At 54.9% G+C, this 54005-nt stretch carries 70 protein-coding genes and 2 pseudogenes; 23 read left to right on the top strand and 49 right to left on the bottom strand.

Annotation, left to right across the window (positions count from 1 at the left end):
* Positions 1-120: 120 nt before the first annotated feature.
* Complete coding sequence (locus tag FJD34_RS25400) at positions 121-510, bottom strand: hypothetical protein (protein WP_050593372.1); 390 nt, start codon at positions 508-510, stop codon at positions 121-123.
* Positions 507-1022: a hypothetical protein gene (locus FJD34_RS25395; RefSeq protein WP_090290971.1), complete on the bottom strand. Its 516-nt coding sequence runs from the start codon at positions 1020-1022 to the stop codon at positions 507-509. The genes FJD34_RS25400 and FJD34_RS25395 overlap by 4 nt, the downstream gene beginning before the upstream one ends.
* A gap of 583 nt (positions 1023-1605) precedes the next feature.
* Between FJD34_RS25395 and FJD34_RS25390 the strand changes: the two genes are divergently transcribed.
* The 3 genes from FJD34_RS25390 to FJD34_RS28575 all read left to right on the top strand — a co-directional run bounded on the left by FJD34_RS25390 (position 1606) and on the right by FJD34_RS28575 (position 3704).
* On the top strand, positions 1606-2085 hold the full coding sequence (locus tag FJD34_RS25390) for a hypothetical protein (RefSeq protein ID WP_032860840.1): 480 nt from the start codon (positions 1606-1608) through the stop codon (positions 2083-2085).
* Positions 2086-2097: 12 nt separating this feature from the next.
* Positions 2098-2340: a hypothetical protein gene (locus tag FJD34_RS25385; RefSeq protein WP_032860842.1), complete on the top strand. Its 243-nt coding sequence runs from the start codon at positions 2098-2100 to the stop codon at positions 2338-2340.
* Positions 2341-2600: 260 nt separating this feature from the next.
* Positions 2601-3704: a fimbrial protein gene (locus FJD34_RS28575; protein WP_233447346.1), complete on the top strand. Its 1104-nt coding sequence runs from the start codon at positions 2601-2603 to the stop codon at positions 3702-3704.
* Between the two features lie 198 nt (positions 3705-3902).
* Here FJD34_RS28575 and FJD34_RS25375 read toward each other — a convergent pair.
* Positions 3903-4025, bottom strand: a pseudogene (locus FJD34_RS25375) (IS5/IS1182 family transposase); the annotation flags it as partial.
* Positions 4026-4090: 65 nt separating this feature from the next.
* Positions 4091-4480, bottom strand: a complete 390-nt coding sequence (locus FJD34_RS25370; protein ID WP_141562839.1) for a hypothetical protein — start codon at positions 4478-4480, stop codon at positions 4091-4093.
* A 297-nt stretch (positions 4481-4777) separates the two neighbouring features.
* On the opposite strand from FJD34_RS25370, the gene FJD34_RS25365 reads away from it, so the two are divergent.
* Together FJD34_RS25365 and FJD34_RS25360 are read left to right on the top strand one after the other, a co-directional pair.
* Positions 4778-5341, top strand: a complete 564-nt coding sequence (locus FJD34_RS25365; RefSeq protein WP_090290968.1) for a hypothetical protein — start codon at positions 4778-4780, stop codon at positions 5339-5341.
* Between the two features lie 24 nt (positions 5342-5365).
* Positions 5366-5743 carry a hypothetical protein gene (locus FJD34_RS25360; RefSeq protein ID WP_090290967.1) on the top strand — a complete coding sequence of 126 codons (378 nt, stop codon included), beginning with the start codon at positions 5366-5368 and terminating at the stop codon, positions 5741-5743.
* Between the two features lie 434 nt (positions 5744-6177).
* Here the strand turns inward: FJD34_RS25360 and FJD34_RS25350 are convergent, their stop codons facing one another.
* From FJD34_RS25350 to FJD34_RS25320, 7 genes are all read right to left on the bottom strand, one after another.
* A complete protein-coding gene (locus FJD34_RS25350) occupies positions 6178-6387 on the bottom strand; it encodes a hypothetical protein (RefSeq protein WP_146552280.1) in 210 nt (69 codons plus the stop codon).
* Between the two features lie 162 nt (positions 6388-6549).
* The gene (locus FJD34_RS25345) at positions 6550-7596 is read right to left on the bottom strand and encodes a ComEC/Rec2 family competence protein (RefSeq protein WP_090290966.1); all 1047 of its coding nucleotides are present in this window, start codon (positions 7594-7596) and stop codon (positions 6550-6552) included.
* Positions 7583-9409, bottom strand: a complete 1827-nt coding sequence (locus tag FJD34_RS25340) for a hypothetical protein (RefSeq protein ID WP_090290965.1) — start codon at positions 9407-9409, stop codon at positions 7583-7585. Before FJD34_RS25340 ends, FJD34_RS25345 begins: the two co-directional genes overlap by 14 nt.
* 861 nt (positions 9410-10270) lie before the next feature.
* Entirely contained in the window at positions 10271-10933 is a 663-nt protein-coding gene (locus FJD34_RS25335; RefSeq protein WP_090290964.1) for a DCL family protein, read from the bottom strand.
* Between the two features lie 323 nt (positions 10934-11256).
* Positions 11257-11460 carry a hypothetical protein gene (locus FJD34_RS25330; RefSeq protein ID WP_090290963.1) on the bottom strand — a complete coding sequence of 68 codons (204 nt, stop codon included), beginning with the start codon at positions 11458-11460 and terminating at the stop codon, positions 11257-11259.
* Positions 11461-11475: 15 nt separating this feature from the next.
* Positions 11476-12300 (bottom strand): HNH endonuclease, encoded by an 825-nt coding sequence (locus FJD34_RS25325; protein WP_223232755.1) that lies wholly within the window; start codon positions 12298-12300, stop codon positions 11476-11478.
* Positions 12293-12682 carry a (deoxy)nucleoside triphosphate pyrophosphohydrolase gene (locus tag FJD34_RS25320; protein WP_090290962.1) on the bottom strand — a complete coding sequence of 130 codons (390 nt, stop codon included), beginning with the start codon at positions 12680-12682 and terminating at the stop codon, positions 12293-12295. Before FJD34_RS25320 ends, FJD34_RS25325 begins: the two co-directional genes overlap by 8 nt.
* A 199-nt stretch (positions 12683-12881) precedes the next feature.
* Between FJD34_RS25320 and FJD34_RS25315 the strand changes: the two genes are divergently transcribed.
* A complete protein-coding gene (locus tag FJD34_RS25315) occupies positions 12882-13091 on the top strand; it encodes a hypothetical protein (protein WP_090290961.1) in 210 nt (69 codons plus the stop codon).
* Between the two features lie 29 nt (positions 13092-13120).
* On the opposite strand, the gene FJD34_RS25310 is transcribed toward FJD34_RS25315, so the two are convergent.
* The 28 genes from FJD34_RS25310 to FJD34_RS28570 form a co-directional block, all read right to left on the bottom strand.
* Complete coding sequence (locus FJD34_RS25310; protein WP_197677882.1) at positions 13121-14146, bottom strand: HNH endonuclease; 1026 nt, start codon at positions 14144-14146, stop codon at positions 13121-13123.
* Positions 14146-14517, bottom strand: a complete 372-nt coding sequence (locus FJD34_RS25305; protein WP_090290960.1) for a nucleotide pyrophosphohydrolase — start codon at positions 14515-14517, stop codon at positions 14146-14148. Before FJD34_RS25305 ends, FJD34_RS25310 begins: the two co-directional genes overlap by 1 nt.
* A 105-nt stretch (positions 14518-14622) precedes the next feature.
* A complete protein-coding gene (locus tag FJD34_RS25300; protein WP_090290959.1) occupies positions 14623-16647 on the bottom strand; it encodes a hypothetical protein in 2025 nt (674 codons plus the stop codon).
* On the bottom strand, positions 16647-18230 hold the full coding sequence (locus FJD34_RS25295; protein WP_090290958.1) for a hypothetical protein: 1584 nt from the start codon (positions 18228-18230) through the stop codon (positions 16647-16649). The genes FJD34_RS25300 and FJD34_RS25295 overlap by 1 nt, the downstream gene beginning before the upstream one ends.
* 65 nt (positions 18231-18295) lie before the next feature.
* Positions 18296-18544 carry a hypothetical protein gene (locus tag FJD34_RS25290; protein WP_090290957.1) on the bottom strand — a complete coding sequence of 83 codons (249 nt, stop codon included), beginning with the start codon at positions 18542-18544 and terminating at the stop codon, positions 18296-18298.
* Between the two features lie 3 nt (positions 18545-18547).
* The gene (locus FJD34_RS25285; RefSeq protein ID WP_090290956.1) at positions 18548-18964 is read right to left on the bottom strand and encodes a hypothetical protein; all 417 of its coding nucleotides are present in this window, start codon (positions 18962-18964) and stop codon (positions 18548-18550) included.
* On the bottom strand, positions 18965-19663 hold the full coding sequence (locus FJD34_RS25280; RefSeq protein ID WP_090290955.1) for a hypothetical protein: 699 nt from the start codon (positions 19661-19663) through the stop codon (positions 18965-18967). It abuts the gene before it with no gap.
* On the bottom strand, positions 19660-20199 hold the full coding sequence (locus FJD34_RS25275; RefSeq protein WP_090290954.1) for a hypothetical protein: 540 nt from the start codon (positions 20197-20199) through the stop codon (positions 19660-19662). Before FJD34_RS25275 ends, FJD34_RS25280 begins: the two co-directional genes overlap by 4 nt.
* Before the next feature lie 27 nt (positions 20200-20226).
* Complete coding sequence (locus FJD34_RS25270) at positions 20227-21822, bottom strand: hypothetical protein (RefSeq protein ID WP_090290953.1); 1596 nt, start codon at positions 21820-21822, stop codon at positions 20227-20229.
* Positions 21819-22193 carry a hypothetical protein gene (locus tag FJD34_RS25265; protein ID WP_090290952.1) on the bottom strand — a complete coding sequence of 125 codons (375 nt, stop codon included), beginning with the start codon at positions 22191-22193 and terminating at the stop codon, positions 21819-21821. Before FJD34_RS25265 ends, FJD34_RS25270 begins: the two co-directional genes overlap by 4 nt.
* On the bottom strand, positions 22190-22564 hold the full coding sequence (locus FJD34_RS25260) for a hypothetical protein (protein ID WP_090290951.1): 375 nt from the start codon (positions 22562-22564) through the stop codon (positions 22190-22192). The genes FJD34_RS25265 and FJD34_RS25260 overlap by 4 nt, the downstream gene beginning before the upstream one ends.
* Positions 22561-24615 (bottom strand): phage tail tip fiber protein, encoded by a 2055-nt coding sequence (locus tag FJD34_RS25255; RefSeq protein WP_090290950.1) that lies wholly within the window; start codon positions 24613-24615, stop codon positions 22561-22563. Before FJD34_RS25255 ends, FJD34_RS25260 begins: the two co-directional genes overlap by 4 nt.
* Positions 24615-26231: a hypothetical protein gene (locus FJD34_RS25250; RefSeq protein ID WP_170233116.1), complete on the bottom strand. Its 1617-nt coding sequence runs from the start codon at positions 26229-26231 to the stop codon at positions 24615-24617. The genes FJD34_RS25255 and FJD34_RS25250 overlap by 1 nt, the downstream gene beginning before the upstream one ends.
* Positions 26228-26773, bottom strand: coding sequence for a hypothetical protein (locus FJD34_RS25245; protein WP_090290949.1), 546 nt, complete (start codon positions 26771-26773; stop codon positions 26228-26230). The genes FJD34_RS25250 and FJD34_RS25245 overlap by 4 nt, the downstream gene beginning before the upstream one ends.
* On the bottom strand, positions 26770-27462 hold the full coding sequence (locus tag FJD34_RS25240) for a phage adaptor protein (protein WP_090290948.1): 693 nt from the start codon (positions 27460-27462) through the stop codon (positions 26770-26772). Before FJD34_RS25240 ends, FJD34_RS25245 begins: the two co-directional genes overlap by 4 nt.
* 3 nt (positions 27463-27465) lie before the next feature.
* Entirely contained in the window at positions 27466-28059 is a 594-nt protein-coding gene (locus FJD34_RS25235) for a hypothetical protein (RefSeq protein ID WP_090290947.1), read from the bottom strand.
* Positions 28060-28119: 60 nt separating this feature from the next.
* Positions 28120-29058, bottom strand: coding sequence for a phage major capsid protein (locus FJD34_RS25230; RefSeq protein WP_090290946.1), 939 nt, complete (start codon positions 29056-29058; stop codon positions 28120-28122).
* Between the two features lie 47 nt (positions 29059-29105).
* Positions 29106-30053: a hypothetical protein gene (locus FJD34_RS25225; protein WP_090290945.1), complete on the bottom strand. Its 948-nt coding sequence runs from the start codon at positions 30051-30053 to the stop codon at positions 29106-29108.
* Between the two features lie 192 nt (positions 30054-30245).
* Entirely contained in the window at positions 30246-32546 is a 2301-nt protein-coding gene (locus FJD34_RS25220; RefSeq protein ID WP_170233114.1) for a portal protein, read from the bottom strand.
* Positions 32539-32892 carry a hypothetical protein gene (locus FJD34_RS25215; RefSeq protein ID WP_090290944.1) on the bottom strand — a complete coding sequence of 118 codons (354 nt, stop codon included), beginning with the start codon at positions 32890-32892 and terminating at the stop codon, positions 32539-32541. Before FJD34_RS25215 ends, FJD34_RS25220 begins: the two co-directional genes overlap by 8 nt.
* Positions 32889-34571 carry a terminase gene (locus FJD34_RS25210; RefSeq protein WP_090290943.1) on the bottom strand — a complete coding sequence of 561 codons (1683 nt, stop codon included), beginning with the start codon at positions 34569-34571 and terminating at the stop codon, positions 32889-32891. The genes FJD34_RS25215 and FJD34_RS25210 overlap by 4 nt, the downstream gene beginning before the upstream one ends.
* Positions 34561-35124, bottom strand: coding sequence for a hypothetical protein (locus FJD34_RS25205; protein WP_090290942.1), 564 nt, complete (start codon positions 35122-35124; stop codon positions 34561-34563). The genes FJD34_RS25210 and FJD34_RS25205 overlap by 11 nt, the downstream gene beginning before the upstream one ends.
* A 44-nt stretch (positions 35125-35168) precedes the next feature.
* Positions 35169-35624 (bottom strand): lysis system i-spanin subunit Rz, encoded by a 456-nt coding sequence (locus FJD34_RS25200; RefSeq protein WP_090290941.1) that lies wholly within the window; start codon positions 35622-35624, stop codon positions 35169-35171.
* A complete protein-coding gene (locus FJD34_RS25195) occupies positions 35621-36139 on the bottom strand; it encodes a glycoside hydrolase family protein (RefSeq protein ID WP_090290940.1) in 519 nt (172 codons plus the stop codon). Before FJD34_RS25195 ends, FJD34_RS25200 begins: the two co-directional genes overlap by 4 nt.
* A complete protein-coding gene (locus FJD34_RS25190; protein WP_090290939.1) occupies positions 36136-36420 on the bottom strand; it encodes a phage holin family protein in 285 nt (94 codons plus the stop codon). Before FJD34_RS25190 ends, FJD34_RS25195 begins: the two co-directional genes overlap by 4 nt.
* Before the next feature lie 405 nt (positions 36421-36825).
* Positions 36826-37017, bottom strand: coding sequence for a hypothetical protein (locus FJD34_RS25185; protein WP_090290938.1), 192 nt, complete (start codon positions 37015-37017; stop codon positions 36826-36828).
* Between the two features lie 358 nt (positions 37018-37375).
* Positions 37376-37690 carry a hypothetical protein gene (locus FJD34_RS25180; RefSeq protein WP_090290937.1) on the bottom strand — a complete coding sequence of 105 codons (315 nt, stop codon included), beginning with the start codon at positions 37688-37690 and terminating at the stop codon, positions 37376-37378.
* Positions 37691-37940: 250 nt separating this feature from the next.
* Positions 37941-38051: a DUF4377 domain-containing protein gene (locus FJD34_RS28570; protein WP_229689215.1), complete on the bottom strand. Its 111-nt coding sequence runs from the start codon at positions 38049-38051 to the stop codon at positions 37941-37943.
* A gap of 421 nt (positions 38052-38472) precedes the next feature.
* Here FJD34_RS28570 and FJD34_RS25170 point away from each other — a divergent pair, with 421 nt between their 5' ends.
* Entirely contained in the window at positions 38473-39204 is a 732-nt protein-coding gene (locus FJD34_RS25170) for an abortive infection system antitoxin AbiGi family protein (protein ID WP_090290936.1), read from the top strand.
* Positions 39205-39538: 334 nt separating this feature from the next.
* On the top strand, positions 39539-40132 hold the full coding sequence (locus FJD34_RS25165) for a hypothetical protein (RefSeq protein WP_090290935.1): 594 nt from the start codon (positions 39539-39541) through the stop codon (positions 40130-40132).
* A gap of 163 nt (positions 40133-40295) precedes the next feature.
* Here FJD34_RS25165 and FJD34_RS25160 read toward each other — a convergent pair whose 3' ends face one another.
* The 8 genes from FJD34_RS25160 to FJD34_RS25125 all read right to left on the bottom strand — a co-directional run bounded on the left by FJD34_RS25160 (position 40296) and on the right by FJD34_RS25125 (position 44344).
* Complete coding sequence (locus tag FJD34_RS25160) at positions 40296-40685, bottom strand: antiterminator Q family protein (protein WP_090290934.1); 390 nt, start codon at positions 40683-40685, stop codon at positions 40296-40298.
* Positions 40682-41284 carry a recombination protein NinG gene (locus tag FJD34_RS25155; protein ID WP_090290933.1) on the bottom strand — a complete coding sequence of 201 codons (603 nt, stop codon included), beginning with the start codon at positions 41282-41284 and terminating at the stop codon, positions 40682-40684. Before FJD34_RS25155 ends, FJD34_RS25160 begins: the two co-directional genes overlap by 4 nt.
* Positions 41281-41868 carry a DUF1367 family protein gene (locus FJD34_RS25150; protein WP_090290932.1) on the bottom strand — a complete coding sequence of 196 codons (588 nt, stop codon included), beginning with the start codon at positions 41866-41868 and terminating at the stop codon, positions 41281-41283. Before FJD34_RS25150 ends, FJD34_RS25155 begins: the two co-directional genes overlap by 4 nt.
* 130 nt (positions 41869-41998) lie before the next feature.
* Entirely contained in the window at positions 41999-42793 is a 795-nt protein-coding gene (locus FJD34_RS25145) for a hypothetical protein (protein ID WP_090290931.1), read from the bottom strand.
* Entirely contained in the window at positions 42780-43694 is a 915-nt protein-coding gene (locus tag FJD34_RS25140) for a helix-turn-helix domain-containing protein (protein ID WP_090290930.1), read from the bottom strand. Before FJD34_RS25140 ends, FJD34_RS25145 begins: the two co-directional genes overlap by 14 nt.
* Positions 43691-43843, bottom strand: a complete 153-nt coding sequence (locus FJD34_RS25135; RefSeq protein WP_373290121.1) for a hypothetical protein — start codon at positions 43841-43843, stop codon at positions 43691-43693. Before FJD34_RS25135 ends, FJD34_RS25140 begins: the two co-directional genes overlap by 4 nt.
* Position 43844: 1 nt before the next feature.
* Positions 43845-44153 carry a CII family transcriptional regulator gene (locus FJD34_RS25130; RefSeq protein ID WP_090290929.1) on the bottom strand — a complete coding sequence of 103 codons (309 nt, stop codon included), beginning with the start codon at positions 44151-44153 and terminating at the stop codon, positions 43845-43847.
* Positions 44154-44155: 2 nt separating this feature from the next.
* Entirely contained in the window at positions 44156-44344 is a 189-nt protein-coding gene (locus tag FJD34_RS25125) for a hypothetical protein (protein ID WP_090290928.1), read from the bottom strand.
* Between the two features lie 101 nt (positions 44345-44445).
* Here FJD34_RS25125 and FJD34_RS25120 point away from each other — a divergent pair, with 101 nt between their 5' ends.
* The 9 genes from FJD34_RS25120 (at position 44446) to FJD34_RS25080 (ending at position 49031) form a co-directional block, all read left to right on the top strand.
* Positions 44446-45126 carry an XRE family transcriptional regulator gene (locus FJD34_RS25120; RefSeq protein ID WP_090290927.1) on the top strand — a complete coding sequence of 227 codons (681 nt, stop codon included), beginning with the start codon at positions 44446-44448 and terminating at the stop codon, positions 45124-45126.
* Between the two features lie 381 nt (positions 45127-45507).
* Entirely contained in the window at positions 45508-45747 is a 240-nt protein-coding gene (locus FJD34_RS25115) for a hypothetical protein (RefSeq protein ID WP_090290926.1), read from the top strand.
* Between the two features lie 139 nt (positions 45748-45886).
* Positions 45887-46309: a hypothetical protein gene (locus tag FJD34_RS25110; protein ID WP_090290925.1), complete on the top strand. Its 423-nt coding sequence runs from the start codon at positions 45887-45889 to the stop codon at positions 46307-46309.
* Entirely contained in the window at positions 46306-46497 is a 192-nt protein-coding gene (locus tag FJD34_RS25105; protein WP_090290924.1) for a hypothetical protein, read from the top strand. The genes FJD34_RS25110 and FJD34_RS25105 overlap by 4 nt, the downstream gene beginning before the upstream one ends.
* Complete coding sequence (locus FJD34_RS25100) at positions 46494-46685, top strand: hypothetical protein (RefSeq protein ID WP_090290923.1); 192 nt, start codon at positions 46494-46496, stop codon at positions 46683-46685. Before FJD34_RS25105 ends, FJD34_RS25100 begins: the two co-directional genes overlap by 4 nt.
* A gap of 129 nt (positions 46686-46814) precedes the next feature.
* On the top strand, positions 46815-47552 hold the full coding sequence (locus tag FJD34_RS25095) for a MerR family transcriptional regulator (RefSeq protein WP_090290922.1): 738 nt from the start codon (positions 46815-46817) through the stop codon (positions 47550-47552).
* The gene (locus FJD34_RS25090; RefSeq protein WP_090290921.1) at positions 47549-48112 is read left to right on the top strand and encodes a siphovirus Gp157 family protein; all 564 of its coding nucleotides are present in this window, start codon (positions 47549-47551) and stop codon (positions 48110-48112) included. The genes FJD34_RS25095 and FJD34_RS25090 overlap by 4 nt, the downstream gene beginning before the upstream one ends.
* A 7-nt stretch (positions 48113-48119) precedes the next feature.
* Positions 48120-48713 (top strand): hypothetical protein, encoded by a 594-nt coding sequence (locus FJD34_RS25085; RefSeq protein WP_090290920.1) that lies wholly within the window; start codon positions 48120-48122, stop codon positions 48711-48713.
* 69 nt (positions 48714-48782) lie between these two features.
* A complete protein-coding gene (locus FJD34_RS25080) occupies positions 48783-49031 on the top strand; it encodes a hypothetical protein (RefSeq protein WP_090290919.1) in 249 nt (82 codons plus the stop codon).
* A gap of 917 nt (positions 49032-49948) precedes the next feature.
* Here FJD34_RS25080 and FJD34_RS25075 read toward each other — a convergent pair.
* The gene (locus FJD34_RS25075; protein WP_090290917.1) at positions 49949-50269 is read right to left on the bottom strand and encodes a hypothetical protein; all 321 of its coding nucleotides are present in this window, start codon (positions 50267-50269) and stop codon (positions 49949-49951) included.
* A gap of 23 nt (positions 50270-50292) precedes the next feature.
* Between FJD34_RS25075 and FJD34_RS25070 the strand changes: the two genes are divergently transcribed.
* Together FJD34_RS25070 and FJD34_RS28565 are read left to right on the top strand one after the other, a co-directional pair.
* Complete coding sequence (locus FJD34_RS25070; protein WP_223232757.1) at positions 50293-50499, top strand: hypothetical protein; 207 nt, start codon at positions 50293-50295, stop codon at positions 50497-50499.
* Between the two features lie 502 nt (positions 50500-51001).
* Positions 51002-51397, top strand: a complete 396-nt coding sequence (locus FJD34_RS28565; protein WP_223232758.1) for a hypothetical protein — start codon at positions 51002-51004, stop codon at positions 51395-51397.
* A gap of 281 nt (positions 51398-51678) precedes the next feature.
* On the opposite strand, the gene FJD34_RS25060 is transcribed toward FJD34_RS28565, so the two are convergent.
* Complete coding sequence (locus FJD34_RS25060) at positions 51679-52281, bottom strand: MltR family transcriptional regulator (protein WP_090290914.1); 603 nt, start codon at positions 52279-52281, stop codon at positions 51679-51681.
* 445 nt (positions 52282-52726) lie between these two features.
* Between FJD34_RS25060 and FJD34_RS25055 the strand changes: the two genes are divergently transcribed.
* The 4 genes and pseudogenes from FJD34_RS25055 to FJD34_RS28560 all read left to right on the top strand — a co-directional run.
* Positions 52727-52996 (top strand): hypothetical protein, encoded by a 270-nt coding sequence (locus tag FJD34_RS25055; RefSeq protein WP_373290122.1) that lies wholly within the window; start codon positions 52727-52729, stop codon positions 52994-52996.
* On the top strand, positions 52993-53397 hold the full coding sequence (locus FJD34_RS25050) for a hypothetical protein (RefSeq protein WP_090290913.1): 405 nt from the start codon (positions 52993-52995) through the stop codon (positions 53395-53397). The genes FJD34_RS25055 and FJD34_RS25050 overlap by 4 nt, the downstream gene beginning before the upstream one ends.
* 73 nt (positions 53398-53470) lie before the next feature.
* Entirely contained in the window at positions 53471-53707 is a 237-nt protein-coding gene (locus FJD34_RS25045) for a DUF4224 domain-containing protein (RefSeq protein WP_090290912.1), read from the top strand.
* A 3-nt stretch (positions 53708-53710) separates the two neighbouring features.
* Positions 53711-53878: pseudogene (locus FJD34_RS28560) on the top strand (integrase); the annotation flags it as partial.
* Positions 53879-54005 lie beyond the last annotated feature (127 nt).

Raw genomic sequence — 54005 nt, 5'->3', positions numbered from 1 at the left:
CGGGGGCAAGGGGTGTACCAGCAAGTAAAGAAGGTTCGCGGTGGCTGACCAATGTCGGGGCACGGCAATCGCAGGACAAGCCCGCCCCCACGAGCCTTCGCCTGCTTTTCTTCAGGACTGCTACGGCGCCAGGTTCACGCCGTTACAGCGACCCTTGATGGAGAAGTCGCTGATCTGTCGCGCCTTGTCCACCGTCATCAGGATCGTGCAGCCGCCAGGATGGGTCACGTCGTCCCAGTAATTGGTATGGACCATCACATTGCCTTGCCTCTCGGCGGTGCTGCCGACCACCTCCTGGCGCACATAGGTGGTGTCGCGGTACCAGCCCAACTGCACCCCACCGCCACTGGCCAACGGCTCCATGCGCCCGGGCGGGCCGAAGAAGTCGATGGCCTCCTTGGCGTCGCGCCCCTGCCATTGGTGGCTGGCGCGCAATTCCGGCAGGGTCGGGATGCAGCCGACCAGAGTCGGCAGCAGAAAGCTGAGAAGCAGCAGAGGACGTGCGCTCATCGGGCGCTGCTGCCCAGCATGTCGTCCAGTTCTTGCACCGCCTGGCTGTTGGCTTGAACACCGATCAACTGAATGAACATGGCCTGAATGGTGGCGACCATTCGCGCCGCCGGCATCTTGCCGATCGGCAACATCTGGTTGCGCGTGCGGTTATCTGGGGCGCAGACGAAGGCAAAGGTGCGTTGCAACCAGTAGTCCTTCGGTGCGACCCAGCCGTGGATATTGGTCTTCACATCCTTCACGGCACCGTCGAAGCGACGTATCGCCCGGGCGCTATCCAGGCGGATCTGGCGCTGCTTGCATTTGACCTGCACCTCATAGGCGGCGAGGGTCGGGAAGGCCGAGTCTTCGAACAACTGCATGACCTGCACCGATTGCACGCCACCAGGCTTTTGCATGATGCCGGCGGCATCGGCGACGTACACCTCGTTGTGCAGGCGTTCCCCTTTACCGTAAATAATCCAGTAATCGCCCGAGGCTTGTTCGGCCATGGCCGGGGTACTGCAGGCCATGGCCAAGATAGCCAGCCATCGACAAGGGGGTGGAAGTCTGTAGCCCATGGAGGTCCTTTCCCGATTTCTGTAATTCAAGAGGAATAATATGAGCCGTGGGTGGGCAGGATCAAATAGCACGCTTGTGCTAATGGCCAAACGCCTTCAACCCTTAGGCGTTGTACGAAAAAGGCCTGTGCGACGACCATACTGCGTTGAAAACAGGCTCGGAATGCTCATTTGCAACCAACCAACTCGTGCGTGACTCCGACCATTGTTCCTCGCCTGTTTTCGGGTGGCGCCGCTGGCACCACACGCCGAATGTCTTACGGATCGCCCCATTCTGTCCCTTAACCGATCAGGCATCGTTCGCTGCTCGTCGCCTCAAACCGCGCACCGCCACCTCCTCGATTACTGTCTGCAAGCGAAACGGGTGTCGGATAAATAAATCCGTCCCCTTTATCCCCGGGGCAGCCCAGTACGACCATTTATGTCCGTCAGCACCTCACGGTGGGTAACGCACCTTGCCAGCCAGGTGAAATGATTTGAATCCAGCGCGCGCTTTCTGGACAATCCCCGCCTTTGGCTCGAAAGGATGCGTGCGATGAAGTTCGAAGGGACTTTCCAATACATGGGCAATCACGGGATCGTGTTCAACGTCTCGCAGATCACCCTCACCGACAGCGAACGCGGACGCCTGCGCGAGCTGCATTTTGGCGAAGCAAAAAGCGCCCACTACGAGGTCAACCGCAAGGTCGTCGAGGTGTACGACAAGATGCTTGCCAAGAACCTGCCGTGCCTGATGATGATCGGCATCTCCAAGCCGCTGACCCGGCAACAGGGCGATGTTCTCAACACCCAACGCACCAAAATCGCTAACCTTGCGGCCTCGGCGTTCGCTGGCGCTACCTCTTATGTTGCCTCCCCCTACGTGGGTGCCCCTGTCGGCGCCGGTGTGCGCATGTATGTGAATGAAACCCTGCCCACCTATCATGCAGGCGACGTACTGGTGAGCATTGAGGCGCAGGTGAATGGCGGCATCGGCCCGCAACGCACCGCCTCGACACTGATCATCAAGACCTGACGGGAGAAACACATGTCTGACATTACCCAACTGGTCGTTGCTCTGGTGCTGTTCTTTCTGCTCGATCGGTTTCTTAAGTCGTACCCGCTTCGTAAATGGTTAGGGGTACTGCTGATAGCGATAGGTGCAGCTGGCTGCGTTGCAGCGAGCCAAATCCGCTTGTTTGGGTTTGACCTGGGGTTGCTGTCGATCTTTGCCGTTGCACTGGGGGTGGGGTTGTTCCTGAAGCGGCGGCGGTTCGAGCAGGTGGGTTGAAGGTGGCAGGAGTTTTAAGCGAAAAGGGGACGGATTTATTTTTCTAACATGTCCCGTCCTGCCGACCGAACACAACTCGCAAACAAGCCAGCTTCACGATTACCAGTATGAGATTTACAGATAACCCACTCTCAGCTCCCCCGGCTATTTTGACCAATGAGTGCCGGCATCCCCGAAAACAAACTCAGAAATGCCTTATGTTCACGAATCCGAGTGGTCGCTAAAGTCTGCAGCTTACGAGTTAGAGCACGGACAAAAACTTGACTAATATCAATAACTTAACTATAATAGCAGCCAGCAGCCAGCAGCCAGCAGCCAGCAGCCAGCAGCCAGCAGCCAGCAGCCAGCAGCCAGCAGCCAGCAGCCAGCAGCCAGCAGCCAGCAGCCAGCAGCCAGCAGCCAGCAGCCAGCAGCCAGCAGCCAAGTCGCGCCTACTAGCACAATTTAATATTGTGGCCGCGATAGCGCTTGCATATTCATCAGGCACATTAGCTGCAAGCTGCCGCTTCAGCTCTGGCTCTCTATTCACAGCAAATTTTGGGAGTACGCTAATTAACTTGACGATCCCTAGGGATGCTCCTATTGGAATGATTGTTTATCAGGAGTCCATCACGGCGCCGCCGAAGGGATTTAGCTGCACTTCAACCCCCTCCTTTATTTTTGCCCTAAACCCAACACTAGGTAGCGTCTCAACTGGAAATGTTTTCCCCCTCGGAAAAACAGGACTTTCTCTTAAAGTTAAGTATCAAGACTTCGACTACCTTTCAGCAAACTATGTCTTGCCGGGGATTGCCTATAGCGACCCTGCTCGAAACTATACGATTGAAATAATTAAAACAAGCGAGCAACCAGTAAATAACATCGTTCCTGCTGGTTTATTGGGAACACACCAAATTGGAAACCTAGACCTTGTAAAACTTAATCTAGTGAATCCAATCACTCTGAATTCTTCCTCCTGTCAAACCCCTGAGGTTTCAGTTCGAATGGGCGACGACTATCAACTACAGGAGTTCAGTAAAGTCGGCGACACACCCCGCACGATCAAGTTCAATATTGGGCTCAATCAGTGCCAGACAGGGATTCAAAAGGTTACCTATTCGCTCAAAGCAACCTCTCAAGTAATAGACCAGAAGAATGGAATCGTGGCACTAAACTCCAGCTCAACAGCAAAAGGACTCGGCTTGAAACTGATGGATGAGGCAGGTCAACCTATCGCCCTGGGTACCACTTACACATTCAACGGGTTCAATACCAGTGGGTCAAGCTTTCAGATACCATTATCTGCTGCTTACTACCGCTTGGCAGACAAACTAGAAGCAGGTACTGCAAACGCATCAGTCACTTTCACAGTGAACTACCTGTAACACACTCACAACCGAGGGATCATACTTCGGCTTAATCCTTGGAATCGAACTACATGAAGAGTTCATCAAGCTGACGCTTGCAGTGATGATGGCGCCAGAATGACAAGCGAGTGGAGCAGAATTACACAGCGATTCTCAATGGGTAGTGGTAAGTAGCAAAAACCAAAACGGCCTGCACGCAATTGCAGTGATCGCCAGCTCGATGAGAGCGATCAAGCCCTTCCACGGCACCACTTGATCCATCTCGATCAAGAACAACTCCTTGCGGGTCTGCTTGCGCTTGCCGACGTACTCGGCGTCGGCGAAGGTCATCTGCTTCAACGGAAAACTCGGGCAAGCGGATCGACATATTTCACCAGAAACGGAAAGTTAAATTCAGGGTTTCCTTAGCTTGATCGTGACTTTGTGCAAAAACTTTTGAGGATATGGTAGTTATGAGGTAAGTGGTCACCGTAATAAGAGACCACATCTCCAACAACCATAAACGGTGTAAATCCTTCATAACCACCTTCTGCGCCTTTATAATTCACATACCCACAGACTCCTTCATAGCTTTTACCGCTAGCGAAGCGCCCCTTGAACTTGTAAATAGTTTCAAATTTCGCGGAGTCGGGGTCTGATATACGTCTGAGCAGCTTCCTTTTTGCATCGGCGATTTCGGTCTTGCTTGCAATAGAGTGCTCGACTGTGGGGGGAGCGGGTGGCGCTGGAGGAGGGAGAAGTCCGCAACCTGTAAGTGCAAGAGTGAAACCAGCTATGGTTATTTTCTTTAACATTTTCCAAAATCCTTTTTCTAGTGCTTTAGCGCCGAGTCAGCATCGTAATGTGCTAATTCGATGCGTCGATAGAGATGCACAGCACCGCTTTATCGAATCCTGCGTGGGAATCCATACTGCGACAAGAGTCGTGTTTTTTTGTTCCTAGTTAGTTGCCGAAGCGTATGGCCGACTGTATCACGATGGTATTGGTGTAGAAGTCTCTTATGAATAGTACGAATGTGCTAGATGGCCCTTTGCCTCATATCCAGGGAGTGAAGCTATTGTCTTCAAAAATAACGGCAAAGGGCCGCTCCTATGATCGCTTTTACAAGGCATCTCTTGCCTGCCGCATTACTGTGTAGTGCCCTCGCTGCCCAGGCGAGCGAAGTGCTGAAGGGCGACTTCTGGGTCATTCACTACCAGGGTACCTTGGGCAAGAATCAGGTGTTCATCGCAGACGGCGACCCCGCTCACATCGTCAATCGTCCAGGTGGCGCGAAGTCATTGGGTGTCTATCAACTTTACGAAGAGCCCGGTAAACCCAACTTCACCTCTTACGATGTCGAAATCGATTGTGCGAAGAACCGCGTGCGAATAATGGGTGCAGCGGATTTCCGCAGCGTGTTCAATGAGTTTCGCAATGCGAAGTATTCCAGCCAATGGCAGAGCAAACCTGACGCCTGGCTGATGCAAAGCCGTGACTTTGTCTGTAAGCCGACTGAACGCCAGGCCAAGAAGATGGAGCACTTGGGTGTGATGTCCGCGTCGCAAATGAGCAAGGCAGGGCCGCACTTCTTCGAGATATTGAACCGCGAGGCCGCCAAGACGGCCATCATGCAGAAGATAGATGAAGGGTTCGCGCAGATGCCTGCCAAGTAACGCGACCTTCAGGGAGAAGACCTTATGAACCGATTGTTTATGTTGGCCCTGCTCGCCACCTTGCTCAGTGGCTGTGCATCATTGTCGGCCAGCAGTGCCTGGAAAGATCGCCCGGTGGGCGAACTGATCGACTTCTTCGGTGTGCCAAGGCAGATCATGGTGGTGCCGGAGGAAGATATGGTAGTGCTTAGGTATGTACGCGACAGTAGCTATGTCTCACGTGAAGCAACGGGTACTTACACGGGGCCGCAGAACGGGCAACTTGTGCACGCAGAATATTGGGAAGACGTACAGCACTCAGGCAGCTGCGAGATCAATGTGTTTGTCAACAGAGCACGACTGGTGCAGAAGGTGCGTACGAAAGGGCGTTGTGTAGCGGTCGAGATGGCACCAGCAGGGTAGCGCATGGGCCACTGGCGAGAAGAGTGGCGGATCTTCATCCTCACTACGGAAGACGAGTTTCCCTGCCGGAACGTTGATCTCAAGTAGTGGCCGCCCTTGCGAGTCAACCGCTGGAGACCGTATGTTCATCCCTAGGATGACCTCCTGAATAAGCGCCTTACTGATGATTGCTGTGTTGAACACAACCTGATTGTTCTAGACAACAAACATCGGAATGACTGTTCCGTCGATCTCGTTCACGACTGCAAATCGCGGCGCGAAGATCAGAAACTCCGACTGCTCACCAGCCTTCAAAATGAGATAGTTTCGGAACTCCAGCACTTTCCTACAGGCAATAAAAAACCCCGTAGACGTTAATCTACGGGGCTTTAAGAGTGGAGGCCGAGGTCGGAATCGAACCGGCGTAGGCGGATTTGCAATCCACGGATTTTTCCTTATTTAACAAATGGTTGGCTAAAACTCAGTTCCGCACCGTGGTGAACCTCAGAAGCCTGTAAGCCAGGCGAGGCAAGGGGGACGATTTGGGTTGCGGAACTGATTTTCGTACCTGCTTTTTTAAATAAGGTTGGAAAAAAATTCATTACGAAACCAAAAGAGTAGGGAATCAGATCAATCGTCTGACCGCTTTCGGCCAAAGCAGCCACTCACGTACGAAATCGTTCGACCCGGAGCGGGCATTTGGAGTGCCAAGTCTCGACTGTGGAAAGCGGTCGTTCAGCCGTTGTGAGAAATAGCATGAGCTGACTCTTGGGGACATTCCATGAATCGCCCCGGATTTTCTAGACACCCTGCAAGCTGCACTTGGGCTAGAGCAAAACATCCACGAATGCTTCTCCATCATTCGGATACTGCGTATCGTAAGGAGGCCAGTTAACAGGACTTCGCTGCCAATTCCCCGGCCAGTCTGCAGAATAATTGAAAATAATTTTCGGGGTGTCATAGCGCGCAACCAATCGAGCAATCAGAGCATGATCTGGATGCTTATGGTTTTTTCCACTGGTACTAATCAAAAATCTTCCACACTCAAGTAGATCTAAGAGAGCCTTGTTAGTATTTCCTTTGCTGCCATGGTGCGAGACCTTCAGTAAATCAATTGGCACTTCGCGCTCAAATTGCATCTTTAACCCTTCCTCGACGACATCGCTGTATGCATCTGCGCCTAGAAGCACTCGCTTATTGTCGAATGTGAGAAGCAACGCAATACTACTTTTGTTCGGAACCGACCTATCAGATACGAACGCACTTCCCCCATATTCGGCATACTTTTTCGGTGGCCAGGTCTCCAAGCGCCCCATGAGATCATCAGGGGCAGATTCTGAGTCCGGCGGTGGTAATGTAGGGTCGCGCCAATCTTCCGCGAGAGCGGCCATCCCCGCCTCATCTGGTGACAAGACTCTTACCTCGAGCCCTCCCGGCAAAGTGATCGGCTGTTTGGACTGGATTATGCGGCCTCCCTCCTCGCCGTTTTCATCCTTCCGAAAACTAGCGTTCCATGAAAGCCCGCGAGCACGAATCAGTCTAGACAATGTATCTCCCTCGCTCGAGCCCAGAATGTCCGAAGGCTTTAGATGATGATATCCGTTAAACCATATCTCCTGAATATCAAGCCAATCAGGCAGCCTTTTTAGCAGCTTAATTATGCCTTGAATGTGATCGAGGTCGTAATGAGTAACAACCAGCACTTCAAGCTTCAGTTGCTCGTCTCCACGAACATCGTTAAGTACGGATAGCAAGGTTTCTGATGATTCAGAAGGACCACCGTCCACCAGCAGATGGCGTGGCCGCTTATCATCGCCATAACTGATAAGTAATGAATCACCGTGCTCAACTTGAATAGCTCTAATACGAAACATGACCGATTCCCTTGGTGTCTTTTCCAAGCACAATGTCAGCGTCTCCGAACGCAACCACAGCCAAGCCTAAAGCCAAACCATCGGCCAGTAACTCACGGCGTATCGCGCTGATGATTTCCCCAACTGTGGTCGACTCCCGAGCTATCGCAGCCTTTTTCAAACGCACGGCCAGTTCGTTACCAACACGATTGGCGTGACGACCAAGCACGTTAGTCATTGCCGCGACGACCACCCGAGCACCATTTCTCTGAAAAATGGCAGGCAGACTTCCACCAGGGATATCTGCAAGACCTGAAGTGCAACCTATAGCGATAACCACAGATGCTCCCCCCACATGCTGAGTACCAATAGAGCCTAGATTGAGACCACAATCGTCGCCAACGTAGACCACTTCGCCATCTAGGTGGACCAACAGCAACAGCAACGATGGGGAATCCTGTTGGAGTCGGAGTTTCCAATCCTTCCAATCGGGAATATTTTTCACATCAAGTGACGTTTCAATGTTTGCGATGCGTACGACTGGATGGGGCAGAACATCTGCATCCGCGAATTTGTCAGCCCTGTTGCTGGCAGCAAACGCGACTGTCGACAAGTCACCTATCCGGTGACGATTAGGCCTATCTCCTTCTACGAGGTCCCACAGCGCCGCCCCTTTTCCAGGCTTCCAAGAATGCCGTTCAATAACTCCAGAAATGCCTAAAAAACCCATTGGACAAAGCTGCTCCCCAGCTTCTCGGATGCTGCAATTTTCGATCGCACGCCCCTTGCGCAAACACCCTGCCCGCTCAGCACAAAGACTCGCCCGAGGTGATTCTGGTAACTGTCCGTCGTACAGATATTCAATCGGAAAAAAGGCATCACTTTGTGTCACAAGCTGCACGCGTCCTTGGTTTCCAGGCCAATTGGGGACAACTGATTGCAATTCTTTCTGAAGTAGTGAGCCTCGGTTGGCCAGTTTCATCATTAAACTTTCTAACGGCGCTTTGGGATTGGCGACTGCTTGCTCTAGCGCCTGAAGTAGGCTGCCACGTGCCAGCTCAATCTGATGGTCCGAAAGGGGGGAGAAGATAGCCTCGCCATCACCGGTAATAAAAGTCACACTTGGACGGTTCCCTAGGCTTTCATTCACCAATAGAGCGACGCCAAAGTTCTTTTTCTCACGGTGTACCGGTGTGACGATATTTTCGATGAAAAAGTTGATTGGCTGACCTGAAGCGGTCTGTAGGCGAGCCGTTTGAAGAATCTGTGCACCATCGCTTACTAGGAAGCGCAGATCGACCGCCGTATGGCCAGCCTCTCGTCTGAAAGAAGCAATGGTTGAGTCACCCGTTCTCGACAGACTCATCGATTGACTGACTGGCTGACGCCCCAGTTCAAACATATGGACTTGGAGGGTCTTGCTCTCCCCACGCCACTCAACTCGTTCATCTGGAAATGAGGGTCGATTGTATCCATTTCGCAATGGCGTCTTTACGCGAATATTTATATCTATATCAACGAGCCCGACCTTGGGCCACTGCTTAATTTCAATGCCATCCTGCTGCGTCGTTGCGTCCAATACCCTTTCAGTTGGTGGTGGTGGCGCATTGATAATTTCGCTCAATTTTTCTATAGGGTCTATATCTGCGACCCGATAAGCAATGCTTCTGTCTCGAATGCCTTGATACTCGTAATCGCCACTGTCTCGGCCTTTTACAATCGGCTCAAGATAAAAAGAGTCTCGACTCAAAAAGTAAGACTGTGTGGACGCAAGAACTGTTGTGCGTAATCCCGATTTGGACTCTGCATGCTCGATTGCATCCGCGAAATCCATGCCGAGTTCCGTAGACGAGTAGAAAAAAAGTCGTAGCCATTCCGCGACACCGTTTTCGTTTGACTCTACGTGTATCGCGCATTGAGCGCTTAAATCACTTCGCAGACGACTGACTCGGGCCAATGCGGTATCGAAACTATGTCCATACAGAATGACCAAGCGTGCCCTGGTATACAGAAGTGAATCAACAGAATCCGAGACCGCAATATCGGCGACTCTGGAGTCGTTACTCCACTCGACGTAGCGCTGCAGTTCACGAGGAACCCCATTTGGCTGTAGACGTGGGCTAGTTACTAGGGCCAAGCCTTCCTCGACCCTTGGTACAATAGGAAAGCGTGGTCTGAGATCTCTTTCCCATTCTGGAAACACTCGGCCTGCCCCGACCAAGACTGATAGTTCATGAAGGATTGAGCCCATTGTCTGCTCACTATCCGGCCAACTCCAAACCGATCTCACTATCTTGATCTTCGGTGGGTGTTCCCCAAAAAGCTCACTAAAAGCTAGACCAAGTCGTAATGCTCGGCCAGGGTCTAACCACTGATCGGCGTCTATTACACTCGAATCTCCACCCCATTTTGCAGGCATGTGGCGGGGCACGGCTCGACTGAGCGCTGTCAGCGTATGCGATGGCTCATGCCACCAAGTCCAGTCACCCCGCTCTATCAGGATGCCGAGCGCCGCTCGTATTGCAGGACCCAGTAAAGCGTCCTCTTCACCCAACCACTGGGCGTCTCTTTGATTGTCTTCCATTTCTTATCATTACCGACTGGACGTCATACTATTGAGATGCTGCGCATCTGAAAACCGCCAGACACAGAGCGGTCTATCAGCTTTTCCTTGGGTCTGGAAGTAGGTACCTGTTTAGGTGACCAAAGCCTTTCGAAAAACCAAGCGCGCCCCCTTCGCGAGATTCACGTCTTTCAAGAGCGGCTGCAGCTCAGCATAATGCCGGTGAAACTCCTCAAAGGCGCTGGAAATCCCTTTATCAACCAGCTCCAATGTCTCCCCACTTCCTATGGTCTCAAGGTTAAGCAGATCGACTTTTTGGTCTTGGCAAAATCGCTCAAGCAAATTACAGAAGGGTTCCTTATGATCGATATGCAGATCCTTACGGTGGATGATGTCCGCACCAGTCACTGAGCATTTGATTGGCAGACCTAAAGCATCACGAAAAGCCTGTATCTGTGGACGCACCACAAACCTGAGTGCTTCACAGACCTTGCCATGCGGCGATTGAGGAACGCCAGTGATGCATCGCTCATAAGAGAAGCTGTCTTCGCTCCCATCACTGCGGACCAACCAAAACCCATTGCCGGCACCTAGCGCATTTCTTTTGATCTTGAAATGGTCGACCCCCACTCCAATTTTTCGCTCCGCATCAGGATGCAATGCGATGAGCAAATGCAGTTTTTTGATAGCGTTCCTGTTGGTAATCACGCCAGCGGGAGCTGACTGCAAATAGCTTTTCAACACATTCAAAAGCGCTTTTTTTGATTCGTACTCGAAAGGCCCCAGCCAATACATTTCCGAAGTCTCCATGACATGTGTAGCGGCTATTCACCGCAGCGCTGGCAACGGCACTGAAACTGTGGCTAGTGATTACGCGCTTCCAGCCGCTGCTGCCATCCAATTCCGCAGGCTCAGTCCATTCTGATCCCATCACAGGCACTCGAAGCGCCACTATTGGGCCAATATCACACAGTGCCTCTGATTATTGTCACGATCCGACCACCACTGAGTGAATCGCCCCGGGTCTCTTAGATTCCAGGCGGCCGCTTCTGGCCGAGAGCAGCCACTCATGACGTCTACCGGTGGGTGTTCTGATCACTGCATAACGATGTTGACTGTCAGTTACCTGCCGGATCGACGTTTTTCAAATGCAGTACGAACCCACGCAAATGAGTTAAGGCAGCCATTTCAGGATCAAGGCCACGTAGAATGGTCGCCCGCTGGCTACCATCAGGTAGATAAACGATCAGCTCATCTCCGAGAACCGAGAAGGTGCCAGTGTAAGTTGTCCCTTCATGCTCAAAACTAATTTCCTCGTCCACACACAGCTCCTTTAATTAGTGGGCGTTTAGTCGTGACAGCAGCAGCTTTTTGTCAGCCAGGTCGTCAAGCACGTGCATTTTTCTATGGCAGTTGGGGCAGAGAGCAACCGTATTTTCCACCGTATCTGCTCCGCCATGTACAAGCCACTCGATATGGTGTGTCTCCAGATATGGCGTCCCGTCCTTTCTGTTGAACGGCGAAGCTTCCTGGCACAAATCACATCTCCCCTTGGATCTACGCTTAGCATGCTCTGCTACCCATGGTGAGCGCTGGTGTTGCGTGACTCGGGCGCTGCGTTTCCCAACATTGGTCCGTCCTTGACGCCGGGCTAACGCTTCTACCTCAGCGTCACTCAATTTGCGGGCCTGTTTTTCCTTAACTCGATTGAGTTGCTGCAACGTGACATCAGAAATTGCCGGAGGAGTGTCCGATTTCAAACGCAAGGGGAAAACCCAAACAAAGCGGTCCTGCCCTTCTACATCCGGCTGTCTCTCTTGGTACGGCTCATCAGCCAGCACTACCTCACCTATGTAGGTATAGGTCTTGGCTGTAAAGACTTCGAATAGGTGGACGGCCACCCCATTTATGCGCGACTCGTTCAGTGTTCTGTTTTGGTTGAACGCAAGAGACTGATCACCAACCTGACCCATGCCGGTGTAATGCAACACATCGTCCACCCAGCGATCGTCATAAATTGACGCTACGTGATTCGAAACAATGACAAGTGTGTTGGTCCGATTCGATCGACGCATCCCACCTTGAGGACTGCATAAAAAATGAAGAATCAGATCGTCGTTTTTAAGGTTTGCGCCGGGGGCTGGGGGAGTGAAATTAGCCATATTTCCGGATGATCTCCTGGGCAATAGGGGTGTCGGCAGGAGCTAAGTTGTATCGAAGGAGTTCTTGAGGTCGCACCCACTCGAATCGGTCATGGACCTGCAAGGTGAACTGGGTGGATTGCAGCTCGACCGAAATGGCGATCAGTTCGATTTCTCCACCGGGATAGGCGTGAGTCGTGGTGGTGAGTATTTCGCCGGCGACAGACTCAACACCAAGCTCCTCATGTAGCTCACGAATGATGCACTCCTGGGGAGATTCTTCGTGTTCAATCTTGCCGCCAGGAAACTCCCACAGGCCCGCGAGACTCTGCCCCGGAGCCCTACGAGTGATGAGAATTTTCCCATCAAGATGAACGACTGCAGCGGCCACCGGTTTTTTCATGTCGCGATTCCTTATCGCCGGGGCCAAAAGCACCATAGAAACAAATGGCCATCATCATAGCCGATTTCCTCAGCCGCTTTGAATCTAGACCAAGGTCGATCAATCTAAATGCATTTAGCAGGAGCATTAGCACCTGACAGCCTAACTACAGACTCTCGGTTCCCAAGTGCTACGCTCGTAACTCCACAGAGGAATATCGATGCCGAACTCAGACCTACTCCCTGCCCTGCTTTCAAAGCTTTACGAAAACCAACTTGCCCTCGAGGCATCAATCTTGGAGCTATCGAACTGGGTAGAACAGCGCGGCTCAGCTGATGTGGCAGAAAACGTACGCGGCGCTCTCCATACCATCGACGACAACGAAGAATTCATCAAACTGACCCTGGCCGTTCTCATGTCACCCGACTAGTCACCGCGGTTACGGGAGCGCTCGCATTCTCACGCAGTGACCGTATGCGTAACCAATACCGGCGCGCCGGCACTGAACTTTTGCTTCAGCGCCTTCGTGTTCGGCGCCTTTCTAGATCCCCTAGGCAAACTAATTTTCTTACCGTCGTGGATTCCATAAGTCGAATCCTTGAGGTCGCCAGAAAGGTGAATTACCCCTTTCTCGTCAATCTTCAGCTTACCCAGGTCGTAGAGGGTGTGAATGTCGGCCCTCAACAGTATTCCGTTGGTGACATGATTCGTTTTGTCGCCTGCGTATGACTTGATATGGGCCGCTTCAAGGACAGCTTCCACCGTGCAGCCTGTCACGGCACAACGCCCTTCATAGGCTTCCAGAAGCTCACTTCTGAACTTCGGCTGCCCTCTCCGCCTTACGATGGCCGCAAAGACTTTCTTACGCTCATCGATCACGCTATCAGGGTCAAAGGTACCCTCTGATTCCGCATCTTGCTCAGCGACCAGTATCTCAATTGGGACTATCGGCCGCGGTATGCTCACCCCAAATACTGTTGCGACAAAGCTGTTGAGGTCTCCGTAGTCATCATCAATCCGACCGAGGCGATCACGTTTAATCTGAGTGAACCCTCGATAACCGTTGTACAGGTAACTGATTACAGGCTCGGATGTCACATGCATGTGGACGGGCTTAGGCTCACTCAGGATGTACATGTACTCCCAAGTTTTCCCTTCTGCATCCAGTCCCCAGATACTTTCTGCAAGAGCCCGGTTATGCAGCTTGAATAATACAGACGAAACGTACTGGTAGTGGTTGTCATAGGCTGTGAGGACTATGTCCCCTTCGCTCATTTCTTCCCACGTCGGTATGTTCTTCTCGCCAGGAACAGCGCCCCACGCAAAGAATCCATTACCTTCAGGTAGCAGAGACTTTACGTACGAGGCTTCATCTGGAGGAAGGGCAGCGTCCAGCTTTAAAAACGAGACGGGGCTTGAGATCGAGTCGCTGATATGAGCTCGAGCAATAGCCTTCCCAGCGGTAAAAATAAACAGCTGATTCATCAGTACTCCGTGTACTTCTTGGATTGTCCTTTGACCAGCTCAGCTGGGTATTTCTCAGCGTTGTGCTTCAGCTTTTCCTCAGCAGCACCGATCAGATCGATCCCTGTTACGGAGCAAAAACGCAGCAAGTAGATGAAGATATCGGCTACCTCATGCTCAACAGCCGTCTTTTTCTTGTCGCTTAGATCCGTGAAGGCTTCCTGAGGATCAAGCCATTGGAAAATCTCCATCAGCTCCGATGCCTCAACTGTCAAAGCCATGGATAGATTCTTAGGTGTATGAAATTTCTCCCAATCTCTCGCCTTGGAAAAAGCATCCACCTTCTGCTTGAGCAGATGAAGTTTGTCGGTTTGATTCGCCGCTTCACTCATGTCGATTCCGCTGATAACCCATATCGTTAGAATCTACCATCATTCGGCCACCTCGTGAGACCCCGTGCACGACCCCTCATGAGAGCCGGGACTCCTTACCATCACCTAACCACCTGGCCCCACTGGCGTGTTTACTGGAGCAGTGACCTCAGCGTGATCGTCGTCGCCTCCACTGGACTGCAATGCCTGGATATAGGGTGAAAACCTTGCTGCCAACGCTCGCGCCGACGCGGCAGAGGCGCCAGTATTGGGGTTCTCAGCAAGGCGAATCAGGGCGTTCCGAACCGGTGCACTCTCGTAAAGACGGGCAAACCCACCAATAGCACCAGCGATAGGGATTGCTTTAAGCCCTGCGGCGGAAGCAGCTGCAAACCCGCCGATGCTGTAGTTCTGCTGGCCGGTGTTTGTCATAACGCCAGCTTGTCCGGCACGCCGGGTGGCGCCTAAAACCTGGCGCAATCCTTCAAGTTGCCGGCGATCGGCACCCCTGAAAAAGACGTTTGCCTGAGCCGGGATTTTGTTCAGATTATTCAGGAATCGATCAGGAGACAGCCCATCTACGCCTTGTGAGTCTCTTAGAAGCTTTTGAATGATCGTCGCACGGGCAGCCTGCCTTCCCTCTGTATCCAGGCTCTGAAACAGGCTCCGGACCTCGCTTGGCTTGCGACTGAAAAGCAAACCTTCTGCGACTTCAGGGGTAACATCTCCCTTATCAAGCACCGACTTCATCCGTGAGTTGCTGACCCTACCCGCCTCCTCCCCGTAAACCACGTTCGCTCGCCGAAGCTTGAGGAAGTCTTGAGCGGAAAGATTCGCCTGTGCGACCTCGTTCATGTCGTCGGTGAGCGCGGACTGTACTCGAGTCAACAGAGCACGGGCCCTCGTAGGCAGCTGGCTTCGAGCAGCACCATCGAACGAACGGACCAAATCGCGCAATGCGGTACGGTTCTCCCGAAGTGAGGAGTAAGTTTGTGGCGCCGAATCCAGCGTTTGCATGAACTGCCGGATTTCGTTCGTGGCCTCTGGACTTCCCACAATCCCGGGCCTGTTCAACTCGGTAAGTGCCTCATCTGCAGCGGCACTGGTCCTGGCGTACGGCACTACACCCGCTTGATCAAGCTCGGTTTCGTACCTACCGATCCTGTTACCAGCTGCTTGACGTCTGCGGCCAACCCGCGCCTGGAGGCTGTCCATCAGTTGATGGGCTTCGGGCTGCGGATACTGGGTATTCAACCCCTCAGCGGCAGCGACCCTAGCCTCCCGTTGGGTTTGTCTCGCACCCGCAGTGCCTGCGAAAGGAATCCTCTCCCCCGCCACTTGCGCGCTCCGCGCCATGAATGTGTTTGGGGGAAACACATCGGAAGTCATCAGCGGAATGTTGGCCTGCTCAGCCGCTCGTACAAGTTGAGCGTTTTCGCCCTGAGCAGGAGCTCGCATTGCACCGACTACCCGGCGGCCAGCATCAACCAGGCCACCAGCGGCACTGGCAACAAAAGGCGTAGCTGCTCCGAGTGCGCCTGCTAGTGCAATCTCACCACCATCGACGTCCCCGCCCGCGTTGGATTGCAGCCCCTCAACAGCCGTCTGGGTAGCCGCCGAACCCGCTCCCAGCACCAGCGCTTGGCGTCCGAGGCCACCACCGGCAAGCGCAGCACCACGAGCAGCCGGTGTGAATGCAGAGCCAATACCGACAGCCTGAGCAACATCAAGCCCGGACAGGCCAGGTTTGTTGATGACCGCCTGAGCGCCAGTTTTGTTGTTTGCTGCAATCAAGTTGCCCTTTTCATCCTGAGAAATGCCGATGTAAGGCGAACTGGAACGCAGCATCTTGGCGATTTCGCCGGGATCTGTGGTGGTCGGCAGCGCTGCAAAAAGTGCTGCTTGCTGCCCAGCAGGAATATCCAGCCCTTTGAACAGACCTGAGTTCTGCAACTCAGGGAGCTCTTGGGTTGCACGCGTCTGCCGGTCCGCCCCCGTGAACATATTCTTCACGGTCTGGATGAGACCACGATCCTGGGCCTCTTCCTTCGCGGCGAGTGGGGCCGCCTCCCAGGCTGGTCTGGCAGAACTGACTTCCGGCTTCGCGCCGGCCTCCGCTTCATGAAGCGGAGCATCTTCCCAAGCGGCCATTATGGTTTAACCCTCTGCTTACCATTCGGGTCGATGAAAACAGTGCCGGACGGCAAACGGTTGTAGTCATCGTCGGTTGCAATGCGTGGAGCAGCGGATTGCTGCTGACGTGGCGCGGCTTCGGCCCTTGGCATTTTCAGACCGGGCTGTTGATCCGTCTGGGGGATCACGGTGCCGATATCCAATGGTTCAACTCGAGCGTTGTGTCGCCTTTGCTGAATCATGTTGGTCTTCAGCTGCATGGCTTTTTCGTTCAGCGCCATAATTTCAGTGAGTCGCTGTTGCACCAGAGCCGGATCATTGATGTTGGTGATCAGCTCATTCCAAGCACGCTGCGCATCGCCATCCGTCTGCACGCCGGCGTTCAATCTCAAGCTTGCGTTACGCAGCTGCTCGAGAGTCGAGCTCAGAGAGCCGTAGTTTCTCGATGCCTCATTACTTGCCCCGAGCATGTTTCGTGCGGCCGCCAGCTTGTTGTTAACCGGCCCGAGGTTCAGCTTCCCAGTAGAGATTTGGTCTCCAATGCGAGCAAGCTGATCATTCATGGTCGAGGCTGCGGCAATAGCCTCCAGATCTTTGTCTTCGGCCTTCTGGATCGGGGCCGCAAGCGGTTTACTCGTGGTGTCTGGTGCTGCAAGCCCCATCTGCTGACCATATCGCTGCGCTGCCTGACGATTCTCGGGTGTGTTGAAAACACCGCTCAGCAGCTTGTAACCAGACACCCGATCAACCAGCTTTTCAATTGGGATTTCCAGCACATCATCATCGGCATCGTTTGCCGTGCCGCGGTTTTTGGTCATGGGGGCGTTGTACTTTTTACCATCCTCACCGGTGACTTCCAGCTCAAAAACAACGGTCCCCTTAGTTTGCCCGGGCATGACCTGGACAATGCGTTTCTGCCCTCCACCGCCTTTCTGAATTTCTGGACCGAATACGCGGTTCACCGCATCCAGAGCTACTGGAGCGTTTGAGTTGAGCTGTCCGGTAAACACCTTGCCGGCGGTCTCCACATCAGCCTGCATGTGTGGAGACAGAACGTGGCGAGGATCCATCCAAGGATTGCGTTTGAACACTTCGAGGTCGTTCTCGTCCAGATCTACGCCGGCTTGGATTTTCGCGTAAGCCGATTTGGCCGTAAGCGTGTCCTGCTGCTGTTGGCGATCCTTATCCTGCTGCTGTACCTGGCGATTGAATTGTTGCTGCTGCATGTCAAAGCGCTGATCTTCCCGCTCCATGCGAGCTGCGGACTGACGTAGGCTCGCAGCCTGTAGACCTTGGTTAGCCCGGAACTGACGATCTTGGCGCTCCGCGTTGTCCGCATCACGCTGACGAAGGTAGGCGCGTTGGTCCTGTGTGTCGGTGTAATTGCGTTGGTCTGTTTCCCGGCGGTACGCCAAGTCATCCTTACGCAACCCCATCTCCTGCTGCTGGATATCTCGGCCGTACTGGCGATCTTCAGCCTGCTGCTCCAGGTGGGCGCGCTGCAGCTCACGCTGATCCTTCTGTGCCATCAGGTTGGTGACCAAACCAAAGCCTTGGGCAAAACCATCCATCCCACCACGGGTATCTAATCCGCCTGCCATGTGTTGTCTCCCGACAATATGTTTGTGTTGCTCGACGAGCATTTCAGCTTATGCAGGTAGAGGCGCTACATAAACGACCCTGCGATGAAGCCAACCCCTGCACCAATTGCCGTACCGATTGGACCGAAATACGACCCGACCATAGCGCCGGTGGTAGCCATGCCAACCTGGCCCTGTTTGGTATTGGCCTTGGCCTGCTGATTCATTTGGTCCTCGGCCTGTTTGGCCTGTTGTTGCTGCTGAGAGAGCTGGGAAAGGCCTTGCATGGCCTCTCCTTGCATCTGCTGCTTCAATCCGATCAATCCATAGGCCATGGCTTAATTCCCCTGTCTCAGGCCGGCAAGGCCCATACCGCCCGACATGATTTGCTCTTGTAAATCACGGGCCGAAATTCGCGCGTTGTTGCTGGCATCCACAGATGCAGACGCACGACCGATTTGCATTTTCCGATCTTGGGCAGCCTGTTGGGCCGGAGATAGCGTGAGGCCCATGCCTTGTTGCTGCATTTGCAGGCCTTTGTTTGCGCTGTCGAAGGACTTGTTGACCGACTCAGCCGCTGTCGCAGCCTGCTCACCGGCATAGCTGTCGCTGGTTGCAATGCTTGCCAGTTTCCCAACGTAGGGCTGGAAACGCGCTTTCCAGTCATCCCACTGGGCGCGACTGAGCTGGCCCAGCACGGTAGATGCACCCTGGTCGCCAGAGAATGCGGCGCTTGGATCGACGTAATAGGCCATTTAGGCGTACCCCTTAAAGTTGACACCACTCGCGACGTTGTCGTAAAGCTTGCCGCTGGACCCCGTCGGGTTGAGCACGGTGGAGTTTGCAACAGTCGTAGTGGGTGGAGACCTCATGTTGTTAAGGCCGTAGGAAGCGCCGCCGGCAACTGCACCCAAAGCGGTGCCAGCAAGCTGGAGATTCGCCGACTTGCGATTGAAGTTCGTGAAGGCGGCACTCTGTGCATCCTGAGCCGCCTGGCTGGCCACCGTGTTCAACCCGGCCTGCGCCTGGCCCGACTGACCTTGCCCGATCGCAGCCAAACTGGTCAGCCCGCCCGCCTTCTGGGCTTTTTGTTCAAACTGGGCTCGCGCCATGGTGTCACCACCGCCGGCCCCCACACTCGCAGCCAGGTCGGCCTGGGTACCAACGAATCGCCCGCTGTTGGGGTTTAACCCCGCCTGCTGGGTAAGCCCCTGGGTTACTTGCCCCAGTCCGGAACTCAGTGCCTTCTGCGTGCCTGCGTTGGCCTTGCCGCGAACGTAAGCCATGCTCCCACCTGAATCCATATTGTCCACGCGCTTCATGTACGCGTTTTCAACGGGCGCCAATTCGCTTTGGGCATAGTTCCACTTATCGGCAGCTACCTGGGCTGCGTAGCGTTGCTCAGGGGTATCTTTAATAGTGTTGTCCCCTTTTTTACCACCTCCGCCGCTCATGACTGTTCCTCCTCGTCAGCATCCTCCCCTGAGGCGGTGTTATCACTTGGCGCGACCAAATCTAGGTCAGTGGCAGGTACTTCAGGCATCAGAGAGGTCAAGTAATCGCTGAGGCTCTCATCGTGAAAGTAGAGACGAATCTGAGGAGAAACCTCCTGCATCCAGTCACGCCCGCCCACCAGGTAAGCTGCCTGGCTGACAATGCCAGTGAGCTGGTCGCGCATCACAAACGCCAGGGTTCGCGCATGCACATCAGGTTGACGCTCCAGCACCATACTGTCGCGCCAATCCTGTAGCGCCACTGCCATTTGCGGCCGCAGATACTGCTCATGCATACGATAGAAGGGATTGGCGGGAAGCTCGATTAACGCATCCCAGAAGGAGTTGACGACGGTGGTGCTACCTACAGGTTTGTCACCATCAACCAGGTCGTCGAGAACCTGAGAAAGGGAAAAAAGCGTTTCACAGAACGCCACGGCGTACTGATCACCACGCAAAACTTGCAGCAGAAAATCTCGTTCAGAAAGGTTTTGCATCGTTGTCTCCCGACAATGATCTGAATGTCAGACCCGATACCACAGGTGTGGCTCAGAATTCTTCGTTGAGTATTTCACCACCCTGCCCGCCTCTGGATAAGGGCCGTAGGGTGCACCGTCGATGTAAGCCGTTGCCTCCATAGACGTCGGCACCGCAACAGTTTGCCCAAGGTTAGCCACCTTCTGCGGTGTTAAGCCAGAGTGATGACTGATCGCTATTCGGACGCTGGTCGTGACACACAAGAAGTAAAAACCAGAATCCAAGCGCTTTGAGATGGCCGCCTCCTTGACCCCGACCGTAGACACATCAATATTCCCTGAGTCTAGCGCCAGGCGAGTGGGTTGGCCGTTGATTGCAGCGTACACGCCGATGCGCACCGTACCTGCACCCGCATTTACGACGTTCAGACCCAACTGCTTGAGTGTCGCTCGATGCGGTAGGTGTATCGGTACGAAATAGATGACGCCGGGGTCGATCCAGTCGCTGCCAACGAACTCGTAAGGGCTGCTGTAATAGCGTCCAGGGACCAGGCCCGGATGAGCTGATGGCGACAGCTCAACCATATCGGCATTCAGAAAAGGGCCCATGCTCTGAATTATCGACTCGGTATCGTGATTGGCAAACGCGGCAAGCAGCGTGACCCGATCGATGTTGGGCACGCCGCGGAGGTTGGCCCAGTAAAAGCCTGCAAAACTTTCCACGGTGGTGGTGGCACCGACATAAGACAGAACAGATTCAACCCCGAGACCTGCCTTGACCCTTTTGTTGGTCAGATTGGTCTGCACCATACGCCCAACCAGCTTGTCGATGGTGCTTCCACCCTGAGTGCTCATCACATCCTGACCAGCCACCAAGTAGCCTCCACTCGTGATGTTCTGGCCGCTGTCGTACTGCATTTCAGAGCGCTCCCCAATCACCACCCTGGACGTTGGCCCGGTTGGCTGTACGAGCGTTGTGATGGATTCCTTAGCGACAAGCCCTGTGACCGCCGTGTCCGTGTAGTTTCGGGTCGTTCCGATACCGCCCTGGCTGGAATCAACTGAAACCTTGTCCTGATCATCCAACATCAACCCTTTACCGATTCGAATCCCCCCACGGGTATCCGCCGACGCTGCAGGCAGGATGTACCCGGAAGGATTCGCCTCGAGTGAGGCCATGCGCTTGCCAATATCATCAACAGAGGTCTGCATCGCCTGTGCATGGGCGTCCAGCAATGCAGGGCACCGCGCATAAATGGTGGTGCCAAACCGGTCAGTGAGCGGGTATCGGCCATCTTTGCTCGGTCCGCCAGTCGGCGTGCCGGCCATCCAGTCGGTGAACTCAGCCAACGACACCTGCCGATCACGCAAAAACTCGTTGATCTTCTCCATCAGATCTCGAACGTTCGCAGCAGTGGCGAAGCGAACAATCAAATAGGGTGCGTTGACGACATGGGCGGTGGCCGGCACGTCCAGCGTCAGGTGGTCATCCAGCTCGGTAGAGGTGATGCCATAAACCACGCCCGCATCCAGCACCATCATGTCGCCTAACGCAGCATTACCGAGCCAGGCAGTGCCTGTGCCAGTTGCAACCCGGCTGTCCTTGGTAAGGCTTATGCGGCCTTGCCGGTAGAAATAATTCATCGTCTGCCTACCTTTTCGAGTCGATGACGAGCCACGTCAAGCGCTTGAGTTGCTTGTTCACGGTTTCCCGTAGTGATGGCGTCTTTGGCAACCAGGCGAATACACCGGGTTTCCAACAAGGCCGAACGGCGATGCTGAGCTGCTTCAAGAACGCCAGTGACAGCCTCAGCGGCGGGTATTCCACAAACCAACGCCCAGGCCTGAATAAATGGACCCGCTTCACCGCTGGCCGCCTCCTGCTCCGTGGCCGCGTATTCCGCAGCGGCTGTTGGCGAAGGGAGAAAACGAGTCCCCGCCTGGTGGACCAGGACGTCCAGCTCGGTCAATAACTCGGCTCGATGATTCGCCAATGGGGTGCAGTTGATGATCACGCCACCACCTCCAGGGAGTAGTCGAGCCATTGAGGGGGAAGCGCGATAGTTACTGCGTGCGCTCCTGGCTCGTCGAAGCTGAGAACTGCCATTCCGTCATCAACAACTACCGAGGTTCCATGCGCTGCCAGTGTTGCGCCTTTCGGGATACCGGTGATCGTCAGGCCATCCACGGCAACCGGCATTTTCATCCGTTCCCGCAGCCTCCCCCGCTCGATGTAAACCTGATCAAGCTCGATCCCGTCCGGCAGTTCTAAAGCCCCTTCGTGACCATTCAGCATTGCAGTCACCTTAGCTTCAGCGCTGCTCATGCTTCCGTGTCCCTTGATCAAGTCGCCAGAGTAAAAGACATACCTGCGCGCATCGCTCATCTCAAAACTCCCAAAACCGTGATAGAGCTGGCCTTGTACCCGACCATGTTGTTGCTGCTACCAACGCTCGCTACAAACTGGTTGGCCCCGGCATTCACCTTCACTAACGCAGAAGTGCTGTAGCTCATACCCAGGCTCGAGTTGGTGGTGGTTGCCTGATTGACCAGGGTCACATCATTGGCTTTCAGCACTAAATGAGCAGTGACCTCTGAGCTGTTCACGATGATGTAGGACGGCAGCGTAGAGAACATCACTAGGACATACATGGCCTCGGGCGCGTCGAATTGAACACCAGCCAGGTTCCCCCCAGTCACCAGCTCCGGGCGGCTGTAGGAGCGCGGAATGGTTACAGACTCCCCCTTCAACTTGAGCGTATCGATATTGGCGTCTGCGATATGGGCGTTGCGAATTGCAGCCACCTTGATCTGCGCTGCGTCGATGTAGGCCGTATTGATCCTGGCAAGTACAGCCACCAGCGAATCCGTGTCCAAAGCGTCCGCTATCAGGCGCCCGGAGACCGTGGTGATGGGTTGCCCCTCAAGTGAGTAGAGCTTGCCAATGCTGATGGGGCCGAGCTGGCCGCTCTGGATAGAGGCGGTACGAATGCGCGCAGAGTTGATCCAGACCTCATCGTCGACAATGGCGAAAGGTTTGATGACGCTATTGTCTTGACCGGCCTTTTTCGGGCTCGCGATCCAGAAATTATCCGCCAGAATCGCAACGTCGATTACCCGACCGTTGTTGTAGGCGCCAATGCCACCGACGTAGCCATTCACATCGAGCTTGAGCGTGGCCTGAGCCGATAGCCCGTTGAGCGCATCACCGTGAACACTCAGTGTTTGTTGTACGGCAGCGGCCTGGCCCTCAAAGGAGGCTTTGACGGCCGTTATCTCGCTGGAAACCGCCTCAAATTGCGTGGTGATCACTTTGCGGTCGTTGATGTAAGACGCGCTCATGTCGTCGAACTGCGTTTTCATCAATACCAACTGCTGGGACGCCGCCTCAAACTGGTCTGTCACTGCACTACTTAGGCTCAGCACTGCAGCTTCGCCATTGTCCATCCGTGCGTTGAGAGCGGTTAAGAACTGCACCACCGACTGTTCGTTCGTAGTTCGAGCAGTGCGCTCCTCCACCAGGCTGCTGGCATTCTCATCAATCCCGGCCTGCAGCGTTTCGACAGTTCGAGCGATGGCCTGGCGATCACTGGCCATCACCTCTTCGAGCCGGCCAATAGAGGCGCTGATGTTCTTCTGGACACTCACCTCAAGGGTGTCCACTCGCCTCTTGATTACGACATCCTGGTCGTCACGCAGCAAGGCTTCGGCACTGGTCAGCAATCTGGCTGTTTCGACTCGGGCCTGTAAATCATCAAAGGCGGTGTCATAGCGCCCCAAATCGAGGCTTTCAGCCAGTATTTTGCTGAGTTCAGTGTCGTCCAGCGCCTTTCCAATGAGCTCCAGCAGATATGTGGTGTCGAGCAAGGGCTCGATATAGGTCCCGGCAGCGCTGTTTGGGGGACCCTCAATGCCGGAAGTGGAGACCCAAGAAATCCAGTAGTAATAACCCAAAGCCTTTTTGGGGTTGTCTGGATCTACCGCATCCATACGCAGGGTATCGGTGTAGATCATCCCCGTATCACGACTGATCAGCGTTGCCTGACCGAAGTTGTCTTTTTCGCTGCGATAGATGTTGGTCAGAGAGTGATTGCGGTAACGAACACGAGGATCGTTCCAAATCAGGGTAACCATCCCGAACCCGCCCACACCCTGAAAGCCGCCAGGTGCTGGAGGAATTGCACGATCAGGTACGTCCGGAACAGGCACCAGCCCTCCCGGATTGCCCGGCCGCCAGCCATCCCTGAGTTTAAATGCACCACTGGCAATAAGGTCGCGAACGGTCAGCTTTCTGTCGAGACTATCCCCCCTGTTGCCTTCGCCGGTTTCAATGATTTCAGTGAGCGCCGAGATAAAAGGACGCAACTGTGCTGGTAGTTGAGAGCCCGCAGTTGCGGGCAGACTACTGCGTCTGATCGTTCTAGCGGGTGCGTTCATCAGGTTAACTCTGAGGGTGTATTCGCGATCTGGAGAGAGAAAACTTCAGTGGTGCCCGATGCTTCAACTTGCCACTCACGCGCCTCGGCATACCCGGGCGGGAGCCTAAACATCTGGTGGTCGTGAATATCTATGTCGAGCACAGTGGCTCCATCGGCAACCACGACGACCTGGACCGGATAGGCGTCGGCGGCGACCTTCCCGCAACTAAAATTCGCCGCGCCAGGAGGAAACTCGAACACCTTGGACCGCCACCGGTATGTCATCGGAGAACCTCCGCGCCATTTGGAGATTGTGCTGCCCTGGATCAAGTAGAGCGACGAGGCGGCAATGTCGTAGTACGAGCTGGCCGCATGGGCGTCGATGAACTCAATGCCTTCCCCTGGTGCCAGTGCAAAGCATCCGCCGTCATAAAAGGCCAGGTAGCGTCCCTCATACCGACAGGCATGAATTGAGGCGGGGTTGAGTGCCTGCCACTGCTCCGGGGTCAGAATGCCCTCTGTAATCAACTGAGGCTCCCCTCCTGACACCGCCACAAGCCCCTCAGTCGAGGCGTAGGCAACGTATTCCCCCATATCGACCACAGAGCCCCGTCCAACACAGACACGATCAGCATCAGGGGCAGAGTCGGCCATAGCCGCGGGGGTGGTGCCAGTGATCAGCCGAGGCCGCCCGGTGGTGGCCACGACCAGGCCGGCCGACGTCACGCCAATACCCACCACCTTGTCGGGAAAGGCAATCTGGTAGTCGATTGGCCAAGCGTGTGGGTGGAACGGCTCACTAAAACACAGGGTATTGTCGAAGAATCCGGCCATGATCCCGTTCGGCATTTCGACCAGCCCAACCATTGAAGCATCCGGCATATCCCAGGTCAGCGACGGGCATGCGATCCCCAGGTTTTCGCTGTTGACCTCATCCACCCACATCTCCTGGGCGATATTGAAGTCAGCGACGTGTAGGTACTCACCGCCCGACTCGGATCGATACAGCCGCTTGGTGACCAAGTTGTAAGGCCCACTGACTACAGGGGGCATCTGAACCTTTACACGACTGCCAACCTGATCGTTCGCGCTATCCCACCGGGCGATAATGTTGGAAGCGAGGCTTGGTGGCCCCTCTTCGCCGTAAGCGGACACGAACGTGACAATGTAGGCCGCATTCACCAACGTCATAGGGGCTTCGGTACTGCCATTGTCTTCAGCAACAATCGGGGCTGATTCAGGCGCGGGGATCCCTAACCGATAAAAACCTGATGGATACGGGCCATCTCCTTGAGTTGCAACACCGATCGGCGCCATTTTCGGGAAGCTGTCCCCTGTCCAATACACTCGGGACCAGGAATCTTTGGCCAGCGGGCTCTTGGCGACATTGACCTGCAGCCCATTGCCCCAGGCAAACCAGAAGCCCAGTCCGTTATTGCCGAAAGGGTAGCGATAGATCGACGACGGATTGATCACACCGGTGATACCGGTCACCGGTAACGGTGCGCTTTCAGCCCGAAGCGAGCCTTTGCGCAGGTTCACGTTACGCGCGACCTGGGCATTGGTGGGTTGCAGCAGGCGCGGAGTGAGTGCCGGCAGTTCGCCCTTGAACGACGTGATCGCAATTGAAGTCATTGAAACCTCGGTACCCGCATCCGGGTGCTTCCGTATTGATTACCCGCCAGCGCCTCCGACCGGGCGTTGGTGCAAAGCGCATAAAACCCCACTTGATCGAGCATCGCGCGTTGCATGTCGCTCCAGGGTTTGTTTGGCATCTTGCGCAGCCAATACAAAGCCCCGAGCGTCAGCGCCTCACAGTGGCGGTCCAGCAGCCACTCCGGTGGTACGGCCTCTGTTGACCCGAAAGTCGGTCGAACCACCACATCACCGGTAAGCCCTGGTGGTGCGTGGGTGACGATTGCCGTTACCGGCGTTGGCTGAAAGACATGACAGAAGGCTGCACGGCCGCCCTGAAACAGCCCCTGAAGGCGGATTGCCTCCAAGCCTGGCCCCACCACCAACGACTGCTCGCCCTCCACCAGGTCAACACTGACCTTCCAGACCGGTGCTTCGGTGCACAGCTCGCGCAAGGCCCAGGCCACACCGTCCCGGATCGAGGCGATAACTGCCCCTGGCACATCCGGCAGGATCTGGTCGACGAGCTGGGTCACGTTCACTGCTGAGGCTCCTGCTGGACTGGTAACGCAGGCATAGGTCCAGCCATACGGTCGGCCTGTACCTTCATGCCCAGACCTGTCTGGAACATTTGATAGTGCATCGTCGACCGGTTCAGGTTGGCCGCGTGCTGCGCATCCTTCGCATAGGCGCGGGACAAGATGTAATCGAGCAGAACCGGTGCGAACGAGTCATCCAGCCGGATTTTGTCGGCTGCATCGTCCTTGGCCATCGCTTGATCGTGCGGACTTGGCACCGATGAGTAGATGATTTCCAGCTTGCTGGTGGCCATGGCCGGCGGGTAGACATAGAACTGTCTCGGCGCCGCTTCCTCGAAGATGTACTGCTCGATTTCCTCAGCCGGCGGCTCGCCATGCCAACGGCGGCGGGTGGAGTCGATAGCACCCCGAGTGGTGAGGATGACGCTAAGACCGCCACCGGTGGCTGTGATGTTGCGCACCACCTCCAGCAAGCGCAAACCACCTTCGGGAATCGTTTGCCGAGTGCCCAGCGCACAGGTCATTTCAGCGGTGACCGAACTGGCGTTGGGCTTGATGTTGCAGATCGCCGCGTAGCCTTCGTTCAGCCAGTCCAGCAGCTCCGTGTTCGCCCACCGGGTACCGTTGGAAGTGACTTCCTGCAGGATCTTCTTGGCGCGGGTCAGGATGTTGCCAACAGTAGTCACCGGCATGGCTTACACCTCGACCATGTGGGAGAGCTTGGCCAACTCCGTGGTCCACACAAATTCAGCGCCGGTGTTGGTGTTGCGCAACAGACGATTCACCGGGCGGGCCTCTTCCTCCTCAGGTTCTTCATCCTCTTCGAGGTCCGGCGGCACGAAACCGGGGTTGCCTGGAAGCTCACTATTGAGCAGATGCGGACCAATCCCGTCTGCCTCCAGGCTCTCGACATTCACGGCGGCTATCGACGCCTGGCCCAAGTCAGCGCCTGAGATAAAGGTCTGACCTGACGCCTGGTCGATAATGAATGGCTGTGCGGCAGGTACAGAGCCTTCGCCATCGGTGTTTGGAGCCTGATCAAGGCTTGGAGAGCCTTCGCCGGATACCGGTGCAGCAAGCACATCTCCATCCTCAGGCGATGCACCGGCTCCGATGCTACCAATGTCCTTTTGTTCATCGGACAACGCCTGCTCTAGGCCCGCCAGCGTTTCAGCACGAAGCGTATCCTCACCTTTGCGGTTGTCGGCCTTGACGCCAAGGTCGGCCAGGATCTGGATCAGCCCAGCCTTATCAGTAGTTTTGGCCTGTTCAATCAGTTCGCGAATCATTGGATTTCTCCGTAGGAACAGAAAGCGGCCCGAAGGCCGCCTGTAGGTTGGAGAGGCGAATCAGCGGCTGCAGTACAGGTTGCCGACTGCCTTGGGGTCGATGACCTTGGAACCGAACACGTTCAAACCACGAACGAGCTTGCCGAAGTCGTTGGGGTTCGGCAGGGTTTCCATCTGGGTCATCTGACTGGCGAAGGTGATGGCCTTCTTGTGGCCGAACATCACGTTGCTGGCCTTCTTGGCAGCAGCAACGTCATCCACCGCGGTGGTGTTGTTGCTGATGTAGACGGTGAACCGATCGAGCATCCCGACCTTGCCGTTACGAAAGACCGAAGTCGCGTCCCCCATGATGCTGGCATCACGCAGATCGGACTTTTTCAGCATCCCGTTCATCCAGGCCGGCAATACCACCCAACGCCCCTGCTCTGGGATGTTCTGTTCATCCAGGACAGTGCCGCAGTCCACCAACACATCCAGGATGTTTTCCTTGGTGATCTTCACCGGTGCGCCAGCCTTGCCCAGATTGATGTCACCGGACAGCGCGCCAGCGGTATCACCGCGGTTGGAAGCCGCCGCATCGGCGTAATGGCGATTCAGCAAGGTGGTATCGATGGCCACCTTCATTTGCTCACCACCATCGGTGCTGAACTCATCCATCAGTTTGATATCTGCCTGATGCGCGTCGACGTCGTTCACTTCAAAAGCGAAGTATTTGGCCTGGTCAATTTGCAGCGTGACCTTATCGCTGACCGGTTTCTCGTAGTTCAAACCACCACCGATCTTGTAGTCCTTGATGACAATCGATGGGACCGTGCGGATGTTGATGGTGTCGCCCTGGTTTTTGATCTCACCCTCATAGTCGGTGTTGGCGATCTCACCGAAAACAGTTGCTGCGTAGAGTTTCTGAACCAGCTTGCCCGACCAGAGTGCCGGGATGAAACCCGATGCACTGGTGGAGCTGTAGTCTGGATGCCCTGGGGCACGTACTGGACCTGTCATGGTATTGCTCCTGTTTCATGACGCCTCTCGGCGTTACAGAGCGCGTGCTATCGCGTAATGCGACCGTTTGCTACCGCGTCTGAAATGTCTTGTTCAATCGCAGCCGCTTCGGCTTTCGTGTACCGCTTGCCCAACGCCACGTCCTTATAAAACTGGTTGATTTCATCGTTGCTCCACCACTTTCCCTCAGCCGGCGGCTGAGCATTGGTGCGGGTAGAGCGCGGCTGAATGTCTTCCTCAGGAATCGTGTTGGCAGGTTTTTCGGGTACCGAAGCCACAGCTGGCTGCGTGTTTTTGAATGCCTGAAACAGCGCAGCGGCGCGGTATGCGTCGTTGGCTGTCTGGGCCTCGATCAGAAGTTGCTGCCGCTCTTTGCCGCTAAACGCATCCATATGGCCAAGCCACTCATGGAACGCGGGCAAAGCGTTGATCTCAACCGCGTCAGGAATGCGCTGAATCAGTTGCCGGAAGAACTCTTCCTGCGCCTGGGCAGCCTTTTCCTGTTCCGATTGCTGGGTTTTCTGCTTCAACCCCTCTACTTCGGTCTTGAGAATTTCCAGCTCTGCGGGATTGGCGGCAGATACTTGGCCGCCAGCCACTCGCTGGATGATTGCGATGAGGTCTGGCCCATAGCTTTCGATCTCTTCAGGGGTCAGGTCGGACACGGCGCGCTGCACGGCATTGCCTGCAGGTTGTTTCGCCTGTGCCAGTTCCGCGGTCAAGCGGTTTACTTCTTGCTGCAACGCCGGAATTTCAGCGTTGTATTTCCCCTGCATAACCTTGAAGCGTTGTTCCCAGTATTCGGCATCCGCGTTACGGGCGGCTGGGGCCGGATCCGTCTTGGCGGGAGGTGGAGTCTCTGAGATCACTGGCGCGTCTGGTTCTGCTGCCGGAGCCACTTCGGGAGCGGGATTCTCGGCCGGCGTGTTCAGCGATTGCTGAATGGCCTCGGCTTCGTCAATTTGCGCCTGTACGTTGCGGGGTAGCGTATTCATCTGATCGTTTTCTCCATGATAGAGCCGGCAGGTCCGGGCTTCTGGTTGTGCTACTGGTTCCGGTCATTTGGCCTCATGGCCGGAGAGTGGCCACAAAAAAGCCGCCTCGATGGGGGCGGCTTTTTCTGTAGCTACTGGCGTTTGCGCGAGTCGTTGATTCGTTCAAGCGACTCGCGGGACTTATCGAACGTATCAAGCAACTCCCTGATCTGCGTCGTCCGGCCCTGGGCCCGGAAGATCTCCTCCAGGTTGCTGCCCTTCTCCAGGCTCTGCTGGGCCTCCTGTAGGCAACTGCTCAGCAGCTCCCTCAAGTGGCTCCAGTCCGGGCTGTTGCTCAGGTTCACCAGGGCTTGCCATTGGTGGTGGCTGGGTTTCATTGACTCCCCCTGCTGCGTGTTGAAGTTGTGCAACCGTTGCACCGTTTTCCATGCCAAGCCGCTGTGCCTCGAAACCTATCTTCTCGGCGCGGGCAGTCAGCTCTTTGGTTTGAGCGTTGACCTTTTCGGTTTCGGCCTGCATCTGTTGGCCAGCGACTTGGGCTTGCTCTTGCTGCTGTTGAGCCACTTGCTGTTGCTGCTGCTCTTCTCTGGCCTTCATCTCGTCCTTGGTCGGGATCAGCCCAGGCATGTCGAGGCTTTCCGCGACCTTGCGAAGAATGGCGGCACGCCCTTCCAGACCGAGGATCTGCATGTCGATGGGATTGTTGGTGAACCCCAGGAACTGCGTACGAGCCTGCAATGTCTGCTCGCGCTGAAGCATGGCGTTTGCACCGCGGGCCACGACCTTGCAGTCGCCCTTGATCGCGTTGTCGTTCGAATAACGCATGTTGAACAGCCACAAGGCCTCGATAACGCGGCGAACAACACCGCGATCGATATGGCGAATCGCGTCTTTGATCCCCTTGTTGGCCGACTCCATGAGCATCGATAAACCGGTTGCCGTGTTACCGGCGCCACCAACCTTCTCCGCACCGTAGATGTAGCGTGGGATGTTGGTGGCATCGTCTGCCCGCTTCTCCCAGGAGTCGTAAACGGCCATAAGCTCGCCGGCCAGGCTAACCGGCTGATAGAAACGAAGCACTGGGGCTGATGCTCCACCACTGAGGCCTGGTGTTTGGCCGCTCTTCACCCGCCAGCGCTTCATGGGGAACATCTCGTTCGGGTTTTCGCCGGGCTGCAGGCGGTCCTCGTCGACTTCCACCTGGGGACCACTGGCAAAAGCCATATTGTTGGACTGTGCCCGCGCTGTTGCTCCGCACATATCCTGGACATCGTTCATCAACTCAGGGATCGACATCCCCCAGAAAGAGCCTGGGATGATTTGGTACGAAGCCTTGTGATAGGGCCGGCCACCCAGAGGGTTGCGGTTGATCACACAACGAATGACGTGAGTGCCGATCAGGATGGCATCGACCTCATACTCGCCCAGCACATCGGGCACTTGAGTAGGATCCACACCCCATTGCAGCAGCATCAGGCCTTGGGCACCGCCCCAGTAATGCACACCTTCGATGGTCTCGCCGTTGTTGACCATCCAGTCGCCGGCCTTGTCCTCAAGCTTGGCCCGCTGTGCATCTGTGGTCAGCCAGTCGCGCAGGCCGCCTTGGCCATGATCGGTCAGAACAGCACGTACAGCCGTGTCGTTGTAGCCCGGCACGCCGAGCAATGCATTCAGTCGGGATCGGGTGTATCGCTCACGCTCAATGATAAACGCGCCATCATCGGTGTTGGTCGAGTCAGCTGACGGATAGATGTCGAAGGGTGAGACCCGGAAGAACAGCGGCTGAATCTCTTCCGTTTCGATCATCTGCCAGCCTTGTCCCCAGGCTATCTGCGGCACGCGCTGCAGCATCGGCCCCTTGATGAAGGCGGCCGGGTAGATCGTGAAGTCGTCAATGAACTCTTCCAGGGCCGTTTCCCAGCCACCCTCGGCAAGCTGGTCAGCAATCAACAGCTCATGCGATTCAGTCGCCTCCTTGGCCTTCTCCTGGATCAGCTCACGCAGTTTGGTCTCAAGCTGTTCAGGGGCGGGCATCTCGCCGGCCTGCCCTTCCTGGCCCTGCTGCTGGATCTGCTGACCCAGCCTTTGCTGAAACGCCGCCAGAAACTCTGGGGGGATATCAGCCACAGGCGTCGGATCGAGCCCCCAGGGATGCCCTGTAGCGGGCATGAGGATATCCCTGATCCATGACGCGCCGGCGCGACACTTGGTGGTGGTCAACTTTGGGAAAGCCTCGCTACCACCAGTCTCACGAATGGCCTGCAGTTTGGTTTCGTCGTATTGCCCCTTTTGCCGGCGGGCGCAATCAAGCAGGCGCTCGTCAATCTCACGCTTTGCCCTCTTGGCGGAATCAAAGCAGCGGCGAATATGCGCAGCCAGCGATGTTTCGACCTGCTGTGTGCGTCGGCTTTGCTGAGCAGCAACTTCCGCGGCCTGGTCATCGGCATGCAGGTCGGCCGCACTCCTGACTTGCAGCAAGCCAAATTCAGCCATGGTTCATTGCCTCGTAAACAACGTTGATTTCCGCTTGGCGCCCTGCCCGGCGCAGTTTGGCGCTGTGTTCCATGTCACGCAGGTGGTTCAGCAGATCCTGCATGTACTTGATGGGATCCGCGGCGAACTCGGCCAGCTTGACGTTTAGCAGCACACCTAACGCGTCAGCCATCTCAAACTGCACTCTGACGGCAGGGTGCTTACCATCGGGCTCCTTGATCTCCACCGCATCGACCTGAACCAGGCCGATGTCGCGTCGAAGTTGCAGGCTTTGAACAGCCATGGGGGCAACGAGGCGAGCGATCACGTCTGCGACTTGCTTCCAGCCAATGGTGATAGTGGTCATGTGTGAGCGCTCCAGTTGCGACGGCCTCGGTCGGTATTTGCAGTGGTTTGAGTGCCAGGCATTTTTCCGGCGGTGGACTCGAAAATGCCGCAGCGGGCCAGGGTCTCGAAAGCCTTTGCCCCGTGACTTGCCCAGTCATGACGTGGTTGATCCCGGTACACACCCATGCGCGGATCCCATTCCTTGCGGTAGTTGTCGAGGCAATCGATCAATCGAGATACGCCCGCGGTCCTGACCCGGCCGCTATCCGGCTCGTCAGTGGCCTCCCGGGTGTCTTGCTTGTCCTCTGCGAACCAGCAGACCGGTAAGAAGTTACGCACCGCCTGCACGCCCTCACTGTTGCGGGAGACGCGCGGCACGATCTGGAACGTGATGCCGTACTGCTTGGCCACATCGATGCGAGACTTACCGGTGCCGATTTCACGCACCACGATGTCGTGCGGCGCGTAATGGGCACCGTAGGAGTAGCCCAGCTTCTTGAGCAGATCGCCGTAATACTCCATGCCTTCGCCGGAGTGCTCGATGTAGTCGATGATGTGAACCTCTCGACCGGCCACCTGGAACAGCACTATGGACATGGCATCGCTCATGCCCAAATCCCAGGCCGTGAAGACCGGCAACGAAGGGTTGCAGTTGACCTTCTTGGTAATCCGCCCCTGCTGCCGGAGGAACCGCATCTGCGTCAGGTAGTAGGCGCCTCTGATGCCCTGGTCGAAGGCTTCATCGGGGGTAGCCGGATACTCACGCTTCATGTCGTCGTGCAGCGATTCTGACTTCTTGGCGTACCAGGCCTGCTGTGCCCGGTCCAGGCGGATACCCTGCTTCGATGCCAGCTCAGCGAAATACTCCTGCATCCAAAGCGGCACAACTACCTGGTCGAACGTCTCCAGCCGGTAGGTGGGATCTTGGAACCACGGGAAGAAGTGGAACTGCCAGTCCATCACCGTCGGCGTGCACCTACTGTCCTTGATCTTTCTGGCCGACTCGCAATAGTCGAAGAAGTAGCCCTCTCGACCCTCGGCGGTGCTTTCGATAGTGACTCGGTTGCCCATGGCAACGGCCTCAAACGCACCTGTGACGATCTCCTGGGCCTTGTCAGGGCTCAGTTTGCAGATCTTGCCGAACTCGGACACGTGCAGGCGCTGAAGCGTGCCTCCACGAAACGAAGTGGAGACCTGGATACTCGAGCCATTGTCGAAGATGTAGCCCTGGTCTTTGTCGCTACGAGGTACAGGCAGACGCAGGCCGATCAGCTTGAAGATCGCTGACCACGCGGGGTCACCGGAGAGTTTCTCGTAGGCAAAGCGGATCTTGTTGCGGTAGATCTCTTTGGCGTCTGGCAACGTGTGGCAGATGCACCCGGCGCTGTAGTTCTTGGTGAACAGGCAATCGTCCAGCGCGTCGATCATCTCAAAGGTGGTGAACCCGAGCTGGCGGGCCTTGAGGATGATGTCGCGGTTATGCTCTTCCAGGAACCGCTGACGCTGCTGGAGGTTCGGCTTGAACCGCCGGACCTTGCCGTCTTTGTCCTTGATCTTGTACAGAGCGTTGAGTCGGTACCACTTGTTGCTCAGGGCGTTGAGCAGCAGCGCCTTGCCTTTCAGCTTCTTCGCATGGTGCAGAGCGATGAACTCATCACCCTCTCGCACCAGGCGCTGGCGGTCGGTTTCATTCCCCATCACCAGCTGCCTCAGCGAGAAGATCCTCAAGGGATTTACCCGCCCTTTCCCGATCTTTGTCGGTGTCCACGCCGTGGGCCTGACGCTCAAGCTTGATCAGACGCTCGATGGATTGCGTCGCGTGGCCGAGGCTCTTACCCACGTAGTCGAGGGGAATGTCGATCTCAATCGCTTTGTTGCCTGGCACCATTACTTTGATCTTGCCGTTAACGACCTGCTCAGAGATGCGCTCCACGTACTGTTGCGCAATGCTCCGAGCTCGAGCGATCAACACCTGGTGCCCGAGAATCAGTTGGGCGCCCGCCTCGGCCGCTTGCTCGACGATCTCGGCGTCGTTGGTGGCCTCGGTGATGGCTGCAGCAGCGGCACGACCGGTCTTCTCGCGCACACGCTGGCGGATCAAATCGGACAAGTCTTTCTGCCACTCGTCCTTGGCAGCACGGTTACGGATAGAACCTTCGGACACATTGTGCCGGCGGCCCAGCTCACGGTTCGTATAGCAGCCCGTCCGGTAGTCTCTCTCGACGGCTGCCCAATCGCATTTAGCAGCCATGGGAGCGCTTCCTTTGCTTGAAATTGGGGGGGGGTTGTACGGTGCTACTGCCTGGCACCCAGGCAAACGGTGGTGATGTAATCCTGAGCAGCGCGGAGCGCTATCAGTCCTTCGTCACCGTCGTTGGCAATGGCGACAATTCTTTCTCCAGCCGCTGGGTCAAGTTCGGCTCGCGTTTCTGCATGACCCAAGCCGGTGGTGGTGGCAGCGGCTCCCACTGCTGGGCAGCGGGCTGCGACTGACAGCCGGCGCTTACCAGTAGCGACATCAGTACGAAGCTGCTTATTAGCGACTTGAGCATTGGTAAGCTCCTGGGTGTGTTCGGTGTCGAGTTGCGCCAGCAGCTTCTGCGTGTTGCGGCGGGACTCGACTGCCTTTTTCAACGTGATGACCTGGTCGGTCACGGCCGCCAGATCCTTTGCTTGGGATTCGATGCGCTGCCAGCCTCCGTAGATCAGGATCAGGCAGGCAATCAGGGCGGTGATCAGATAGCGGATCATGGCTGCACCGCCATACATTGAACGTGGCGCTTCAACTGACGATCCCAGACGCCTCTGCACCGCTTGTTGCCTGGGGTGGAGCAGTCGAAACCGGCCGCATAACGATACTTGAGCAACGAGGCGCAGGCCTGGACATAGTTGCCCGCCAGCAGCTCACGCCGCATGGAGGACTGGCGCCAGGTGCCGATGCCGTACTGGCCAACGAAGTCCATGTACACATCAAACTCCTCCTGGTGCAGTTTCACACCTGGGAGCGAAGTAGCGAATCGTTGTTCGTCCTGGGTCATCAGGTTACGGGCCAGCAACTCGGCACGTGGCGCGGTGATCCGATCGCCCATCTTCACTGGTCTGCCATCCTCGTATCGAGTTGAGCCATGGCCGATGGTGAGCACATCGCCTTCGGTGGGGATAACTGCATGGTCGGTGTAGCCTTCACTCACCTTCCAGGCAGAGAAGCCGGTCGCACTTACAGCCAACAGGCTGACCGCGATACGTTGGCGCAGCTGAGCGTTCATATGTCGCACTTATCCAGCAAGGCTTTGATCCGCGCAGCACTCTCCGCGTCTTCCCTGCGAGCAGTGGCGGCAATTGCTTCAGCTTCACGACGGTCTTTACGAATCTGGAAGTACAGATTGATCAGCAAACCCAGCACCGCAATGCCAACACCAGAAAGACCAATCCAGTTGACCTGGGACAGCCAGCCAACAACCCCTGTGGCCGCACCAACCAGTAAGCCTTTGTTGGCGGCGGGAACGATTACGGCCTCAACGATGCCTTCCGGTGTCGGGTTTGCCATGGATGAACTCCTGTCCGGGGCTCTCATGCTGGCCTCCAGAAATGCAAAAGCCCGCACATTGGCGGGCTCACATGAATAGGTGCCAGGGCGACCCCCGGCGGTTTGTGCTTGTGTGTCGTCGTCTCGACGATACGGCACGTGGTTGCAACGCCTCCCGGCGTGGCGGTGAAATCATTACTGCGTAATTGTCTGCACTCAGTGCGTAATGAAGGGCGTTTCTTGCGCAACGTGCGTAACGCCAACCTTCTTCGAGGAGGACGGAAGCCACGCAGAGTCAGTCTCTACGCGCAATACGCAGGTGCGTAATAGTCGCGGTGTCAAAGACCCGATTAACCTTCATTTCTCGGGAAGGAGCCCATCTGATAAGTTTTAGGCTCGTTATAGAAATGTACGACCGTCTCGGTGTCAGCCTATATTGGATGCGATGAGCTGCTCGGAATCACGAATGTCGCTCAGCTGGCCTTCCCAAGAGATGCACCGTTCGAGTGCGACCTTGATACGGGCACGTTCAGCGTCGAGGCTGATATCGGATTCGGTAACCTTCAACAAATTTTTGAGTGTGCCAAACACTCTTTGCTTTGGGGTCATATCTATCATGTCTGAGCGTCCTGAAATTAGACCAGGTCAGTGGATACAAATAGGACAAATCCTCGCCGTCGTCGCAAATGTTTACCAGGCCGGACAAGGGTTTGGTGACTGCGAGGTAGTCTTTAATCCGCGAAAGCCTACAAACTGTGATGCCGAATGGCGTGATGGAGCTTGGAGATTCGTTGACTCGTCTGACTTTGGCGGGTATGCCGAGTCAAGTACTCGCCTACACAGATATGTGGCGATACTTCAGGCGGGAAAGCTGAGGTAGACGATATACTTCTCATAGCCCCATTCACTGCCAAGCCCCCTTTCTGAAACGAAAAAGCCCAGCGAAATGGCTGGGCTTCGAACTGTTAGAAGACAGCTAAGGAGTCAATTTAACTCGATGCACGGTCGGTACGGAATTGCTTGCAGCGGCCTCATCTGCTTTACGCCAGATCTCCAGTGCATCAAGACGCGTTTGAACAGCCGGAATACTGTTTGTATCCAAGCACTGCATCACTAGCTTGAGGCTTGCATAGGCTTCGTCGGCGGTCAGATATATTGCAATGATCGTATCGAGGTAATAGACCGCCCATACCTCTGCTGGCAAATTCCCGTTGCTCAAAACATTGGCGATCTTCAGAAAAAACTCATTTAAATCTGAAGTATCAACTGGAGAAATCCCGAGACGAACCATAAACCTTACTCCTTTGAGGTGAGCGTCGATTATCTCGGAAACCAAATAAAAAAGCCCGACTAATTGGTCCGCCCGTTTCTATGGTGTCGCGCTGAAACAGCTGAACACCGTGTCATGAAAACAGTTGTTTATCCGCGTGGAAAGGCTTTTCACACAACCTGGCGAAATACCTCCAAAGCGCAATCTACCCATGCCGTGCCGGCATCGCGAGTGCTTGAGACAGGCCGGTATAGCCTGCTTTGGGTCTCGCTTACTTATTGGCCCCAGAAGCGTCTTGCTCGACCACCAGATCTAGCACATAGACCTTCGACGGTGCGTCTGCTGGCGGATTCTTCCAATCGTATTCCTTTACCCTCAGCACGGTACGCACACCGTCATGATGCTCGAAGCCTTCGGTACACTGATAGAGCAGATGCAATGTGCTTGGGTCGGAGGCTGCAGACCGGCGTCTTCATAACTGCACTCATACACGTTAGATACTGCTATATGGGGATCATCGGATGGCTGGCTCAGAGTAAAAATGGGAGAGCCTAATGAGTGCCAATAAAAATTAATGCACCTAACGGTCGAAAAACCAAGGCCGTTTCTCGAATTTCAATCCGGTAGTCGTCAGCCACTGCGGGTGCCACTCCTGGTTAGAGAGCAAACAGCGCAGTCGATGCTCCGAACTCAACCCTACTAGTTCACCGAGGGCCTCCGCGCTTCCACAAATCCAAAAAAATGATTGCAAATAGCCATTAAAATCGATTAGATCGTCATTTTTTAAAATCAGTGACTGTGATATGCAACCTCGCTCTGAATCCCTGTTTCATTTTACAAAAACAATGGACGTTCTTCAATCTATACTCATAAACGGATTTTGGCCCCGTTATTGTATAGAAGATGTCCAATGGCAGAATTATCCAGATGTAGATTTTGTAGCTTTCCCGATGGTGTGTTTTTGCGATATTCCGATCAGCAGAATCTCTGATCATGTAAAATTTTATGGTAAGTTTGGGTTAGGACTAACGAAAGAGTGGGCAATAAAAAACAACCTCAATCCAGTATTTTATTTCGCGAAATCAAATGAGCTACACAACTCATTTCAAAAGATCATAAATCTCCTCGAACCACTCAAAGAGCCAGAAAAAACTAAAAGAGCAACAGACGTACGCCATATTTTAGCTCACTCAAAACCAATCAAAGGCCGCATGCTTGTTAATGGAAAGCATCTTAATAAAGATTTCTATCAAGAATCCGAATGGAGATACGTCCCAAAGCATGAAAAAGCACCAAACCTTCTGCGAATGAAAGACCATGAAACATCAGTAGAAAAATACAATGAAATGACGCGAACCTCCTGCCTTGTTAAATTTGAACCCAAAGACGTTCAATATATTTTCGTCCCCGCCGATCAAGATATACCAGAGATCATAGATTTCATCACCTCTAAGCTAAGCAACTTTTCCGCCAGAGACTTAAAAATTCTGACGTCGCGTGTCACCTCATTAGAAAACATAAACCGAGACATGTAAAAACTTAGCGTCCTCCCTCTGCAGAAAAAACGCTCCTAAAAATCAGGCTCTTAAGCCTACGAGGCCCGTCATACGAGATGCGGCCTCGCGTAACATAGTCTGCCAGCTCGAACCACTCCTATAAAGCGTCAATATCTTACAAAGCCACTTCGACAAATTCTGCAGTATATTGAGACTGATCACTTTTCTTGCTGAGAGGCGCTTATCTACCAACAACGTCGTTAACGACATGTACTCATCAAATGGATAGTATGGGAGAATAACTCATTCAGTTCGTTTCAGAGCAGTCGCAAATTTCGCGAGCACCATGAACATATTAGACTTAGGGAGCCTTATGGAAATTATTACCGCTGAAGAATTGGAGCTAAGAGCCTCGCAAACCGCAAAGGAATGCGGCGGTATCCAGCCTATGCACACCCCGTTTTACACTCTGTCAATTAGCTATTCCGCAGAACGTTGTCTGAGTGCGTTTGATTTGTACGAGCACCTTTTGGAAAATAATGCTGACCCGGCATCGTTGATCAGTGCGGTCCAAGAGGCTGTTGGGCACGCAGGGGCATTATCTAGATACTTTTGGCCATCCCCTACCGGCAAACGTAACAATCAATATGAATTGAAGTTTGCGCGCGGAAAAAAACTACGCGAAATATATAAAATTGGTGAGGATTCACCGCTCGCGAACAGAGAGCTAAGAAACGCGTGGGAACACTTTGATGAGAAGCTCGATTCTTATGTCTTATCCAATGATGCGGGCTGCTTTTTTCCAACGCCCATCATAGACTCGCATACACTAGCCGATGAACCGATAGGAAAAATATTCAAGCTTATTGACCCTAACAATCACTGCCTGGTTTTGCTCGGGAAAAAGTTCTTTTTTGAGCCTATTCGTGCAGAAGTGGAGAGAATTTTTATTAGAACCTCTGAATGACGTACGAGGTCGCTTTGGGTTGACTTTTGTCCGTGGTGGATAGGATGCGCACAGGTCAAGTCGAATGCAAATGGGCGGTGACGCCCATTCAGTTACGCATTCTGCGTCTGACAGCTAAGCGCCTTGCCATGAAAACAGGTGCTATCCGGCAGGGAATAACTGTTCACGCAGCGGTACGGAGTACCTCAAGGGCGCAGTCAACCCAAGCGACACCGGCCTTGATCACCTCTCGTGCCTTCGCTTCCCCGATGTCACTCTCCCTGGCGATCCGGAGTGCTGGCCACTTCGCCCCGAAATACAGCCAAATAAAATTACCCATTTGCTCATCGCGAATTGAGAGCCTGGCCACGGCCCTATCAATCGCCAAAGCTACTTCATCAGTGACGCTGTAATGCTTGATGCCACCTGTGCTGGCGTTGTTGTCTCGGATTAGGGCATAGAGGGGGGACACGTAGTGAGGCACGCCCATCCCATCCATTCGCCACCAGCCCCACTGTTCCAGTAGATACTCGGTATCGCCCAGTGGCTTGTTGACGTAAGTACGCTTCTTCACGCTGCTCTCCTCTTCAGTTCCTTGATCTTTGCTCGGTATTCAGCCTTGATGGCCTTGATCTGTTCCACATCGTACTTACGGGGCGCATGAGGCCCTTCTAGCCAGGCAACTTTGTCCGCGCCGACCCGCAGGACTAGGCGGATGCGGTACTCCACGGCATTGCCGGATAGATTGCGATTGCACTTCACGCATTGACGATGGATGTTCAGCGGCTCAAAGCGCAGCTCCGGGCAGGCGCCAACGGACCGGTAGTGCCCGGCATCCCAGCGGCTCCCCGTCATAAGGTCGTTGTCGTTCGGCGTCGAGTCGCAGCTGATGCACGGTAGATGAGCGTCACGCAGGCGCACGTACTCGTTCACTGCCGCCTGGGCTTCACGTAGGTGATCCGCCCTGCTCTTCAGCTTCTCCTTACGAACCTTGATTTGCCGGCGTTCAACCTTCGCCAGTTCTTTGCGTTTTTTCTCCTGCTTGGCCCTGGCGATTACTACAGCGCAATCCGGAGAACACCAGGTTTGGAAGCTCACTCGTGGGATGAATGAGGCCCTGCAACTTGGAACACGGCACTTCTTCGGGCGAGGCTGATTGGGGGAAAGGCTCACGCATAGCTCCCAATCATCTCCGCGGCGGCCAGGGCCTGCTCTTCGCTCTCAAAATGAGCAGACAGCACCAACCTCCAGCAGGCGTTGAATACGTCGCGATAGAGAGGTTCAAACTCCGTCTCGTCCATACTCGCCCAACTGATCGACTTAGCTTTCTTTCGAATTCCTTCGGGCGTTTGGATCAGGTGGAAATGCCCCGCTTCGATGGTCACCCACTCACGAAACGCCTCACGGCTCTTTTCCACCGCCGGGAACCGAGCCGCGCGGGCTTCCTGCAGGCCGGAGATATATGCCTCCACGGCGTGGGACAGCTGCCCAGGCTTACCGCTCTGCGCTTCGAAGTACTTGGCCAGCCCCAGGATGCCGCGCATTTCCTGACGAGGGATAAGCCCTCCCACTGGCTCCCAATACTCCCAGGCTAGATCGAGCATGGAGAAGAACTTGCCGTGGAACTTGCCATTGCGCATGCGCGTGAACTTGCCGTGGATCACCTGGCCAGCTTTCCACTTCTGGACGGCCTCACGATCAGCCTCGGTAGCCGGCACCAGGCCTTGGGCAGTACGAATCAATGCGAGCTCAGCCATGGCCTGCTCCCCTCTTGATCATGATTTTTCGCTTGAATAAAATCCGCCGAACCAGCCTCCACCGCCCGTAGGCCTTGCGGAAGTCTGTACGCGAGCGAGAGGCTGGACTCCCCTTTGCAGTTCGCCCCCATCACACGCCCTCCCTGCTTTGGATCATCGCGATAGCAGCCCGAGCCTTGCGCTTGCGCAAGTAGGTATAAACCCGATCGGCCTGAGCCTTTTTGCGTCGCTCATGCTCCTGCCGGGCCTTCGCGACTTCGACGATCTGGCGTACCTCAGCAAGCTTCTCTCGCACGCGAGGAGATGGCTCAATAACATCGCCTGACAGCAATCCGGCAATGGCCCGGCCATCGTCAGTGATCGCTGCAATACGCAATTCAGCGAGGTACTGAGCGCCCTGCTCTTGCGGGATAAGCTTCATCCGCACAGCAGATTCAATGGCAGCGATGCGGCGAACGGGATCAAAGCCGAGAGATACACTCCAGGACACCGGGGAAGCCTCTGTACGGGCCTGGGTAACGAGACGTTCGTAAGCACTGATGAACGCCATGCGTGCACCGACTTTGTCCCCCAGACGCAAGATGGGGGCTGCTGCGTTCATGGCCTGCTGGATCTCAGCGGTCAGCACCACGGTTTCGCTTTCGTCACTCGCTGTGAGTGCAATAGACCAGGCCTCATCCTTGCCCGGGCGTCCATCCGAGAGCTGCACGCGTGACAGGATGTCCGCCATTGCAAGACGCCCTTTCACCTCATTTCGGCAAGCCTTCAAGGCTGCTCGCACAACCGACACCGGGTATACCGCAAGATCCTCGGCCATGAGTGCTGCGGTGCTGGGGCTTATTTCCTGCCCCATCGCTTCGGCCGTGCCGCAGATGGCGGCAGCCAAACCCGCAACCTGGGTAGCGTTCATCTCAGAGGTATTCATTGCGCCCTCCTGCTTGACGGTTTGCGAGGACCAACTGAGCGGCCTGCTCCGCTGCGGACAAGTTGGCTTCGGTGCGTTCCATTTGGCGGGCTGTGGTGCCGTTCACCCGCTGACCGGTTACCCATTGCGTGTGATAACTCTCGGCATTCGCCAGAAGCTCGTTGATGCTGTGGCACTTGCGAAGAACCGCGGCATCGCTGGTTTTCAGGAAGTGAGCCGCGACGTGGTGGGCGACTTCGGCGCCGAGCCTGTCCACGAGTAGGGCCATCTGCTTGCCCGTCTTGGCGTTCCAAACGGGCCAGGCGCCGTAACGCTTCCGGTAGGCCATGGCGTAGTTCGCCCAAATCTTGAATGTCTTACAGGCCTGATCCTTGGGGCCTGGCATGTCTGCGGGTATCTCCACCCGCGGCTGCTGGGGAGCGAATGGCACAACCTCACCCGTCACGACCTTGGTGGAAGCCTGGGGCGTAATTGGTTCAATGACCGGTTCATTGACTGGTTCAAGAGACTGACTGGTTCTGGGTGCAGCTCCTGCACTACCCCCTGGTGCAGGAGATTCACTAGGGGGTGAACCTGCTGCACTACCCTGGTGAATCTGCTGCACTACCCCTGGTGCAGGAGATGCACCACCACCGTCGAGAGTTAGGAAGTAGACATTCGAAGAGTTGCCCTTTGGGCCACCCTTTCTGATTTCTTTTCGAAGCAACCCTGACGCGCACAACGCGGCGATATGGTTCATGACAGAACGCTTGCTGATCTCACACTGGTCCGCGATGTGCTGGTAAGACGGCCAGCACTCACCCATATCGCTTGCATTGTCTGCCAGTTTTATCAGCACCAGCTTGCGCAGTGGATTACCGACGCGAATCTTCATCGCGGCGACCATCAGGCCCATGCTCATACTGCACCTCCGGCGAAGACGCGGAAATCAATCGTCTGCATGCCTTTCCAGCTAGGGCACTCAAATACGAAAGCGGATAGCAGCGCTTGCCGGGAGTTCCAGCCCAACTCCTGCGCCTTCGTTTGGTTGATGGTGACAGTGAATTGCATGTCAGCCCTCCTCCAACTGATCGACATTTTGGACGTGCTCCATCCAACGTTTCGCCTGATGGAAAATCGCCTCGATGTCTCGCTGGTTGAAGCAGCGCATTTCACTGGGAACGATCTTCAAATCAAGAACAGCCAGGATCTGTGCAAACTGTTCGAATTTTTCCGGTTTCATCCGGCTGATCGTTGCTTCATCGCAACCCACCGCATGCGCGACGGGAGCATTGCCAATCGATGCAAGCCTCTGCATGAGAACGGTGTAGTTCTTGCGCGCCCTTGAGGACTGATCTTGGCTTAATGGACTCGTAGACATGATCAGGCCACCGACTTGGAGGCTTCCGCCTCCTTATGCATGGCCTCAATCGCTTTGCCGGTTTTGTAGCCGATGCCCGCGCCTTTGCTGGCACGATGGATTGTTGGCTGAGTTGTGCCGGTTGTTTTGGCGATTGCAGCCTGGGAAAAGCCCCAACCGACAAGGTCTGCAAGCATTTTCTGGATGGTCATCTTGGAGCACCAATGCGTATACGTATTGATTGATGATACGCAAGCGGATTATTGACTGCAATAGACTCGTTTTTTAATACGTTTTCTGATTGGGTAATTTGATGAAGATTGGTGAAAGACTTGCTGCGGAAATGGAACGCCTGGGCTTGTCAGAAGGCGAGCTAGGGCGACGCTCCGGCGTAAATCAGCCCACCATCCATCGGATTATTACCGGGGATTCGAAGAATCCGCGCCAGGACAACGTGGAGAAGATCGCCAAGGCTCTGGGGGTTACGTCTGATTGGTTGTGGCGTGGCGATCGTGAGAAAGGAACGAATGTTGTTTCAGCGAACTTTGCCAACAGAGCAAAGGGTGAAATCGACATTCCTCAATATGACGTGGTGGGATCTATGGGACCAGGACAGGTAGCGCCAGGTGACTACATTGAGACGATTAAGAACATCACAGTTCGCACCGAGTACCTGCGGGAGCAAGGCGTACATTACAGCCGAGTTGAGAATCTGGCAGTAATTACAGGGTTTGGTGAGAGCATGGAAATAACCTTCACTAGCGGTGACCCTCTCATAATCGATAAGGGTGTGAATGAGGTTTTAGTCGATGGCGTCTACTTATTTTCTTTAGACGATGTGCTCTACATCAAACGTCTACAGAGACTGCCTCGAATGATTCGCATGATTTCTGACAACGATGCATTTCCTCCTTATGACATCAAGGGGTCGGAACTCGAGCTCCTTAGAGTTCACGCCCGAGTGCTCCTGGCCTGGAATTCTAAGAAGCTTTAGTAAAGCTAGATAGCCCCCCCCTACAGAGGGTCGCTTAGCACCCCAATCGCCCACCAAAGAGTGGGCGTTTTTTCGTCCGGAGAAAAATCAATGCATTTACGTATTGACCAATTCAATCCACTTTCGTATTGTCTGCATGCCGCAGCGATACGAGAACGGATGTTTAGTCACCCGCATGACATCTCCGGATCACCACCGGCCCAGATGCAAAGGCAGCGATGAACCGGCCTCAACGGTTCAGAGGGTTGGCAACTGACCCAGGCGTGCAGCGTAAAGCGCCAAGACCAGTTTTCCGGCGGACACAGAGTCGCGGCCGGAGGAACAATTTGAATCGATCGGTACCGCTCCAGTAGAGCCGAACGATCAAGGACCTTTTCACTGATGCACCTGGTCACCCGGGTGCATTGGGAAAACAACCTGGAGAAGGAAATGAAACCGCGAAATATTCGACCTCGAGCGATATTGGTGACGACGATTTCGGCTTCGCTTTCGCTGATGATCCTGAAGATAACTGACATTGTCGGCTGGTCTTGGTGGCTGATAACGGCACCGCTATGGGTCACCTATCTAGCAGGAATCATCTGGCTGATCGCCATCCTGGTTATAGCCAGCCGCCGTTGACCATCTACCCAACCAAACAGCATCTCAACTCTACCAACACAACCCGCATGCACTCCCCTCCACGCCCAACGGCAAACGTCGGAGCAGACGAGTGCAGCCGAATTTTGTTGGACTGGCACCCGCCGCTATGGAGGCGATCATGAACTCAGCATTGAAGATCTGTCAGGAGCGCTACGACGCTCAGTTACCGCCTCCAGTGAGCGAGACGGCTGTGGAGTTTGCTCGCAAGGAGTGGATCTACAACGCGGTGGAAACGCTGGTTGACCGCCGCAGCGATGTGCAATTCAAGCGACGGCTGCATGCCCCCCAGGGCGTGACATTCAAATCGTTCGCCTCCGAGGTCGAGCAGTTCGCAATCAACAGTGATAGTAAAAGTCCCTGTGCAATTGGCGAAATGGTAATCGCCGGCCTGCTGGGTGATCGGTTCCTGGCCCGAGACGGCGCCGAGGACCTGATGGCGGTAGCCGAACCTATAGAACAGCTCAGGATGATCGCTCAACGTCTCGTTGAGCCTTTGGCTGATGACGCCCTGATCGCCCAAGCAGAGGACGATGAGCTATGAGCCCATACGTTGAAATCGACAAAGCACTAATGGCCCTTGAGGACCCGGATAAACCGCAGATCGAAGAAGCCCTCACCGAAGGCTTAATTGTCCGGCACTACACTTCGGGCGCGATCAACGCGGAAGAATTCCATTGGTACAGCGCACGGCTTCTGGACGTATGCCGGCGGCGCAAGGAGATGAAATGACGACGCCACCGGTTAAATCACTCATCGATGAAGAGCTCGAAGACATCAGCGCTCACAACCTACGTGAAGCTTACAAACTGGCCGAGCGCCGCGGCTACTTCGGGGCGCCGATTGAGCAGTACGCCGAACCCAGCTACGGAGGTCGAGTACTCCAGGTCCTTCGCTATCGGGCACAACAACAGAGCTGATTAGCCTTCTCCTTTAACCTGTTCTTCGCATTGCACCCACGCGTTAAGTCGCGAATTTGATATGCGGATCAAGTCGATCCAGACCCTATCCTTCTCTCAATGCTGCGTCTAACGCGGCAAGGAATTCTCATGACCACGAATATGCGGATCTGGGACCAGGTCGATACCACTGACCCAAGCGCAACAAAGAACTTCACTGGTATGGGCGGTTTTAAGGGCACCGCCATCAAGCCCACTTACCTGATGCGTAAGGCCACTGAAGTATTCGGCCCTTGCGGCGAGGGTTGGGGCTGGACGGTCCTTGAAGACCGGTTCGATGAAGGCGCCCCACTCCAGGCACCAACCAAAGAATGGCCGGACGCGCCGCGCATCAACGCGAAGCTTCATACGCTCAAAGTTGAGCTCTGGTATCTGGGTAAGGACGGCCAGAAATGCACCGTCCAGCACTACGGGCACACCCCCTTTGTATTCCCGCAGCAGGGGAAAATTCTGACCGATTGGGAGGCGGCCAAAAAGTCCCTCACAGATGCGATCGGCAAGTGCCTGCAACCTCTCGGTTTCTCGGCTGACATCCACTTGGGCCTGTTCGACGATGCAGCCTATGTCGACGCCGTACGAGATGAGGTGGCTATCTCCAAGGCAGAAGACCGTGTTGCTGAAGAAGAAAGGCAGCAGCAGGAACGCCTGGACTACATCAGGTCAGTCATTGAAACCATGAAAGGTGCTCAGTCGGCGCAGGAGCTCAAAAAGATCCATGATCACGCGGTACGTCGACTTACAGCGCGCAATGACGACACCGCCGTCAAACGAATCGCCAAAGAATTGAAAGACCTCTCCCCTAAATTCGATGAGGAGTCAGCAGCATGACTGAGCTCTACGCACTGACCGGTCAGTTGGCCGAACTGGCAGCCATGGCCGACACAGATGATGAAAACCTGAGCCAGGCCATCCAGGACACTATGGACGGCATCATCGGTGAGTTTGAGGTGAAGGCTGAAAGCGTTGTCATGTTGTCGCGCAACATCGGTGGCGATATCGATGCGATTGAAAAAGAGGTCGACCGCCTGAATGAGCTCAAGCGGATCAAGAAGAACACCGTCGGCAAGCTCAACGATTACCTCCGCAGAAACATGGAGGCCGCTGATATTAAGTCGATCAAACGTCCCCTATTTACCATCACGCTTGCGCTGGCTCCCGAGAAGGTCATCGTCGACAAAGAAAATGACCTCCCCGATGACTTTACAGTGGTTAAAACGGACATCGTTGCGGACAAAAACGCTATCGCCACCAGGCTCAAAGAAATTCGCGATCACAACGAAGCCGTCCGCAAGCGCATTCAGGCTGGCGAAGACGCCGAGCACGAACTGATTCCAGAGCCAATCTGGGCGCATCTGGAACGTGGCGAAAGCTCAATCAGAATCAAGTGAGGTCTCGATGATCAGCAACCACCTCAGCATGATTGAGCAGCTTCGTCCTGCATCCGAAGATCTGACCGCTCAGATCGAACGGTTCCTAGCCACGGGTGGCAAGATTGATGTGGCAAAGCCACTCGGCTACAAGCCTAAGCCGATCACGTACAGCAACCAGATGCCGCCAGCGCCGAAGCCATTTGTTCGGCGCCGCACTGAATCGACATCTCTGCCTTTGGATGCGTTCGATATCAGAGAGCAGGCCCGCCTAAAGCTGATAGAGCACATGCGCCAGTTAAGCGGCACCCACACCCAGTCAGAAGCGGCCGCAGCCCTCGGCATCAGCCGGCGGAACGTCTACAAACACGCCAAGCTGAACGAGATCACCTTCAAGAAAGCAGCCCGGGGCGGTGCAAGCGATAGGCATCGGCATGAACAAGTCGAGGCCCGAGACGAAAAGTACGCTGAGCGGATCCGTACCTTCCTGGAGTTGGGCATCACCCGGCGCCAGGCCTGCGGAAAACTGGCAATCGGCAACAAAGCCTTTGAGCGGATCATCACCAACCACGGTATCGACTACCCCAAAGCGCGCCAAGGTTGCACTTCATGCGCCGCATAGCCCGCATCCAGCAGCGCGAAAGACAAACCTGGCTCGCACTGCCGGCCAGCGGAATTGAAGAGGTAGGCCATGGCCAAGAACCCAGCCGAGCGCAAACGCGATCAGCGCGAACGGGACAAGATGACCAAGGCGGAAAAAGAAGCCGCGCTACTGTCACGCCAGATTGTCACGAAGCTTTATCACAGCGATGACGCAGCGCTAAAGCGAGTCATGGCCAGGGCCGAAATCGACGAAGAGCAAGACCTGATTTCCCGCTTTATTCGCGGCGCTGACCGCATGACCGACGAACAACTGGCTGATCACATTCGCATTGCGTGACATGCCGCCGTGACATTAATCCACGCTACTCGCTGCATCGGGAGACGAAGACTCGCGTATATCAACACCAATCTTAGCGGCTGAATGATAATTCCACTTAAATTAATCGGATGGGATCCACTTTGCCGGGACCTGGCTATTATCGTACCACCAGCATTTTCTACACCGGCCACATTGGAGAACAGGCGACGATCCATCTCTCGCTACCTTCTTTGGCTTTTTCACCGAAAAATAAACGGAGTTGCCCTCGAGCACCGCCGCCATCCCGGCCTCACAACAAGGCTTAACACCAAACTGCGGGTCATCGTGTGGCTTCCAATATAGTTCGAGATCGTTATAGAAATCGTCCTCAGGACCGCCCCTCAGAATAACCAAGCCTTCACTAAGTAAATACTCCGCCTTACAGCGACCATATTCATCAAGGTCAAATTCAACATAACGTGGACCAACTACTTTTATATAACTAGGATTGTACTTCCGGTACTTTTTCTTAACTTCATTCTCTATACGATACGACAAACCCATTTCTCCCAGCCATGATCCGGCTCCATGCCGGACACCCGTAATACCCTAACTCAAACCAAATTGCCACCACCTGTAACGGAGGGTGGCGCCTGTATTGGAGAACACCATGAGCAAAAAAGGCGAAGTCACCCTAAAGTGGGAATGCAGCGCCTGCAATGAGCTTCACGACTGGGAGGACGATGCGAAGCAGTGTTGTCAGCCAGAGGTTTCTGAATGCTGGGTGTGCCCAGCTTGCGAGCAGGCCCACAGCGACAAGAAGGACGCTGAACATTGCTGTCCGGATGCTGAACTGGCGGTTACCTGCCCGTCATGCCTCCGGGAACACGACCTGGATGAGCTGAGCTTTCACGCTGTTCGGATTGCCGGTCACTGTACCGAATGCAATCCGATGTTCACCGTAGATCAGCAGATGGCAATCCAAGACCTTCACTACCTGAACACAGGGAAAAGCCGAAACCTGTTTGCCTGACCCGCCCTAACTCAGCCCGGAGCAGTAGCGGTTTAAGCTCGTAAACAAGGTCACGCCATCGAGCAATTTCACCAATCAGTTGCAACCCGAGATGAGCCTCAAGTTCAAGGTCTTCGTCAGTAAGGCTGAGCAGGCGCACAACCTCTTCACCGATTACCCGAATCGCCATCACAGCGGTTTTCGCACTCATCACGGTCACCGTCAGGTTTTTCGCGAGTGCAAATAAATAGTCCAACTTAACCAATCACGTCACCCTGGCGGTTTGGAATGACCCTCGATGTCGCCATGGCAGAGGCCCGCAAGGAAAACGCCGGCACCCGAAAGAACGCCAAGGGGCCCGGTGGCGTCGAGCCGATACCCGAGGCTGAATGGTTGGAAGTGGCCGCCAAGCGCACTGAAAAAATCACCGGGGGATGCGGTTCGCCAACTCTCGCAGCGGTTCGACGCGCCTCAGTACGCCGAACAGTTCATTGAGCTGGCACGCAAGACCACATGGTGCCGCGACATGCAGATAAGGGCCAAAGCCGTGCTGATGGGCGCCAAGGGCAAGCCGATCATCAACGCCACGACGAAGACGCTGAAAATTGGCTGGGCAGACTACGCTCCATCGAAAAAGTCGACCTAGTCAAAATTCACAATGGGGCTCATAAGCTCGTGAACCGTAACCTCAAGGCGTGTGATGACTGGAATAGGCCGACCTTTGCGCTCTGCCTCCAGGAGCGTCTGTGTTCGGGCGACATAGAAACTTCGCCCGTCTTCAGCTACCGATCGAAGAACGTCCTCGCTGATGGAATAGCTCCGACACTCCAAGCAGTTGAACTCGACGAAACCTGCTACCGGAAGCATCCGATCGGCCAGTGAGCCGCAGATAACACACTTATCCTTTCCCATACAAACCTCCCTGTGAGTAATCCTTCAACTGTAGCTGAACCCCGTCAGCTATCCACCGCCGTGCCCGCCGCGGCAAGGACTTCCCATGCCTACAGAAAACAAACAGGCCGAGCCGCTGAAGGTTGAGCGTTCAACAGTCACGAAACTGGTGATCACCGGAGCTCCGCGGCTCGAGCCGATAACGGTTTTCCTCGAGGACTTCGGTCGCCGCGACTGCCCGACTGAATCCGACCCGAACTACCAGACTGCCCAGGGCAAGGTCACGATCAACTGTTGGGACAAGAGCTGGAACGCATACTGGGGTGGAATGGGACCTCGCACGGTTGCCGAGTTCGTAGTGAGGTGCGATTGGCCCTATGTTCTGAACTGCCTGGATCGCGGGATCAGTAGCACGCGATTCAGCGGAGACGCGCTCCATGCCTTCGCCAAGAAGTGCGTTGTCCAGCGCCGCCGACAACAGACTGGGAGCTTGGCGAGCTGAGCAAGAGCGAGGCTCGCGAGCTATGGCAGGACATCGAGGTTCTGACCAGCGTCGAGTCGCCAAACGAGTGCTGGCATCACAGCAAGCTACTGACGGAGCTGTTCGGAGATGAATGGCACTTCCCAGTCGACGACAAGGCGATCGAGGAAAATCACGAATTCACATACTTGCGTCGCGTCGTTGAGGCCGTTCAGGACGCGCTGCGCCAAGAACAAAAGCAGGTAAAGGTATGAAAGACGCTCACACAATCAGCAAGGTCAGAAAGTCATCGATCAACAAACTTATGAATCGTAAATATCCTTGAAAATAGTGAATGCTTCCGGAAGGGGCAAACCGTGGATCTTAAGATCCCGAATAATTGGAGAAAATTTTATTCGCATTGACAGATCTTTAACCGCTATCGAAAACGCGGCCTTGTTAAGGCGAATAAAACCATCCGCACGCATTTTCCATTCATCCGGCTCGCCATCTGAGCTCGGTGAAAAACGTCTCGGGAACTCTTGAACGGCGAGTTTGAAGCAGTGCATATTATTGATCTGCGATTTTACTTCACCATCATCAAACGAAAGCTTTCCTGAAGAATGAGCAAACTTATTTCTTAGCTTTCTTACTATTTGCAAATCATCAAAAGTGGCTTTATCTATAAAACCAAACGCAAAAGCTATAGATATTTTTGCCGAAAAATTAGATAACGGTCCGCTTAAGTCAAAAATATCCTTGACCTGTTTTTGCGACATCACATCCAGCAACATTTTTTCCTTGAGCATGCTGACAAGACTATCTTCAAGTAATGCTGCGCCAACTATCGCCGCCCCTCTATCTGACTCATCAACAAGGTCGAACTTTTTTCTTGGCGTCTCTGAATATCGTGAGTCTTCTGCCATGATTTTGCCTGAATAATTGATCCACCCTGCCGAATCCTGCCACAACACGGTACAACCCGCTATTAGCACAACCTCCCTCAAATCCAGCCGCTATAGCGGCAAGGACGAAGTCATGCCTGAAGAAATTGCAATTAGCCTCAATCGCGCAGCACGGGATGTCGTCGCCGAACGTCAACGCCAGGTTTCAGCCGAGGGTTACTCGCTGTACCGGGATGACCTGTACGTGAAGAGCGAGCTGGCAGAAGCCGGCGCGATCTACGCGCGCCTTGCCGGAAATCCAACAAGCATCTGTACAGCTTGGCCCTGGGGTCAGGCAACTTTCAAACCAAGCGCTGATCGGCGCCGTGACATGGTCAAGGCTGCCGCTCTTCTGCTGGCAGAAATTGAGCGCTTGGATCGTGTTGGCTTGGTAAAGCACTGGCCTGTCCGGCGCGACGAGAACGGCATGTTCCGGTACCCAGGCCTGCCTTCGTTCGATGAGGGAGACGGCGACAAGTGCAAGCAGTGGCTCGCTGAGCAAGGCCTGGTCCTGAAGACCGCGAGCATTGAGTACGCCGACGAGGCGATCTCTGATCGTTACCTCAACTCTGGCGATCCTGATTGCAGCTATTGGGAGCCAGAAAGGCCCGATGGCGAGGGCTGGTTCTGTCTTTCGATTGGGGACACTGACGACGGCCCTGTCTGCTGGTGGGCGCGCCGGGAGGTGACTCCATGAGCCGCAGCGGATACAGCGATGATTACGGCGGGTGGGGTCTTGTCTGTTGGAGGGGCGCTGTCAACTCTGCGCTCAAGGGTAAGCGCGGACAGGCCTTCTTGATAGAACTGCGTGATGCATTGGAGGCGATGCCGACTAAGCGTCTCATCGCCGACTCCCTGCAAGCGGAGGGTGAGTTCTGCACCATCGGCGTGTTAGGAGCGAAACGTGGCGTCGATATGACGACGCTTGATCCGGATGACCGAGAGGCCGTAGGCGAAGCCTTTGATATCGCCCCTGCCATGGCATCAGAGATCGTTTTCATGAACGACGAAGCCAGTTGGCAGGCAGAAACGCCGGAACAACGCTGGGTTCGCATGCGCGACTGGATCACCTCTCAAATCAAAATCGAAACCGCCTAACCTTCATCCCCCTAAATGCCTGCTGGCGAGCGGCTGGCCACCTTCTGCCGCCAAACGCGGTGAGGACCACCTCATGGAAATACAAAGCGAAACCCTCACCGAGGAAGAGCTGACAGTTATCACTGGCTATCTGCTCCCATACAAACAAATCCAATGGCTAACTGACAATCGTTGGGAGTTCGTTTTAACCGGTGCCCGACGCCCTGTCGTAGGTCGGGTATACGCGCGACTAAAACTTGCCGGCGTTAAGCCCTCGGCGTCCAACGCAGTAGCCGAAACATGGACGCTCGACCTTTCGAATGTGAGCTGACCTATGCGCCAGAAAAGCACAGCCAATCGAGATCTACCGCCCCGGATGATACGGCGCATCCGCAAGGGTAAGAGTGGAAAGACCTGGACATCGTATTACTACGACGGCAGGACTGTGGACGGAAAGCGAAAGGAGATTCCGTTGGGCACCGATCTGGACCAAGCGAAGGTCTGAATCGCCCCGGGTTTCGTAGACACCTCTTTGCCTTAAACTGAGGCCAATCAGGAGGTGCCATGAGCAACCCACGTTATCCCGAAGAATTCAAAATCCAAGCGGTCAATCAAGTGACCGAAAAGAA

This window comes from Pseudomonas brenneri (assembly GCF_007858285.1).
Classification (GTDB): Bacteria; Pseudomonadota; Gammaproteobacteria; order Pseudomonadales; family Pseudomonadaceae; genus Aquipseudomonas; species Aquipseudomonas brenneri.
This window is presented reverse-complemented; position numbering and strand designations above follow the sequence as displayed.

Coding starts and splice junctions, on each gene's coding strand:
- FJD34_RS25400 (WP_050593372.1), bottom strand. CDS start 510: ATGAGCGCACGTCCTCTGCTGCTTCTCAGCTTTCTGCTGCCGACTCTG.
- FJD34_RS25395 (WP_090290971.1), bottom strand. CDS start 1,022: ATGGCCTGCAGTACCCCGGCCATGGCCGAACAAGCCTCGGGCGATTAC.
- FJD34_RS25390 (WP_032860840.1), top strand. CDS start 1,606: ATGAAGTTCGAAGGGACTTTCCAATACATGGGCAATCACGGGATCGTG.
- FJD34_RS25385 (WP_032860842.1), top strand. CDS start 2,098: ATGTCTGACATTACCCAACTGGTCGTTGCTCTGGTGCTGTTCTTTCTG.
- FJD34_RS25370 (WP_141562839.1), bottom strand. CDS start 4,480: ATGTTAAAGAAAATAACCATAGCTGGTTTCACTCTTGCACTTACAGGT.
- FJD34_RS25365 (WP_090290968.1), top strand. CDS start 4,778: ATGATCGCTTTTACAAGGCATCTCTTGCCTGCCGCATTACTGTGTAGT.
- FJD34_RS25360 (WP_090290967.1), top strand. CDS start 5,366: ATGAACCGATTGTTTATGTTGGCCCTGCTCGCCACCTTGCTCAGTGGC.
- FJD34_RS25345 (WP_090290966.1), bottom strand. CDS start 7,596: ATGTTTCGTATTAGAGCTATTCAAGTTGAGCACGGTGATTCATTACTT.
- FJD34_RS25340 (WP_090290965.1), bottom strand. CDS start 9,409: ATGGATTTCGCGGATGCAATCGAGCATGCAGAGTCCAAATCGGGATTA.
- FJD34_RS25335 (WP_090290964.1), bottom strand. CDS start 10,933: ATGTATTGGCTGGGGCCTTTCGAGTACGAATCAAAAAAAGCGCTTTTG.
- FJD34_RS25325 (WP_223232755.1), bottom strand. CDS start 12,300: ATGGCTAATTTCACTCCCCCAGCCCCCGGCGCAAACCTTAAAAACGAC.
- FJD34_RS25320 (WP_090290962.1), bottom strand. CDS start 12,682: ATGAAAAAACCGGTGGCCGCTGCAGTCGTTCATCTTGATGGGAAAATT.
- FJD34_RS25315 (WP_090290961.1), top strand. CDS start 12,882: ATGCCGAACTCAGACCTACTCCCTGCCCTGCTTTCAAAGCTTTACGAA.
- FJD34_RS25310 (WP_197677882.1), bottom strand. CDS start 14,146: ATGAATCAGCTGTTTATTTTTACCGCTGGGAAGGCTATTGCTCGAGCT.
- FJD34_RS25305 (WP_090290960.1), bottom strand. CDS start 14,517: ATGAGTGAAGCGGCGAATCAAACCGACAAACTTCATCTGCTCAAGCAG.
- FJD34_RS25300 (WP_090290959.1), bottom strand. CDS start 16,647: ATGGCCGCTTGGGAAGATGCTCCGCTTCATGAAGCGGAGGCCGGCGCG.
- FJD34_RS25295 (WP_090290958.1), bottom strand. CDS start 18,230: ATGGCAGGCGGATTAGATACCCGTGGTGGGATGGATGGTTTTGCCCAA.
- FJD34_RS25290 (WP_090290957.1), bottom strand. CDS start 18,544: ATGGCCTATGGATTGATCGGATTGAAGCAGCAGATGCAAGGAGAGGCC.
- FJD34_RS25285 (WP_090290956.1), bottom strand. CDS start 18,964: ATGGCCTATTACGTCGATCCAAGCGCCGCATTCTCTGGCGACCAGGGT.
- FJD34_RS25280 (WP_090290955.1), bottom strand. CDS start 19,663: ATGAGCGGCGGAGGTGGTAAAAAAGGGGACAACACTATTAAAGATACC.
- FJD34_RS25275 (WP_090290954.1), bottom strand. CDS start 20,199: ATGCAAAACCTTTCTGAACGAGATTTTCTGCTGCAAGTTTTGCGTGGT.
- FJD34_RS25270 (WP_090290953.1), bottom strand. CDS start 21,822: ATGAATTATTTCTACCGGCAAGGCCGCATAAGCCTTACCAAGGACAGC.
- FJD34_RS25260 (WP_090290951.1), bottom strand. CDS start 22,564: ATGAGCGATGCGCGCAGGTATGTCTTTTACTCTGGCGACTTGATCAAG.
- FJD34_RS25255 (WP_090290950.1), bottom strand. CDS start 24,615: ATGAACGCACCCGCTAGAACGATCAGACGCAGTAGTCTGCCCGCAACT.
- FJD34_RS25250 (WP_170233116.1), bottom strand. CDS start 26,231: ATGACTTCAATTGCGATCACGTCGTTCAAGGGCGAACTGCCGGCACTC.
- FJD34_RS25240 (WP_090290948.1), bottom strand. CDS start 27,462: ATGCCGGTGACTACTGTTGGCAACATCCTGACCCGCGCCAAGAAGATC.
- FJD34_RS25235 (WP_090290947.1), bottom strand. CDS start 28,059: ATGATTCGCGAACTGATTGAACAGGCCAAAACTACTGATAAGGCTGGG.
- FJD34_RS25230 (WP_090290946.1), bottom strand. CDS start 29,058: ATGACAGGTCCAGTACGTGCCCCAGGGCATCCAGACTACAGCTCCACC.
- FJD34_RS25225 (WP_090290945.1), bottom strand. CDS start 30,053: ATGAATACGCTACCCCGCAACGTACAGGCGCAAATTGACGAAGCCGAG.
- FJD34_RS25220 (WP_170233114.1), bottom strand. CDS start 32,546: ATGGCTGAATTTGGCTTGCTGCAAGTCAGGAGTGCGGCCGACCTGCAT.
- FJD34_RS25215 (WP_090290944.1), bottom strand. CDS start 32,892: ATGACCACTATCACCATTGGCTGGAAGCAAGTCGCAGACGTGATCGCT.
- FJD34_RS25210 (WP_090290943.1), bottom strand. CDS start 34,571: ATGGGGAATGAAACCGACCGCCAGCGCCTGGTGCGAGAGGGTGATGAG.
- FJD34_RS25205 (WP_090290942.1), bottom strand. CDS start 35,124: ATGGCTGCTAAATGCGATTGGGCAGCCGTCGAGAGAGACTACCGGACG.
- FJD34_RS25200 (WP_090290941.1), bottom strand. CDS start 35,624: ATGATCCGCTATCTGATCACCGCCCTGATTGCCTGCCTGATCCTGATC.
- FJD34_RS25195 (WP_090290940.1), bottom strand. CDS start 36,139: ATGAACGCTCAGCTGCGCCAACGTATCGCGGTCAGCCTGTTGGCTGTA.
- FJD34_RS25190 (WP_090290939.1), bottom strand. CDS start 36,420: ATGGCAAACCCGACACCGGAAGGCATCGTTGAGGCCGTAATCGTTCCC.
- FJD34_RS25185 (WP_090290938.1), bottom strand. CDS start 37,017: ATGATAGATATGACCCCAAAGCAAAGAGTGTTTGGCACACTCAAAAAT.
- FJD34_RS25180 (WP_090290937.1), bottom strand. CDS start 37,690: ATGGTTCGTCTCGGGATTTCTCCAGTTGATACTTCAGATTTAAATGAG.
- FJD34_RS25170 (WP_090290936.1), top strand. CDS start 38,473: ATGCAACCTCGCTCTGAATCCCTGTTTCATTTTACAAAAACAATGGAC.
- FJD34_RS25165 (WP_090290935.1), top strand. CDS start 39,539: ATGGAAATTATTACCGCTGAAGAATTGGAGCTAAGAGCCTCGCAAACC.
- FJD34_RS25150 (WP_090290932.1), bottom strand. CDS start 41,868: ATGGCTGAGCTCGCATTGATTCGTACTGCCCAAGGCCTGGTGCCGGCT.
- FJD34_RS25145 (WP_090290931.1), bottom strand. CDS start 42,793: ATGAATACCTCTGAGATGAACGCTACCCAGGTTGCGGGTTTGGCTGCC.
- FJD34_RS25140 (WP_090290930.1), bottom strand. CDS start 43,694: ATGAGCATGGGCCTGATGGTCGCCGCGATGAAGATTCGCGTCGGTAAT.
- FJD34_RS25135 (WP_373290121.1), bottom strand. CDS start 43,843: ATGCAATTCACTGTCACCATCAACCAAACGAAGGCGCAGGAGTTGGGC.
- FJD34_RS25130 (WP_090290929.1), bottom strand. CDS start 44,153: ATGTCTACGAGTCCATTAAGCCAAGATCAGTCCTCAAGGGCGCGCAAG.
- FJD34_RS25125 (WP_090290928.1), bottom strand. CDS start 44,344: ATGACCATCCAGAAAATGCTTGCAGACCTTGTCGGTTGGGGCTTTTCC.
- FJD34_RS25120 (WP_090290927.1), top strand. CDS start 44,446: ATGAAGATTGGTGAAAGACTTGCTGCGGAAATGGAACGCCTGGGCTTG.
- FJD34_RS25115 (WP_090290926.1), top strand. CDS start 45,508: ATGCACCTGGTCACCCGGGTGCATTGGGAAAACAACCTGGAGAAGGAA.
- FJD34_RS25110 (WP_090290925.1), top strand. CDS start 45,887: ATGAACTCAGCATTGAAGATCTGTCAGGAGCGCTACGACGCTCAGTTA.
- FJD34_RS25105 (WP_090290924.1), top strand. CDS start 46,306: ATGAGCCCATACGTTGAAATCGACAAAGCACTAATGGCCCTTGAGGAC.
- FJD34_RS25100 (WP_090290923.1), top strand. CDS start 46,494: ATGACGACGCCACCGGTTAAATCACTCATCGATGAAGAGCTCGAAGAC.
- FJD34_RS25095 (WP_090290922.1), top strand. CDS start 46,815: ATGACCACGAATATGCGGATCTGGGACCAGGTCGATACCACTGACCCA.
- FJD34_RS25090 (WP_090290921.1), top strand. CDS start 47,549: ATGACTGAGCTCTACGCACTGACCGGTCAGTTGGCCGAACTGGCAGCC.
- FJD34_RS25085 (WP_090290920.1), top strand. CDS start 48,120: ATGATCAGCAACCACCTCAGCATGATTGAGCAGCTTCGTCCTGCATCC.
- FJD34_RS25080 (WP_090290919.1), top strand. CDS start 48,783: ATGGCCAAGAACCCAGCCGAGCGCAAACGCGATCAGCGCGAACGGGAC.
- FJD34_RS25070 (WP_223232757.1), top strand. CDS start 50,293: ATGACCCTCGATGTCGCCATGGCAGAGGCCCGCAAGGAAAACGCCGGC.
- FJD34_RS28565 (WP_223232758.1), top strand. CDS start 51,002: ATGCCTACAGAAAACAAACAGGCCGAGCCGCTGAAGGTTGAGCGTTCA.
- FJD34_RS25060 (WP_090290914.1), bottom strand. CDS start 52,281: ATGGCAGAAGACTCACGATATTCAGAGACGCCAAGAAAAAAGTTCGAC.
- FJD34_RS25055 (WP_373290122.1), top strand. CDS start 52,727: ATGTTCCGGTACCCAGGCCTGCCTTCGTTCGATGAGGGAGACGGCGAC.
- FJD34_RS25050 (WP_090290913.1), top strand. CDS start 52,993: ATGAGCCGCAGCGGATACAGCGATGATTACGGCGGGTGGGGTCTTGTC.
- FJD34_RS25045 (WP_090290912.1), top strand. CDS start 53,471: ATGGAAATACAAAGCGAAACCCTCACCGAGGAAGAGCTGACAGTTATC.